This window comes from Pseudomonas sp. (assembly GCF_035277045.1).
Classification (GTDB): domain Bacteria; phylum Pseudomonadota; class Gammaproteobacteria; order Pseudomonadales; family Pseudomonadaceae; genus Aquipseudomonas.
On record NZ_DATELE010000196.1, the window covers coordinates 1 to 54,987 of the forward strand.

Below are 54,987 nucleotides of genomic sequence, written 5' to 3' on the forward strand. Positions count from 1 at the left end.
AGCAAATGACCGACAAAAAAGTTACTCGACTGCGTCGCGCTCGCAAAGCACGCCTGAAAATGCACGAACTCGAAGTCGTGCGTCTCTGCGTGTTCCGCTCTTCGCAGCACATCTACGCCCAGGTCATTTCGGCCGACGGCAGCAAGGTTCTGGCAAGCGCCTCGACCTTGGACAAAGAACTGCGTGATGGTGCCACCGGCAACATCGACGCGGCCACTAAGGTTGGCAAGCTGGTAGCCGAGCGTGCGAAAGCCGCTGGCGTTTCTCAAGTTGCTTTCGACCGTTCTGGCTTCAAGTACCACGGCCGCGTCAAGGCGCTGGCTGATGCTGCTCGTGAAGGCGGGCTGGAGTTCTAAGTTATGGCAAATAACGACCAAAAGCGCGACGAAGGCTACATTGAGAAGCTGGTTCAAGTTAACCGCGTTGCAAAAACCGTAAAAGGCGGCCGTATCTTCACCTTCACCGCGTTGACCGTGGTTGGTGATGGTAAAGGTCGTGTCGGCTTCGGCCGTGGCAAGTCGCGCGAAGTACCAGCCGCGATCCAGAAAGCCATGGAAGCTGCGCGTCGCAACATGATCCAGGTTGACCTGAAGGGCACCACCCTGCAGTACGCCACCAAGGCTGCCCACGGCGCCTCGAAGGTTTACATGCAGCCTGCCTCCGACGGTACCGGTATCATTGCCGGTGGCGCAATGCGTGCTGTCCTGGAAGTTGCTGGCGTTCAGAACGTTCTGGCCAAGTGCTACGGTTCGACCAACCCAGTGAACGTGGTTCATGCCACTTTCAAGGGTCTGAAAGCCATGCAATCTCCTGAGTCCATTGCTGCCAAGCGCGGCAAGAGCGTTGAGGAGATCATCTGATCATGGCTACCGTTAAAGTAACGCTGATCAAAAGCACCGCCGGCCGTCTGCCTAACCACATTCTGTGTGTGAAGGGCCTGGGTCTGCGTCGCATCGGTCACACTGTAGAAGTCCTGGATACTCCCGAGAATCGCGGGATGATCAACAAGGCTTACTACATGCTGCGCGTCGAGGGTTAATCGATGAAACTCAATGATCTGAGTCCAGCGCCGGGTTCCCGTCGCGAGAAGCATCGTCCGGGTCGTGGTATCGGTAGCGGTTTGGGCAAGACCGGTGGCCGCGGCCACAAAGGTCAGACCTCCCGTTCCGGTGGCACCATCGCTCCGGGCTTCGAAGGCGGTCAACAGCCGCTGCACCGTCGCCTGCCGAAATTCGGCTTCGTTTCCCTGAAAGCCATGGACCGCGCAGAAGTGCGTCTGTCCGAGCTGGCCAAGGTGGAAGGCGACGTAGTCACCGTGCAATCCTTGAAGGATGCCAACGTGATTAACCAAAACGTACAGCGCGTGAAAATCATGCTGTCCGGCGAAGTTACTCGCGCGGTCACCATCAAGGGTATCGCAGCCACCAAGGGTGCGCGTGCGGCTATTGAAGCAGCTGGCGGCAAATTCGAGGAATAAATGGCTAAGCAAGGTGCTCTCTCTGCGATCGGCAAAAGCGGTGGCATGTCTGAACTCTGGGCTCGTCTGCGTTTTCTGTTCCTGGCGATCATCGTCTATCGGATAGGCGCGCATATCCCAGTTCCAGGCATCAACCCGGACCGGCTGGCGGAACTGTTCCGGCAGAATGAGGGGACCATTCTTAGCTTGTTCAACATGTTTTCCGGCGGTGCGCTGGAGCGCATGAGCATCTTTGCACTGGGGATCATGCCGTACATTTCGGCATCGATCATCATGCAGCTCATGACCGCTGTCAGCCCACAGCTGGAGCAGTTGAAGAAGGAAGGTGAAGCTGGCCGTCGCAAGATCAGCCAGTACACCCGCTACGGCACCGTTATCCTGGCGCTGGTCCAAGCCATTGGCATGTCCATTGGTCTGGCCGGTCAGGGCGTGGCGTTTTCTGCAGACCTTGGCTTCCATTTCGTCGCTGTCACCACGTTCGTGGCGGGTGCGATGTTCATGATGTGGCTGGGCGAGCAGATCACCGAGCGCGGTGTGGGCAACGGTATCTCGATGTTGATCTTCGCAGGTATCGTAGCCGGTCTTCCGAGAGCAATAGGGCAGTCTTTCGAGTCTGCACGCACAGGCGATATCAACATTTTCGCCCTGGTCGCTATCGGTTTGCTGGCAGTAGCGATTATCGGCTTCGTGGTGTTCATCGAGCGTGGTCAGCGGCGTATCGCCGTTCACTATGCCAAGCGTCAGCAGGGCCGCAAGGTCTTCGCTGCGCAGACCAGCCACTTGCCGCTTAAAGTGAACATGGCAGGGGTTATCCCGGCCATTTTCGCGAGCAGCATTCTGCTGTTCCCGGCTTCGCTGGGTGCCTGGTTCGGTCAGTCCGAAGGTATGGGCTGGTTGCAGGACATCTCGCAGTCGATCGCTCCTGGTCAGCCGTTGAACATTCTGCTGTTTAGTGCAGGGATCATTTTCTTCTGCTTCTTCTATACGGCGTTGATGTTCAATCCGAAAGACGTAGCGGAAAACCTGAAGAAGTCCGGTGCCTTTATTCCGGGTATCCGTCCTGGCGAGCAGTCGGCGCGCTACATTGATGGCGTTCTGACCCGTTTGACCATGTTCGGTGCTCTATACATGACGGCCGTCTGCCTGCTGCCCCAGTTCCTGGTGGTGGCTGCAAACGTTCCGTTCTACCTTGGCGGGACGTCGTTGCTGATCGTGGTAGTGGTTGTGATGGACTTCATGTCCCAAGTACAATCGCACCTCGTTTCACACCAGTACGAATCCCTGATGAAGAAAGCCAACCTGAAAGGCTACGGCGGCAGCGGTCTGCTGCGCTGAGTGGCCCCTAAGGTTCGAGGAGTTGGTGATGAAAGTTCGTGCATCGGTGAAAAAGCTGTGCCGTAACTGCAAGATTATTCGCCGCGAAGGCGTCGTGCGAGTGATCTGCAGCGCGGAACCGCGTCACAAGCAGCGCCAAGGCTGAGTGTGATTTGCGCTTCAAACCCAGCAGCTAGTGTGCTGCTGGGTTGATTATTTGTTTCTACAGCGATATTATCTCGCGCCCTATTTCTTGGCTTCCGGGGCGTAGGTAGCTGTCAATTGGAGTCCCACTGAATGGCCCGTATTGCAGGCGTTAACATTCCAGATAACAAGCACACTGTTATCTCGCTGACCTACATCTACGGTGTTGGTCGCACAACTGCACAGAAGATCTGTGCAGACGCTGGTGTCAACCCAGCCGCTAAGATCAAGGATCTGAGCGACGAGCAGATTGAACAGCTGCGTGGCGAAGTCGCGAAGTTCACCACTGAAGGTGACCTGCGTCGTGACGTCAACATGAAAATCAAGCGTTTGATGGACCTGGGCTGCTACCGCGGTCTGCGCCATCGTCGGGGTCTGCCGGTTCGCGGTCAGCGTACCAAGACCAATGCCCGTACCCGTAAAGGTCCGCGCAAGCCGATCCGCAAGTAATCGCACCAGCGAATCGACAGGAATATAGACATGGCAAAACCTGCTGCTCGTCCTCGTAAGAAAGTCAAAAAGACAGTGGTTGATGGCATCGCCCACATCCATGCGTCTTTCAACAACACCATCGTGACCATCACCGACCGTCAGGGCAATGCGTTGTCCTGGGCTACCTCCGGTGGTTCGGGTTTCCGTGGTTCGCGCAAGTCCACCCCGTTCGCAGCCCAGATCGCTGCTGAGCGTGCTGGTCAAGCTGCGCTGGAATACGGTCTGAAGAACCTCGACGTGAACGTCAAGGGTCCAGGTCCAGGTCGTGAGTCGGCTGTTCGTGCTTTGAACGGCTGTGGCTATAAGATCGCCAGCATCACCGACGTGACGCCAATCCCGCATAACGGGTGCCGTCCGCCGAAGAAGCGCCGCGTGTAATCAGGAGACAGATAAATGGCACGTTACATTGGTCCAAAATGCAAACTGTCTCGTCGTGAAGGCACCGATCTGTTCCTGAAGAGCGGCGTACGCGCTCTGGAATCGAAGTGCAACATCGAAGCAGCCCCAGGTATCCACGGCCAGCGCCGTGGCCGTCAGTCCGACTACGGTACCCAGCTGCGCGAGAAACAGAAAGTTCGTCGTATCTACGGTGTACTGGAGCGTCAGTTCAGCGGTTACTACAAGGCAGCAGCCTCCAAGAAGGGCGCTACCGGTGAGAACCTCCTGCAACTGCTCGAGTGCCGTCTGGATAACGTCGTCTACCGTATGGGCTTCGGTTCGACTCGCGCCGAATCCCGTCAGCTGGTTTCGCACAAGGCGATCAGCATCAACGGCAAGACTGTAAACATTCCATCCTACCAAGTTCGTCCGGGTGACGTGGTCGCGGTTCGCGAGAAGTCGTCGAACCAGCTGCGCATTGTTCAAGCCCTTGAACTGTGCGCCCAGCGTGGCCGCGTTGAGTGGGTTGACGTGGATGCTGCCAAGAAGTCGGGCGTTTTCAAGAACGTTCCTGCTCGCAGCGACCTGTCCGCCGACATCAACGAAAACCTGATTGTCGAGCTCTACTCCAAGTAAGGGCTAGAAAATAGGTGCATCCATGCAGATTTCGGTAAATGAGTTCCTGACACCCCGCCACATTGATGTGCAGGTTGTCAGTCCGACCCGCGCCAAGATCACGCTCGAGCCTCTCGAGCGTGGCTTCGGCCACACCCTGGGCAACGCGCTGCGCCGCATCCTGTTGTCCTCCATGCCTGGCTGTGCAGTAGTCGAGGCCGAGATTGATGGCGTACTCCACGAGTACTCCGCGATCGAAGGTGTACAGGAAGATGTAATTGAAATCCTGTTGAACCTTAAAGGCCTGGCAATCAAGCTGCACGGTCGTGACGAAGTTACGCTGACCTTGTCGAAAAAGGGTTCGGGGGTGGTTACCGCTGCCGATATTCAGCTGGATCACGATGTCGAGATCGTCAACCCCGATCACGTAATCGCTAACCTGGCGTCGAACGGCGCCTTGAACATGAAGCTCACCGTAGCTCGTGGTCGTGGTTATGAGCCGGCAGACTCGCGTCAGACCGACGAAGACGAAAGCCGCAGCATCGGTCGTTTGCAGCTTGATGCTTCGTTCAGCCCGGTACGTCGTATCGCCTACGTGGTGGAAAACGCCCGTGTCGAACAACGTACCAACCTGGACAAGCTGGTCATCGATCTGGAGACCAACGGCACCCTGGACCCTGAAGAGGCTATCCGTCGTGCTGCTACCATCCTGCAACAGCAGCTCGCTGCGTTCGTCGACCTGAAAGGCGACAGCGAACCAGTAGTTGTCGAGCAGGAAGACGAGATCGACCCGATCCTGCTGCGCCCGGTTGACGACCTGGAACTGACCGTACGTTCGGCCAACTGCCTGAAGGCGGAGAACATCTACTACATCGGCGACCTGATTCAGCGTACCGAAGTAGAGCTGTTGAAAACTCCGAACCTGGGCAAGAAGTCCCTGACTGAAATCAAGGACGTCCTGGCTTCCCGTGGTCTGTCCCTCGGCATGCGCCTCGACAACTGGCCGCCTGCAAGTCTTAAGAAGGACGACAAGGCGACTGCCTGATCGTCGTAATCACCGAACGAACTGTTTGGTAAGGAATGAATCATGCGTCATCGTAAAAGTGGACGTCACCTGAGCCGTACCAGCTCTCACCGCAAGGCCATGTTCCAGAACATGGCGGTGTCGCTGTTCGAGCACGAGCTGATCAAGACTACCCTGCCAAAAGCCAAGGAACTGCGCCGCGTTGCCGAGCCGCTGATCACCCTGGCCAAGGAAGACAGCGTCGCTAACCGTCGTCTGGCTTTCGACCGTACTCGTTCGAAAGCTATCGTTGGCAAGCTGTTCAACGACCTGGGCAAGCGCTACGCCACCCGTCAGGGCGGCTACCTGCGTATCCTGAAGTGCGGTTTCCGCGCTGGCGACAACGCGCCTATGGCGTATGTCGAGCTGGTTGATCGTCCAGTCGGCGGTGCTGTAGAAGCCGCTGAGTAAGACGAATAGTCTGCTACGAAGAACCGGGCCTTGAGCCCGGTTTTTTGTGCCTGTATGAATTGAGATTTTCTATTGATCTCAGCAATGTAATGAATTTGTTCTGATGTGACCGTTCGTCGATAATCCTTCTCAAGCCGGCCAGCCGGTAGATCATTTCGAGAAGGAAACCCCATGAGCAAGATACTCACCACCGCCAGCGGCGCGCCAGTCGCCGACAACCAGAACTCCCGCTCCGCCGGTCCGCGCGGTCCCTTGCTTCTGGACGACTTCCACCTGATCGAAAAGCTCGCCCACTTCAACCGCGAGAACATTCCTGAGCGTCGCGTACACGCCAAGGGCTCGGGTGCCTATGGCACCTTCACCGTCACCCGCGACATTACTGCCTACACCAGCGCCAAGCTGTTCGAGCAGGTCGGCAAGCAAACCGAAACGTTCCTGCGGTTCTCGACCGTCGGTGGCGAGCGCGGCTCTGCAGACACCGAGCGCGACCCGCGCGGTTTCGCCCTGAAGTTCTATACCGAAGAAGGCAACTGGGACATCGTGGGCAACAACACGCCTGTGTTCTTCATCCGCGACCCGCTGAAATTCCCCGATTTCATTCACACCCAGAAGCGCCTGCCGCAAAGCAACCTGAAAAGCGCCCAGATGATGTGGGATTTCTGGTCACACTCACCTGAGTCGCTGCACCAGGTCACCATTCTGTTCTCCGACCGTGGCATTCCGGACGGCTACCGCCATATGCACGGCTTCGGAAGCCACACCTACAGCCTGATCAATGCGCAAGGGCAGCGTACTTGGGTGAAGTGGCACTACAAAACCCGCCAGGGCATCAAGAACCTCGCGCCGGCCGACGCCGCGCGCCTGGCCGGGACTGATCCGGATTACGCCCAGCGTGACCTGTTCGAAGCGATCGAGCGTGGTGATTTCCCTCGCTGGGCAGTGTGCATGCAGGTCATGAGCGAAGAGCAAGCCGCCAACCGTGCCGAGAATCCTTTCGATGTGACCAAGACCTGGTCGCAGAAGGAGTTTCCGCTGATCGAAGTCGGCGAGCTCGAACTCAACCGCAACCCGCTCAACTACTTCGCCGAGGTCGAGCAGGCAACCTTCGGCCCGAGCAACATGGTGCCGGGTGTGGGTCTTTCCCCTGACCGCATGCTCCAGGGCCGGGTATTCGCCTACGCAGACGCTCATCGCTACCGCGTTGGGACCAATCACCAGCAGTTGCCTGTCAATGCGCCTCGAAGCCCGGTCAATACGTACCAGCGGGACGGTGCCATGGCCTTCGGCAGCAACGGCGGGGCTGCGCCGAACTACGAGCCCAACAGCTACAGCGACGCGCCCAGGCAGGCTCCGCGCCATGCCGAGCCACCGCTCGCGCTTAGCGGTGCCGCGGACCGGCATGATCACCGCGAGGACAGCGACTACTACAGTCAGGCGCGCGCGTTGTTCCGCCTGATGAGCGCGGAACAGAAGGATTTGCTGATCAACAACATTGCCGGAACCATGGCAGGCGTGAGCGAAGATGTTGTGCAGCGCCAGCTGCAGCATTTCATCAAGGTCGATCAGGCTTACGGTGAAGGTATTGCCAAAGCACTGGGCTGGACCATCGCCTAAGTCGAAGTGATAAGGAGAACCGCCCGCATTTGGGCGGTTTTTCAATGAATATCACTACTGTTTGCCGACTTTTTTCACTGTTTTTGCGCGTTTTTCAGTGACCTCGCAATAATCCTGGTTCACACTATGGCTTTCACACAGGGAGAAGCAGGGCAATGCAAGGTCACCCGGATGTAATCGACTACCTCAACTCGTTGCTAACGGGCGAACTGGCGGCACGCGATCAGTATTTCATTCACTCGCGGATGTACGAGGACTGGGGCTTCAGCAAGCTCTACGAACGTATCAATCATGAGATGGAAGAAGAAGGGCAGCACGCCGATGCCCTGATGCGCCGCATCCTGATGCTCGAAGGCACACCGCGCATGCGTCCTGATGATCTGGATGTCGGCACCACGGTGCCGGAGATGATCGCCTCCGACCTGCGCCTGGAGTACAAGGTACGGGCCGCGCTGTGCAAAGGCATCGAGCTGTGCGAGCTGCACAATGACTACATCAGCCGCGACATCCTGCGCGCGCAGCTGGCCGATACCGAAGAAGATCACACCTACTGGCTGGAAAAGCAGCAGGGCCTGATCAAGTTGCTTGGCCTGGAGAATTACCTGCAATCGCAGATGTAATCACCCCACGGCACACAAGAAAAAGCCCCTGGCACTAACGTGACAGGGGCTTTTTCGTGGCCGGTTGATTACGCCCGGTCACGCTCCAGCAGCGGCTTGAGGTAATGCCCGGTATGCGACTGCTTCATCTTCACCAGCTCCTCTGGCGTGCCACAGGCAATGATCTGGCCTCCCTTGGAGCCCCCCTCGGGGCCCAGGTCGACCAGCCAGTCCGCCGTCTTGATCACATCCAGATTGTGCTCGATGACCACCACCGTGTTGCCGTGATCGCGCAGGCGATGCAACACATCGAGCAGTTGCTGGATATCCGCGAAGTGCAGGCCGGTGGTCGGCTCATCGAGGATGTACAGGGTCTTGCCGGTGTCGCGTTTGGACAGCTCGCGCGACAGCTTGACCCGCTGTGCCTCACCTCCGGACAGCGTGGTCGCCGACTGGCCCAGCTTGATGTACGAAAGACCGACGTCCATCAGCGTCTGCAGCTTGCGCGCCAGCGCCGGCACCGCGTCGAAGAAGCCGCGGGCATCCTCGATGGTCATTTCCAGCACTTCGTGGATGTTCTTGCCCTTGTACTTGATCTCCAGGGTTTCGCGGTTGTAGCGCTTGCTCTTGCACACATCGCACGGCACGTAGATGTCCGGCAGGAAGTGCATCTCGACCTTGATCAGGCCATCGCCCTGGCAGGCTTCACAGCGCCCGCCCTTGACGTTGAACGAGAAACGCCCGGGCCCGTAGCCGCGCGAACGTGATTCAGGCACCCCGGCGAACAGTTCGCGGATCGGAGTGAAGATGCCGGTGTAGGTGGCCGGGTTGGAGCGCGGTGTGCGGCCGATCGGGCTCTGGTCGATATCGACCACCTTGTCCAGGTGCTGCAGGCCGTCGACGCTGGCATGCGGCGCGGCTTCCAGGGTGCTGGCACCATTGAGCGCGGTCGCCGCCAACGGGAAGAGCGTGTTGTTGATCAGGGTGGACTTGCCCGACCCGGAGACGCCGGTCACGCAAGTGAGCAGCCCGATCGGCAGCTCCAGGTCGACGTTCTGCAGGTTGTTGCCGCGAGCGCCCTTGACCTTGAGCGAGAGCTTCTTGTTGCGTGGCGTCCGCTTGGCCGGCACGACGATCTTCTTGCGGCCGGAAAGGTACTTGCCGGTGAGCGAGTCAGGATGGTCCATGACCTCCTGCGGCGTGCCTTCGGCAACGATCTGCCCGCCATGAACACCTGCCCCCGGGCCGATGTCGACCACGTAGTCGGCGAGCCGGATGGCGTCCTCGTCGTGCTCGACCACGATGACCGTGTTGCCCAGGTCCCGCAGGTGATTGAGGGTGCCCAGCAGCCGGTCGTTATCGCGTTGGTGCAAGCCGATGGAAGGCTCGTCGAGGATGTACATCACGCCCACCAGTCCCGCGCCAATCTGGCTGGCCAGGCGAATACGCTGGGCCTCGCCGCCGGACAGGGTGTCGGCGCTGCGATCCAGTGTCAGGTAATCCAGGCCGACGTTGACCAGGAACTGCAGGCGCTCGCAGATTTCCTTGAGGATCTTGGCGGCGATCTCGCCGCGCCGGCCGGTCAGGGTCAGGCCGCTGAAATAGCTGCTGGCGTCGCCGATCGGCAGGCTGGTGACGGCCGGCAATGTCTTTTCGCCGACCCACACATGGCGCGATTCGCGGCGCAGGCGGGTACCGCGGCAGTCAGGGCAGGGCTGTGTGCCCAGGTACTTGGCCAGCTCCTCGCGCACGCTGGCCGACTCGGTTTCGCGGTAGCGCCGCTCGAGGTTCGGCACGATCCCCTCGAAGGGGTGCGAGCGCTTGACGATATCGCCCCGGTCGTTGAGGTACTTGAAATCGACGCTCTGCTTGCCGCTGCCCTGCAGCAGCAGCTTCTGCTGCTCGGCCGACAGCTCGCCAAAGGGTTTTTCCAGGCTGAAGCCAAAATGCGACGCCAAGGAGCCCAGCATCTGGAAGTAATACACATTGCGCCGGTCCCAGCCGCGAATCGCGCCTTCGGCCAGGGTGAGCTCGGCATTGACCAGGCGCTTGGTGTCGAAGAACTGCTTGACGCCCAGGCCGTCGCAGGTCGGACAGGCGCCGGCCGGGTTGTTGAAGGAGAACAGCTTGGGTTCGAGTTCGCTGATCGCATGACCGCAGATGGGGCAGGCGAAGCGAGCGGAAAAGATCATCTCCTCGCCGGGCTCGTCGTCCATCGGCGCGACCAGGGCTATGCCATCGGCCAGCTTCAAGGCGGTCTCGAAGGATTCCGCCAGGCGCTGCTGCAGGTCGGCACGCACCTTGAAACGGTCGACCACCACATCGATGCTGTGCTTCTTCTGCTTGTCCAGCTTGGGCAGCTCATCGAGTTCGTAGAGCTTGCCATTGATGCGCGCGCGGACAAAGCCCTGGGCGCGCAGCTCGTCGAACACCGCCAGGTGCTCGCCCTTGCGCTCGCGCACCACGGGGGCCAGCAGCATCAGTTTCTTGCCTTCGGGCTCGGCGAGCGCCAGGTCGACCATCTGGCTGACGGTCTGGGCTTCCAGCGGGATATCGTGGTCCGGGCAGCGTGGAGTACCCACGCGGGCATAGAGCAGGCGCAGGTAATCGTAGATTTCGGTAATGGTGCCGACGGTCGAACGCGGGTTGTGCGAGGTCGATTTCTGCTCGATGGAAATGGCTGGTGACAGGCCTTCGATGGTGTCGACGTCAGGTTTTTCCATCATCGACAGGAACTGCCGGGCGTAGGCCGACAGCGACTCCACGTAGCGACGCTGGCCCTCGGCGTACAGGGTGTCGAACGCCAGGGAGGATTTGCCAGAACCCGACAGGCCGGTGATGACGATCAGCTTGTCACGCGGCAGGGTCAGGTCGATGTTCTTCAGGTTGTGGGTACGTGCCCCACGAATCAGGATCTTGTCCACTGCGGCCTCGCTTGGCGGGCATAAACAAGGAAGTATACGGCGCGCTGCCATCACGCGGCAAAGCGTCGCGTATATGCCGTTAAGGGGTCGGACTGATAGAATCCCCGCCGGTTCACACGAGGTTAATCCATGCACGACAACCACCACGATCGCATGAGCGGCAGCGAAACCCGCGCCGCAGGCGGCCTGGCCCTGGTCTTTGCTTTTCGGATGCTGGGCATGTTCATGGTCTTGCCCGTGCTGGCCACCTACGGCATGGACCTGGCGGGGGCAACACCGGCACTCATCGGCCTGGCCATCGGCGCCTATGGCCTGACCCAGGCATTCCTGCAGATTCCGTTCGGGATGATCTCCGACCGCATCGGGCGGCGCCCGGTGATCTACGTCGGCTTGATCATCTTTGCCCTGGGCAGCGTGCTGGCGGCGCAGGCCGACTCGATATGGGGCGTCATCGCAGGGCGCATCCTGCAGGGCGCGGGCGCGATCTCCGCGGCGGTGATGGCGCTGCTTTCCGACCTGACCCGCGAGCAGCACCGGACCAAGGCGATGGCCATGATCGGCATGAGCATCGGCCTGTCGTTCGCCGTGGCAATGGTCGTCGGTCCATTGCTGACACGTGCCTTCGGCTTGTCAGGATTGTTCCTTGCCACCGCAGGCCTGGCACTGGTCGGCATCGGCCTTGTCGCGTTTGTCGTGCCCAGTGCGCACAGCGTGCTGCAGCACCGCGAGTCCGGCGTCGCCCGCAAGGCCCTGGGCCCGACGCTGCGCCACCCCGACCTGCTGCGCCTGGATCTGGGCATCTTCGTGCTGCACGCCATCCTGATGGCCAGTTTCGTGGCATTGCCACTGGCATTCGTGCACAGCGGACTGCCCAAGGAAGAGCACTGGTGGGTCTACCTGACCGCGCTGTTCATCTCATTCTTTGCAATGATTCCCTTCATCATCTACGGCGAGAAGAAGCGCAAGATGAAGCGTGTGTTGCTCGGTGCGGTGGCTGTGCTGATGCTCACCGAGGTGTTCTTCTGGCAATGGGCTGACAACTTGCGCGGACTGGTGATCGGCACCGTGATATTCTTTACCGCATTCAACCTGCTGGAGGCATCCTTGCCTTCGCTGGTGAGCAAGGTCTCGCCCGCCGGCGGCAAGGGGACGGCCATGGGGGTCTACTCCACGAGCCAGTTCCTGGGCGCCGCCCTTGGAGGAATACTCGGTGGCTGGCTGTTCGGGCACGGTGGCCTGAGTCTGGTGTTCGCGGGCTGCGCGGTGTTGTGCCTCATCTGGCTGGTCGTGGTGCTCGGCATGCGTGAGCCGCCGTATGTGACCAGCCTGCGCATGCCACTGTCGCCCGAAGCGGTCCGGGAAGCCGGGCTGAGCGAACGCCTCATGGCCGTGCCGGGAGTGACCGACGCCGTAGTGGTTGCCGATGAAGGCGCCATCTACATCAAACTGGATACGAAAATTTTGGACCGTGCGACCCTGGAGCGTCTGGTGAACCCAGCCTCAGCGGCGTGCGAAGCCTAGGAGAACGTTATGGCCCGTGGGGTTAACAAAGTCATTCTGGTCGGTACCTGCGGTCAGGATCCCGAAACTCGCTACCTGCCCAACGGTAACGCCGTGACCAACCTGAGCCTGGCCACCAGCGAGCAGTGGACCGACAAGCAGACCGGTCAGAAGGTCGAGCGCACCGAGTGGCACCGTGTGTCGATGTTCGGCAAGGTTGCCGAGATCGCTGGCGAGTACCTGCGCAAGGGTTCGCAAGTCTACATCGAGGGCAAGCTGCAGACCCGCGAGTGGGAAAAAGACGGTATCAAGCGCTACACCACCGAAATCATCGTCGACATGCAAGGCACCATGCAGCTGCTGGGCGGCCGTCCGCAGAACCAGGACGGTGGCAACCAGTACAACCAGGGTGGCAACCAGTACAACCAGGGCGGCAACCAAGGTGGCGGCCAAGGCGGCAACAACTACAACCAGGCGCCACCGCGCCAGCAGGCCCAGCGCCCGCAACAGGCCCCGCAGCGCCCGGCGCCGCAGCAGCCGGCCGCGCAGCCTGCTCCTGACTTCGACAGCTTCGACGACGATATCCCGTTCTGAAGCCCTGACGTTTCAGGTGTGAAATCAAAGCCCCTGGCCGCAAGGTCCAGGGGCTTTTTGCTGTCCGGCATCCGGGGTCAGATCCCACTGCGATCGCTTTCATGGATTCTCGACTAGTCTTACCCACTGGCGGCCGTTGATTCTGCCGTCACCGTGACAGTCGAGAGACGCCGGCAATGTCCCGTGCGTCCACCACCTGATCAGGAGTGCACGATGGACCTCAACCGTCGGCAGTTCTTCAAGGTCGCTGCAGTCGGCCTTGGAGGTTCGAGCCTGGCGGCGTTGGGCATGGCCCCGACACCTGCCTTCGCCGAGCAGGTGCGCCACTTCAAGCTGGCGCACACCAAGGAAACCCGCAACACCTGTCCCTACTGTTCGGTCGGCTGCGGCCTGATCATGTACGGCCAGGGCGATGCGGGCAAGAACGTCTCCCAGAACATCATCCACATCGAAGGCGACGCCGACCATCCGGTCAATCGCGGCACGCTGTGCCCGAAAGGCGCTGGCCTGCTCGACTTCATCCACAGCCCCAACCGGCTTCAGTACCCGCAAGTACGCAAGCCTGGCAGTGCCGAGTGGACCCGGATCAGCTGGGACGAAGCCATGGACCGCGTGGCCAGCCTGGTCAAGGCCGACCGCGACGCCAACTTCATCGAGAAGAACGCCGAAGGCCAGACGGTGAATCGCTGGCTCACCACAGGATTCCTTGCGGCTTCCGCGGCGTCCAGCGAAGCAGGCTACATCACCCACAAGGTCATCCGCTCACTGGGCATGCTGGGGTTCGATAACCAGGCACGTGTCTGACATGGCCCGACGGTGGCAAGTCTTGCCCCGACGTACGGCCGTGGAGCCATGACCAACCACTGGACCGATATCGCCAACGCGAATCTGATCCTGGTGATGGGGGGCAACGCTGCAGAAGCGCATCCGTGCGGCTTCAAATGGGTGACCGAGGCCAAGGCACATAATCAGGCCCGACTGATCGTGGTCGACCCCAGGTTTACCCGGACCGCGTCGGTGGCCGATTACTACGCGCCGATTCGCACCGGCAGCGACATCGCCTTCATGGGCGGTCTCATCAACTACCTGCTGAGCACCGACAAGATCCAGCACGAATATGTGCGTAACTACACCGATGTGTCGTTCATCGTGAAGGCCGGCTTTGGCTTCGAGGACGGGCTGTTCAGCGGTTACGACCCGGTCAAGCGCACCTATAACGACAAGTCCGGCTGGGGCTACGAGATGGGCGAGGACGGTTTTGCCAAGGTCGACCCGACCCTGCAGGACCCACGCTGCGTCTACCAGCTGATGAAGCAGCACTACAGCCGCTACACGCCGGAGCTTGCGAGCATGACCTGCGGCATGCCGCAGGACAGCATGCAGAAGATCTGGGAGGAAGTCGCCACCTGCTCGCAACCGGGCAAGACCATGACCATCCTCTACGCCCTGGGCTGGACACAGCACTCCATCGGGGCGCAGATCATCCGCAGCGCGGCCATGGTGCAACTGTTGCTGGGCAATGTCGGCATGCCCGGCGGTGGCGTCAACGCCTTGCGCGGGCACTCCAACATCCAGGGGCTGACTGATCTCGGGCTGCTGTCCAACTCGCTGCCCGGCTACCTGACCCTGCCCGGCGAGACCGAGCAGGACTACGACGCCTATATCGCCAAGCGCGCGCCCAAGCCGCTGCGCCCGGGCCAGTTGTCCTACTGGCAGAACTACGGCAAGTTCCACGTCAGCCTGATGAAGGCCTGGTACGGTGCCAACGCCACGGCGGAAAACCGCTGGGGCTATGACTGGCTGCCCAAGCTCGATATTCCCGGCTACGACGTGCTGAAGATGTTCGACCTGATGGGCCAGGGCAAGGTCAATGGCTACATGTGCCAGGGCTTCAACCCCATCGCCGCGCTGCCCGACAAGAACCGTGTCACCGCGGCGCTGAGCAGGCTCAAGTGGCTGGTGATCATGGATCCGCTGGCCACCGAGACCTCCGAGTTCTGGCGCAACGTCGGGCCGTACAACGATGTCAGCAGCGCCGATATCCAGACCGAGGTCATCCGCCTGCCCACCACCTGCTTCGCCGAGGAAGACGGCTCGCTGGTCAACAGCAGCCGCTGGCTGCAATGGCACTGGAAGGGCGCCGACGGTCCAGGTGAGACACGCACCGATGTGCGCATCATGAGCGAGTTGTTCCTGCGGTTGCGCAAGCGCTACCAGGAGGAGGGCGGCGCCTTCGCCGAGCCGCTGCTCAACCTCAGCTGGCCCTACAAGGTGGCCGACGAGCCCTCGCCGGAGGAGCTGGCCAAGGAGCTCAATGGCAGCGCGGTCACCGACCAGACCGATGCCACCGGCGGACAGCTCAAGGCCGGGCAGCAGCTTGCCGGCTTCGGCCAGCTCAAGGACGATGGCAGCACCGCGTCCGGTTGCTGGATCTTCTGTGGCAGCTGGACCGAGCAAGGCAACCAGATGGCCCGCCGCGACAACAGCGACCCGTTCGGCATGAAGCAGACGGTCAACTGGGCCTGGGCCTGGCCCTCGAACCGGCGCATCCTCTACAACCGCGCCTCGGCCGATCCCCAAGGCAACCCATGGGACCCGAACAAGCGCCTGGTGTGGTGGAACGGCAAAACCTGGGGCGGCACCGACACCCCGGACTACAAGGTCGATGTCCCGCCTGAAGCGGGCATGAACCCCTTCATCATGAACCCCGAAGGGGTGGCGCGGTTCTTCGCTCTCGACAAGATGGCCGAAGGCCCGTTCCCCGAGCACTACGAGCCCTTCGAGACGCCCATCGGGATCAACCCGCTGCACCCGAACAACAAGAAGGCCACCAGCAACCCGGCCGGGCGCGTGTTCGATTCGGTATGGGAGACCCTCGGCGTGGCCAAGGACTTCCCCTACGCGGCCACCACCTACCGGCTGACCGAGCACTTCCACTTCTGGAGCAAGCACTGCCGCCTCAATGCCATCGCCCAGCCTGAGCAGTTCGTCGAAATCGGCGAGGTACTGGCCAACGAGAAGGGCATCGCCGCGGGCGATCGGGTGCGGGTCAGCAGCAAGCGCGGGTTCATCGAAGCGGTGGCGGTGGTGACCAAGCGGATCCGCCCGCTGCAGGTCAACAACCAGACCGTCCACCAGGTCGGCATCCCGTTGCACTGGGGCTTCACCGGTGAAACCCGGCATGGCTACCTGACCAACACCCTGGTGCCGTTCCTGGGTGACGGCAATACCCAGACGCCGGAATCCAAGTCGTTCCTGGTCAACGTGGAGAAGGTCTGATGGCTAGCCAAGATATCATTGCCCGTTCGGCCACCACGACCGTCCCGCCCTCGGTGCGCCAGCAGCAGGAAGTCGCCAAGCTGATCGACACCACCAAGTGCATCGGCTGCAAGGCCTGCCAGGTGGCGTGCTCGGAATGGAACGAGCTGCGTGACGAGGTGGGCCATAACCACGGCACCTACGACAACCCCCACGACCTTACCGCCGAGACGTGGACGTTGATGCGCTTTACCGAGCACGAAACGTCCGATGGCAACCTGGAATGGCTGATCCGCAAGGATGGCTGCATGCACTGCGCCGACCCAGGTTGCCTGAAGGCGTGCCCGAGCCCCGGCGCGATCATCAAGCACGCCAATGGCATCGTCGACTTCAACCAGGACCATTGCATCGGCTGCGGCTACTGCATCACCGGCTGCCCGTTCAACATCCCGCGGATCTCGCAGAAGGACCACAAGGCCTACAAGTGCACCCTGTGTTCCGACCGCGTGGCCGTGGGGCTCGAGCCTGCCTGCGTGAAGACCTGTCCGACCGGAGCCATCGTCTTTGGCACCAAGGACGACATGAAGACCCACGCCGCCGAGCGCATCGTCGACCTCAAGTCACGCGGCTTCGACAACGCCGGTCTCTATGACCCGGACGGGGTTGGCGGCACCCACGTGATGTATGTGCTGCACCATGCCGACACGCCGCGCCTCTACGCCGGCCTGCCGGACGAGCCGGTGATCAGCCCGCTGGTCGGGCTGTGGAAGGGCATCAGCAAGCCGCTGGCGCTGCTGGCCATGGGCGCCGCGGTGGTCGCGGGGTTCTTCCATTACGTGCGCGTGGGGCCGCAGCGGGTCGAGGAAGACGAACATCCGGCGCCCGTCGACAGCAGCGTGCACCAGGTGGACCCGGCGGTCCACGTCTACGACCCAGGCAAGCCTGGCGGGCAAGGGGAGCAGCGGCCATGAACGACGACAAACCGATCCTGCGCTACACCGCCAACGAACGGACCAACCACTGGCTGGTGGCGATCCTGTTCGTCCTGGCCGCGTTGTCAGGCCTGGCGCTGTTTCATCCGGCGCTGTTCTGGCTCAGCAACCTGTTTGGAGGAGGGACGTGGACGCGGATCCTGCACCCGTTCATGGGCGTGGCGATGTTCGTATTCTTCGTCGGGCTGGTGGTGCGCTTCTGGCGCGCCAACTTCATCACCGCCAATGACCGGCTCTGGCTGCGCCGCATCGACCGGGTAATGCTGAACCGCGAAGAAGGCGTGCCAGCGATTGGCAAGTACAACGCCGGGCAGAAGCTGCTGTTCTGGACGCTGCTGCTGTGCATGCTGGTGTTGCTGGTGACCGGCGTGGTGATGTGGCGGGCGTACTTCAGCGCGTATTTCGGCATCGGCGCCCTGCGCCTGTCCACGTTGCTGCACGCGCTGGCGGCGTTCGTGCTGGTGCTCAGCATCATCGTGCACATCTACGCCGGCATCTGGATCAAGGGCTCGGTGGGCGCGATGCTGCACGGCTGGGTCAGCCGGCCATGGGCGCGCAAGCACCATGAGCTGTGGTACCGCGACGTGACCGGCGACAAGCCGCCGCACAACACCCCGCACAACACCCCCCGCAAGGAAGGATGAACGCTTGAGTACGATTCTGGAACCTGGGCAGATCGAAGCCTCCGCGGTCTCGCCGCCGTTCTTGCACCTGCCGCCGGGGAACCTGTTCGAAGTGCGCGCCGCGCGGCTGGAGAGATTGGCCCAAGGCCACGCGCTGGCCGGCTACCTTCGGCTGATCGCCAGCCTGTGCCGCGTGCAGCAGCAATTGCTGGCGCTGCCGCCGGGTGGCGTACCGGTGGAAGCCGAGCGTCAGCGCCTGTGCATCAGCCATGGCCTGCCGCCCTTGTCGGCCGACAGCCTGGTGCGCGAGGGTGCCTGGCTGGTCTGGCTGCAGGCGTTGCTCGATCTCTACGTTCCGCCGCCCGGGGATGCCCTGGCCGATGCCTTGCGGCAATTGCGCGAGGCGGACACGCAGCAGCGCAAAGGCTGGGGCATCGCCTTGCTGGCGGGACAGTACGATGCGCTGCCAGCGGCGCTGGTGCCTTTCATTGGCGCCGCACTGCAGGCCGCCTGGAGCCATTGGTTGCTGGCGCTGCCGGCTGGCGAGATCAAGCCGGGCGGCAGCCTCAGCCAATGCCCGTGCTGTGGGTCCCCGGCCATGGCTGGCGTGGTGCGCAATCGCGGCAAACACAACGGCCTGCGGTACCTGGTGTGTTCGTTATGCGCCTGCGAGTGGCATGTGGTGCGGGTCAAGTGCGTGTACTGCGAGCAAAGCAAGGATTTGCGCTACAGCAGTCTGGAGGATGACCGTCATGCGCCGGACAAGGCGCCGTTGCGCGCGGAATGCTGTCCGGGATGCCAGGGGTATCTGAAGCAGCTCTACCTGGAAAATGATGCCGAGGGGGAGCCGTTGTCGGCGGACCTGGCCAGCCTGGCCCTGGACATGGCGCTGGACCAGGCAGGGTTCCAGCGGGTGGCGCCGAACCTGATGCTGGCGCCTGGGGGCGGATGAGGGACTACACTCGAAACCGAGTCGCCCCTTTCGCTGGCAAGCCAGCTCCCACAGGTATAGCGGTACTTTCAAGTTCGGCGCTGGGACTGTGGGAGATTCTATGGTGCATGCCAACCCCTGTGGGAGCTGGCTTGTCAGCGAAGATGCCCGTCCAGACACCATCCAAGCCGAAGGTAGCCCCCGCATGCCCCACAGCGCCAGCAGCACCATCCCCCGCCTGCCCTCTATCGACACCCTCCTGCGCCATCCTGCCAGCCAGCCGCTGCTTGACCGCCATGGCCGCGACGCCGTCCTGGCCACCCTGCGCCAGTTGCTCGATGACCTGCGTGATCCCGCCCGCCTGGGCCAGCTCACCAGCGCCGAGCTCACCGCCGAAGTCCTCACCGGCCGGGCCAGTGAACGTCTTGCACGGCAAAACCAGAGCCATATCCGCCGGGTATTCAACCTCACGGGCACGGTCCTTCACACCAATCTTGGCCGCGCGCTGCTACCGGAAGAAGCCATCGAGGCCGTGCAACTGGCCGCGCGCTACCCGCTCAACCTCGAGTTCGACCTGACGACCGGCAAGCGCGGCGACCGCGACGACCTCATCGAAGGCCTGATCCGCGAGCTGACCGGCGCCGAAGCCGTCACCGTGGTCAACAACAATGCCGCCGCCGTGCTGCTGGCGCTCAACAGCCTGGGCGCGCGCAAGGAGGGCATCATTTCGCGCGGCGAGCTCATCGAGATTGGCGGCGCCTTTCGCATTCCGGACATCATGGCCCGCGCTGGCGTGCGCCTGCACGAGATCGGCACCACCAACCGCACCCATGCCCGCGACTACCAGGCGGCCATCGGCCCGCGCACCGGTCTGTTGATGCGGGTGCATTGCAGCAACTACAGCATCCAGGGCTTCACCACCCAGGTGCCGACCGAGGAGCTGGCGCAGATCGCCCATCAGCATGACCTGCCGCTGCTTGAAGACCTGGGCAGCGGCAGCCTGCTCGACCTCACCCGCTGGGGCCTGCCGGCCGAACCGACGGTGCGCCAGGCCCTGGCCGATGGCGCCGATATCGTCACCTTCAGCGGCGACAAGCTGCTCGGCGGCCCCCAGGCCGGGATCATCGTCGGACGCAAGGAGCTGATCGCCCGGATCAAGAAAAACCCGCTCAAGCGCGCCCTGCGCGTCGACAAACTGACCCTGGCCGCGCTCGAAGCCGTGCTCGGGCTCTACCGCAATCCGGACCGCCTGGCTGAGCGCCTGCCCAGCCTGCGCCTGTTGACGCGGCCGCAGGAGGACATAAAGGCGCAGGCCGAACGCCTGGCGCCGGCCCTGGCCACCCAGCTCGGCGCACAGTGGACCGTCAGCGTCGAGCCGGCGCTGGGCATGATCGGCAGCGGCAGTCAGCCGGTGGCGCGCTTGCCCAGCGCGGCGCTGTGCCTGCGTCCGCTCGTCTCCAAGCGCCTGCGCGGGCGTAGCCTGCATGTGCTGGAACGAGCCCTGCGCGCCTTGCCGGTGCCGGTGCTCGGGCGCATCGACGACGATGCCCTGTGGCTCGACCTGCGTCAGCTCGACGACCAGGCGCAATGGCTGGCGCAGTTGCCCGAGCTGCACCTGGGCGTGGTGACGCCGTGATCGTAGGAACCGCCGGGCACATCGACCACGGCAAGACCGCGCTGCTCGAGGCCTTGACCGGGCAGGCCGGCGACCAGCGCCGGGAGGAGCGCGACCGCGGCATGACCATTGACCTCGGCTACCGCTATGCGGCGCTTGAGGACGGCGCGCCGCTCACCGGTTTCATCGATGTCCCGGGGCATGAGCGGTTTATCCACAACATGCTGGCGGGCGCGCAAGGTATCGACCTGGTACTGCTCGTCGTGGCTGCCGACGACGGCGTCATGCCGCAGACCCGCGAGCATCTGGCAATCATCGAGTTGCTGGGTATCCCCGAGGCGCTGGTGGTGATCAGCAAGTGCGACCGGGTCGAGCAGCGGCGGATTGCCGAGGTAAAGGCGGAGGTGGCCGGGCTGCTAGCACTGGGGCCGTACGCGGAGGCGCCGCGGTTTGCTGTTTCCAGCCTGACGGGTGATGGCATCGAAGCCTTGCGCCAGACATTGCTGCAGGCCCAGGGCAGGGTGCAGGCGCGCCGCGTGGAGGGCGGCTTTCGCCTGGCGATCGATCGCGCCTTCGCGGTGGCGGGGGCGGGTATCGTGGTGACTGGCACGGCACTGGCGGGGCGCGTGAGTGTTGGCGATACCTTGCTGCTGGGCAGGGCCGGCAAACCTGTGCGAGTGCGTGGGATGCACGCGCAGAATCAGCCGTCAGCCACGGGCCAGGCCGGGCAGCGTATAGCGCTCAACCTCAGCGGCGAACGGCTGGCCCTGGAACACGTCCACCGAGGTGACTGGCTGGTGGCTGAATGGCTGCACGCGCCAAGCGTGCGGATCGATATCGACATGACGCTGCTCCCCGGCGAGACGCGGCCCTTTAGCCACTTCAGCGCGGTGCATGTTCATCTCGGCACCCAGGATGTCACGGCGCGCGTGGCGCTGCTGGAGGGCGAGGCGATTCGGGGCGGCGAGCGTATGTTCGCGCAGCTGCTGCTCAATGCGCCGTTGCAGGCGGTGCATGGCGACCGCCTGGTGCTGCGTGATCAGCGCGCCGAACGGACGCTGGGCGGCGGTACGGTGCTCGACCCCTTCGCCCCGAGCCGCCATCGCCGCAGCGACGTGCGCCTGCGCCAGTTGCACGTACTGGCCGATGCCACGAGCCTGGAACAAGCGTTACCGGCACTGCTGGAGGCGGCGCCGGGCGGGCTTGACCCGCAGCGGCTGGAGCGCCAGTTCAATCGCCTGCGCGGTGGCTGGCTGCTGCCCGGGGAGGCACTGGTGGTCGCGACGCGTCAAGGGCCGTTGCTGTTCGCCAGGCAGCACTGGGAGCGTCTCAGGCAGCAGGTGCTCGAACAGCTGGCGCTGTTTCATGCGCAAGAGCCTGACCAGCTGGGACCAGACCGTGACCGGCTGCGGCGCTTCGCCGCCTTGGCGCTGGAGCGCCCGGCGTTCATCAGCCTGCTGGATGAACTGTTGGGCAGTGGCCTGATTGCCAGCAGCGGGCCGTGGCTGCACCTGCCTGATCACCAGGTCAGCCTGAGCGATAAGGATGAGGAGGTCTGGGCGCGGATCCAGCCGCTGTTGCTGGAGGGGGCGTTCGATCCGCCCTGGGTCAGAACCCTCGCCGCTACGCTGGCACTGGAAGAGGCTGACGTACGGCTGTTACTGCGCAAGCTGGCGCGGCTGGGCCTGGTGCATCAGGTGGTTCGCGATCTGTTCTATCCTGAGGCGACGATCCGGCGCATGGCCGAACTGCTGATGCAGCAAGCGGACGCCACGCTGGTAGTGCAGGTCGCTGCGTTTCGCGATATGTTGGGCATCGGCCGCAAGCGCAGTGTGCAGATACTCGAGTATTTCGACCGCATCGGCCTGACCCGCAGGGTTGCCGGCCAGCGCTGCATACGCCCCGACAACGCCCTGGCCCAGCAGGCCGCGCGCTAGGCTTTTCGTACACACCCCAGGTTCAGGAAGGCAATCGCGCCCGGTGGCGCGGCCGGGCTTCAAACCCGGTTGGGGACGGCATCCGTTCCCGGGCAGGTTCGACTCCCGCTGCCTTCCGCCATTCATCGGCTCAGGCGCGCTCCCCACACAGGTCCAGCGCAAACCACCGCTCCGCCGTTTGAACGTCCAGGCCCGCGCCGAGCAGGGCAAACATCTTGCCCAGCGCGGCTTCACGGGTCATTCCGCCGCCACTCACCAGCCCGGTATCACGCAGCCGGCTGCCCGCGGCATAGGTCCCGAACTCGACGGCACCTTCCGGGCACTGGCTGATCGCGGCAATCATCACGCCGCGCTGCCGGGCGTCACGCAAGGCATCGACCAGCCCTTGGTCGTCCGACGGCCCGGTACCGCTGCCGTAGCATTCCAGCAGCAAGCCCTGCACACCGCTGCCCAGCAGCGCCCGCAGGTGCTGCGCCTGCAGTCCCGGGAATACCGGCACCACCGCGAGGTTCACCGGCTGGCGCGGCGCGCGGTAGTCAAGCTCACCGGGCATCGATCCAGCCTTGTCGCCCTCGCGATGCCGCGCCAGCGCCTTGAATGCATCGAACGCCTCGCTGCGCAGCTTCGAGGCGCGGGCGCCATGCAACAGCTGACCGTGGAAATACAGCTGCACGCCGTCTTCCAGCCCTTGCTCGAACAACCGCAAGGCGCCTTCCAGGTTGTCCCAGGCATCGCTGTCCGGCGCCCCGGCCGGCAGCATGGAGCCCGTCAGCAGCACCGGCACCGGCAAGCCCAGCAACAGGAACGACAAGGCAGCCGCGCTATAGGCCAGGGTGTCGGTGCCATGCAGCACCAGCACGCCGTCATGCCCATTGTGTTCCACCGCCTCGACGATGGCGTCACGCATGGCCAGCCAGTTGGCCTGCTGCATGTTGGCGCTGTCGAGCAGCGGATCGAGCTCGCGCAGCGACCAGTTCAGCTGCGGCGCGTCGGCGCTCTGGGAGAGGTGCTCGCGCATCCGCGCGTCGAAACCACCGGCCGGCGCCAGGCCCGCCGGCGTCTCCAGCATGCCGATGGTGCCGCCGGTGTAGAGGACGAGTAGATTGTTGACTGCACGCATGGGGCGTTCCGTGACGATAGGCGGAAGAAGCGGCCGCCCACGGACGGGGCGGCCAGGAGGCGCGACGATATCAGCCTTGAGTCTGGACCTGGCCAGTGACCTTGTCAGCAGCTGTTTCAGGCTGTGGGTTGGCCGGCCATGCGGCACGGTCCAGGTCCAGGTCGGCGAACTTGGCGGAGTCGAACACCGGCTGCTTGATGCCGGCACGGCGCTGGTCGTCGTAGTCGCGCATTACCCGCAGGCCGATCTTGAACAACATGGCCAGGGCGATCAGGTTGACGAAGGCCAGGCAGGTCATGGTGATGTCGGCGAAGGCGAACACGGTCGTCAGGTTCTGCACCGAGCCCCACACCACCAGCGCCAGCACCAGGGCGCGGTAGCCCAGCAGCACCAGGCGGTTGCGGCTGAGGAACTGCAGGCTGGTTTCGCCCAGGTAGTAGTTGTAGAGGATGCAGGTGAAGACAAACAGCGACAGCGCGACGCTGACGAACAGGCGGCCCCAGTCACCGACCACCGCGGCCAGCGAGTTCTGGGTCAGGACGATGCCGTCACCTTCGAAGCCCGGGGTGTAGAAGCCCGACAGCAGGATCAGCAGCGCGGTGCAGGTGCAGATCACGAAAGTATCGAGGAACACGCTGAACGCCTGCACCACGCCCTGGGCGCCCGGGTGGCGCACGGCGGCGACGGCGGCGACGTTGGGCGCGCTGCCCAGGCCCGCTTCGTTGGCGAACACGCCACGCTTCACGCCCATGACGATAGCGCTGCCGAGCAGGCCGCCAAAGGCCGGGTCGAGGCCGAAGGCGCTCTTGAAGATGGTTTCCAGCATGGCTGGCACGTGTTCGATCTGGCTGCCGATCACGTAGAGGGTCACGCCAATGTAGGCGAGGGTCTTGACCGGTACCAGCAGGTCGGACACCGAGGCGATGCGCTTGATGCCGCCCAGGAAGACGATCGCCAGCAGCACGGCCAGGGCGATGCCGGTGTGCTCGGGCGCGAAGCCGAAGGCGTTTTGCAGCGAATGAGTCACGGTGTACGACTGCAGGCCGTTGAAGGCGAAGCCGTAGGTCACCAGCAGCAGGAGCGAGAACACCACCGCCATGCGCTTGAGCTTCAAGCCATGCAGGATGTAGTACGCCGGGCCGCCACGGTACAGGCCATCACCGTCGGCGCGCTTGTAGACCTGCGCCAGGGTGCACTCGAAGAAGCTGCTGGACATGCCCACCAGTGCGGTGACCCACATCCAGAACACCGCGCCTGGGCCGCCCAGGGTCACGGCAATGCCGACACCGGCGATGTTACCCGCGCCAACGCGGCCGGCAAGGCTCAGCATCAGTGCCTGGAACGAGCTCAGCTGGCCCGCCTGGCCCTTCAGCGACTCCTTGAAAACCCCGAACATATGGCCGAAGTGACGGAACTGGACGAACCGCGAGCGAATGGTGAAATAGCTGCCGAGTCCCACGATCAGGACGATGAGGAGTTTCCCCGAAAGGAAATCGTTGAGCACTTCGAGCATGGTGTAACCCTCGATTCTTATTTTTTGCGTGAAAGACTGCGGCAGTGTCATTGCACCGCGCTTTGTTGGGGCGAATGGTTGGCCATGACAAGGGCGGTTACAATTTCGCGGGTTGCTCCGATTTGATGCGATCTGATGCTAAACTGGCGCTTCTCGCATCACCTGGACCGGCATTCATGAGTGAACATTTCGCGGCCAATCTCAAACTGGCCTGCAGTCATTACCGCTCTATCTCCGAGGTTTGCCGGCAGCTGTCGATCAACCGCGCGCAATTCAACAAGTACCTGAGCGGGCAAAGCCGCCCGACCGCGTACAACCTCAAACGCATTGGTGACTTCTTCGGTGTCGAGGACTACGAGCTCGGTTTGCCGGCCGAACAGTTCGCCCGCCTGATCGGTGCCCGCGGCGCTGCCGGCCTTGTCCAGCCGCCAGGCGACCCCATCAGTGACCTGCTCAAGCCCCTGCAGGCCCATGCCGGTAACCTGTCGCGCTATTGCGGCTACTACTTCGAGTACTCCAACTGCATGTCGGTGCCAGGCACCATCCTGCTGTCGCTGGTGCACCTGTTCGAAGACCGCGGCAACTTCCTGTTCGAGCGCCAGGAGCGTCAGGAGCGCACCAGCAGCACCGACGTACAGGCCGAAGACTGGGTACGCTGCCGCTATTTGGGCGCCGCGTTCCAGCTGCAGGACCGTCTGTTTCTCATCGACTACGAATCGCTGACCCTCAACGAGATGAGCCAGACCATCCTCATCCCCAGCTTCAAGAGCCGCATCACTCGCCTCAACGGCCTCAAGACCGGCGTCTCCAGCGGCGACCGCCGGAACCCCGCCTGCACCCGCGTGGTCTGGGAGTATCTGGGCCCCGAGATCAACCGCATCAACGCCTACCGTCAGGTAAAGCTGTACAGGCCGGACGATCCGCGTATTGATGACGACGTGCGTGAACGGCTGAATGTCGGGCCGATACGCAACGGGCTGTTCGAGATCGAGTGACCCACCGGTCCAGTGCTGCCACGGGGTCCTGTAGGCACGCCGGTCCGCAACGCCTGCATGCACCGCCCCCTTGTTGGACTTAACTGCCCGGAAACCGCAATAATGTTCGCTTTCTTCAATCAACCTGTTCGGATCTGCTGACTCTATGCGAATGCGCCTGATGCTATTGGGTGGTGGAAGTGCCCTCGGGCAAGCGCTGATTCGCCTCGGAGCCGAGGAGGATGTGGCCTTTATCGCACCGCGCCCGCCGGACAATGGCTGGGACGCGGCGAGCCTGACGCAACTGCTCGATGACACGCGGCCCCATGCGCTGGTCAACCTGGCGTATTACTTCGACTGGTTCCAGGCCGAGTCGGTCAGCGAGCAGCGCCTGACCCAGCAGGAGCGCGCGGTCGAGCGCCTGGCCGAACTGTGCCAGCACCACGAGATCGTGCTGGTGCAACCTTCCAGCTACCGGGTATTCGACGGCTCGCGGGCCACGGCCTATAGCGAGAAGGACGAGCCGAAACCGCTGGGACTGCGGGGTCAGGCGTTATGGCGCATCGAGAAGAGCGTGCGCGCGACGTGCCCGCAACATGTGCTGCTGCGCTTTGGCTGGCTGCTCGATGAAAGCATCGACGGCGCCCTGGGGCGCTTCCTGACCCGCGCCGAGCAACCCCACGAGCTGATGCTGGCCGACGACCGGCGTGGCAACCCGACACCGGTGGACGACGCCGCGCGGGTGATCCTCTCGGTGCTCAAGCAGCTGGACTGCGCCGCGCCGTTGTGGGGCACCTACCACTATGCTGGCAACGAAGCGACCACACCGCTGGCGCTAGGGCAGGCTATCCTCAGTGAGGCGGCCCAGTGGCACAAGCTGGCCGTGCAGGCGCCGACACCGCAGGCCCACGCCGCGCGTCCCGATGCGAGCGAAGAGCCGCAGCACGCCGTGCTGGCCTGCAAGAAAATCCTCCATACATTCGGTATCAAGCCCCGCGCATGGCGCGCCGGCTTGCCGCCCCTACTGGACCGATTCTATCGCCATGGCTGACGCTCCAATTCTGATTACCGGTGGTGCCGGATTCATCGGTTCGCACCTGAGCGATGCACTGCTGGCCAAGGGTCATTCGGTACGCATCCTCGATGACCTCTCGACCGGCAAGCGCAGCAACCTGCAATTGCACAACCCGCGGCTGGAACTGATCGAAGGCGATGTCGCCGATGCCGCGCTGGTAACCCGCGCGGTGGCCGGATGCCAGGCGGTGGTGCACCTCGCCGCCGTGGCGTCGGTACAGGCCTCGGTCGAAGACCCGGTCAAGACCCACCAAAGCAACTTCATCGGCACGCTCAATGTCTGCGAGGCGATGCGCCTCGGTGGCATCCGGCGCGTGCTGTATGCCTCGAGCGCAGCGGTGTACGGCAACAATGGCGAAGGCCAGTCGATCACCGAGGACACCCCCAAGGCACCCCTGACCCCCTACGCGGTGGACAAGCTGGCGGGCGAGCAGTATCTGGACTTCTACCGGCGCCAGCATGGGCTGGACCCGGTGGTGTTCCGCTTCTTCAATATCTTCGGACCGCGCCAGGACCCATCCTCGCCGTACTCGGGGGTGATCAGCATCTTCGCCGAACGGGCGACCAACGGTGCCCCCATCACGGTCTTCGGCGATGGCGAGCAGACCCGCGACTTCCTCTATGTGGGTGATCTGGTGCAGGTCATGCTCCGGGCGCTCGCGCTCGAAGAGGTGCAGGAGGGCGCGGTGAATATCGGCCTGAACCAGGCGACTTCGCTCAACCAGTTGCTGGCCGCGCTCGAAGAGGTGGTCGGCAGCCTGCCGCCGGTGAGCTACGGTGCCGCGCGTCCGGGTGATATCCGCCACTCGCGGGCCGACAACCAGCGCTTGCTGGCGCGCTTCGGTCTGCCTGAGCCGACGCCGATCGTCGACGGCCTTGCCAGTTTGCTCGGCAAAGCGCGATAACAGAAAAACGGCGATTCAATCGCCGTTTTTTGTGTTCTCTGCACTCAGAACTTGTACCCGATGCCCACCATGTAGACCCACGGGTCGACGTCCACGTCGACCTTGGTCTTGCCCACGCCCAGGGCGGTCGGGCCGTCGATGGTGGCCTTGGTGTCGATGTCGACGTACCACACCGCGGCGTTGAACAGCAGGTTGTCGGTCAGCATGTAGTCCATGCCCAGCTGTCCGGCGATTCCCACCGAGTCCTGCAGCTTCAGGTTGCTGAAGCCCTGCTGCTTGCGGGCACTGGTCAGGTCTTCATCGAAGAACAGCGTGTAGTTGATGCCCACGCCCGCGTAAGGCTGGAAGCGCGACGAGGCGTCCATCGGGTAGTACTGCAGCGACAGGGTCGGTGGCAGCTGCTTGATGTCGGCCAGATCGCCATCCAGGCCGCCGCCCAGGCCCTTGACCCCTACGGTGTGCTTGAACGGCGTGGCGGCCAGCAGCTCAAGGCCGATGTGGTCGGTCAGCATGTAGGCAAACGCCAGGCCCAGCTGGGTGTCGCTGTCCAGAGTCGCCTTGGTGCCCGAGGCCCTGGCGCCGTCAAGCCTCACCTCGCCGCTATCTTCATTGGGCGCGGTGGTGATGGCGCCGGAGCGGATGATGAAATCGCCTGCCTGGTGGGCATGGGCAACAGGTGCTACGAGCGCCGCGGCAACGAGCGAGGCGCCGAGCAATGACTTGTTCATGGAAGCTCCCAAAGGACGTCAAAAATTTGTGGCCCAATGGTACGGAGCTGTTTCGCCTCAAAAATTGATCTGGCTCAATGAAAGGCGCGTCCTAGACGGGACGCAGTTCTCATTCCAGCTCATAAACGTAGATTTTCTCGGCGTCCATGCGATAACCGGCGTCGGCCAGTTCGCTGCGGGTGGCGGCGACCTGCATCTGCCCCTCGATCCAGTAAGGCTGGTAGAGGTCTTCGACGCGCACGCCCATCTCGCTGAAAATGTGCACGATCTGGTTCGAGGGAGGCGGCGGCACGTGGATGCAGGCGCCGTAGTAGGGCACCAGCAGAAACTCGGTGGTACGGCCTTCCTCGCTGACCTCAAGCGGCACGATGTAGCCCGGCAGCTTGACCTGCTGGCCGTTGAGCGCCTCGACCACCGGCGCGTCGGGCGCCTGCTGGGTGGCTGCAGGCGCGGACTCGGCCGCCAGTGCATCGCCAAGCTGTGACAGCTGCGAGATGTCGTGCAGCGGCGTCAGCTGCGGTTCGATCCGTGGCGCACCCTCGGGGATCAGCTGCGGCCAGTCGAGGGTGCGTGGCTCGCTGGCCCACAGCGGGGTGACGGTGAACAGCAGAAGCAGCAGCAAGGCGCGGCGCATGTCAGGCTCTCAGAGATGAATGGACAGGCCATCGGCCAATGACTGACGATACGCGCGCCAGGCCGGCACGCTGCCCATCAGCAACGCCGCGCCCAGGATGATCGCCAGCAGCGTCCATTCGTGGGCAGTCGGCCATGCCAGCGGCAGGTACAGGCCATAGTTGGCCTGGACATAGCCTTGGGCCACCGCGATGCCACTATAGAGCAGGCCCAGCCCGACGGCGATGCCGGCCAGCGCCAGGGCCAGCGCTTCGAGCACCAGCAAGCCTGCGATGTGCCACGGACGCGCGCCCACCGAACGCAGGATCGCCATCTCGCGGCGTCGCTCGTTGAGGCTGGTGAGAATAGCCGTCAGCATGCCGATCAGCCCCGTCAGCACCACGAACAGCGACACCACGAACAGCGCCTGTTCGGCAGTACCCATCAGGCTCCACAGCTCTTGCAGCGCCACGCCAGGCAGGATCGCCAGCAACGGCTCGTTGCGAAACTCGTTGATCTCGCGCTGCAGGCTGAAGGTCGCGATCTTGCTGTTCAGGCCCAGCATGAACGCGGTGATCGCGCTCGGCTGCAGGTCCATGCCACGCGCCTGGTCGGCGCTGATGCGCCCGGCGCCGCGTGCGGGCACGCCGTTGTGCCAGTCGATGTGGATGGCTTCCATGCCGCCCAGGCTGATGTGCAGGGTGCGGTCGACCGGCGTGCCCGTGCGGGCCAGCACGCCGACCACCGTGAACGGCTTGTCGTCGTGCTTGACCAGGCTGATCGCCGCCACCCCATGGGCCAGGACCAGCTTGTCGCCTAACCTGTAATGCAGGGCGTCGGCGACCTCCGCGCCCAGCACCACTTCGAAAGGATCATTGGCGAAGGCGCGTCCCTGGCTCAGTTGCAGGTGCTGCCTGCGGCCGTACTGGTAATGCGCGAAGTACTCGCCAGTGGTGCCCATCACCCGGTAGCCCCGGTGTGAATCGCCCAGCGAGATGGGGATCGCCCACTTCACCCGCGGGTCCTTGGCGTAGTGCTCGAAGCTGTCCCAGCGGATGTTGTTGGTGGCGTTGCCGATACGAAAGACCGAGTAGAGCAGCAGGTTCACCGAACCGGAGCGGGCGCCGACGATCAGGTCGGTGCCGCTGATGGTGCTGGCGAAGCTGGCGCGGGCCTCGGTGCGCACACGCTCTACGGCCAGCAGCAGGCACACCGACAGCGCGATGGCGAATGCCGTGAGAAAGGCGGTGAAACGCCGATTGGCCAGGCTGGCCAGGGCAAGGCGGAGCAGGTACATCAGGCCTCCTGGGGAAGGTTCGGGCTGGCCGCCCGATTGAGCTCGGCCAGGGACAGATGACGGTCGAACAAGGGCGCCAGGCTCTGGTCATGGCTGACGAACAGCAGGCTGGCGCCGGCGCTGCGGCACTCGTCGAACAGCAGCCGGATGAAGGCTTCGCGGGTATCGGCGTCGAGCGCCGAGGTGGGTTCGTCAGCGATCACCAGCTCAGGCTGGCCGATCAGCGCGCGCGCGGCGGCCACCCGCTGCTGCTGGCCGATCGACAGGCTGTCGGCGCGTCGGGCGAGCAGGGCAGGGTCGCCCAGGCCCAGGTGCGCCAGCAGCTGGCTCGCCGCCCGGTCGACACTGCCATGACGCTGGAGGGCCCGCTCGGCGCGGCTGCGCGAGAAGCGGCAAGGCAGCTCGACGTTCTCGCGCACCGACAGGAATGGCAGCAGGTTGAACTGCTGGAAGATGTACCCGGTGTGGTCGACCCGGAAGCGGTCGCGCGCGCCTTGGCCCAGCTCGCCCAAGTCTTGCCCCAGCAGGCGCACGTGGCCCTGGCCCGGACGGTTCACCCCGCCCAGCAGGCCGAGAAGGGTGGTCTTGCCGCTGCCGCTGGGCCCCTTGAGAAACAGCGCCTCACCGGCTTCCAGGCGAAAGTGTGGTATGTCCAGCAGGGCCGGCTGGCCGGGCCAGGCAAATACCAGGTCATGCAACTCGATCAGGGGCGGGCGCATTCAGAAGGTGACCACGGCCTGGGTCGGACTGGCCTGGATGCCTTTCTGGCCGTTGGGGCCGATCAGTTGCACGTTGATTTTCTGCGTGGCCGGGAAGGCAGTGAACAATGGACCCAGGTCCAGCTGGGCGAGCTTGCCTGGCTGGGTGCAGGTGAGCTGGTAGTGGGCGTGGATATCGGTGTGCTCGTGGGCGTGTTCGTGAGTGGCTGCGGGCACATCGCCAAACAACGGACTTTGCAGGTCTTCGGCGCTTTCGCTGCAGCCGGCATCCTTGGTCACGGCAAACAGTTTCAGCGGTTGCTCGAGTTGCTGGCGCACCGCGGCGACCTTGGCCTTGTCGGCGTCGCTGCTGGCAGCATGTTCGAAGCCGACCAGGTTCATCGCCGGGGTGTCCAGCTCCAGTTCCAGGGTGGTTCCATCCAGCGCGACATTGAGGCTGGCGACACCGTGCTCGTGGGCACCAAGACTGCCGTGCGAGTGATCGTGATCGTCATGGGCGTGAGCCACAGCCAAGGGGAGCAGGGCAAAAGGCAAGGCGAGCAACAGACGGCGCATGGACGGCTCCGGAAGGGATGCGGAAAGATTTCGTAATGTTATAACAACTTTAGTGGGGTGCACCAGTGCCCTTGGCGATGCCTGGCGAGCGTGGGAGCATGTGAGCCTTGGACCCGTGGAAGGATAGAACCGTGAGAATTCGAGGACAGATCGGCGAATGGCCGGTGGACCTGACCATTGAGCTGGAGCCTGAGGAGTGGGCGCAGCTGGGGCGCCAGCTGGACCAGCCGGTTGCCGCCCCGGCCGTACCTGCCGCGCAGTCCGCTCCCCGCCAGGACGACGGGCAGTGGCAGGCGGCGTGTGACCTGCTGCGTCAGGCGGGGCAGCTCAACGGACCGGCACTGCTGGAAGAGCTTGAGCTGCTGACGGGAAACACCTCAGCTGGCAAGCGGCTGCTGGTGCGCCTGCGGCACAGCGCGAGCGTACGCGTTGAAAGCGGGGCGGATGCCCCGATCTATCACTGGCTGGGATAGCGCCCGCCGTTGAAGGCTCGCGGTCCTGCACGGACCGCGGTGCCACTGAGCCCTTAGTACAACGCCGCGAACAGTTTGCGCCGGTACCCCGCCACCAGCGGATGATCATTGCCCAGCAGCTCGAACACTTGCAGCAGTGCCTTGTGCGGCAAACCGTTCTCGTAACCGCGGTTACGCACGAACAGCTTCAGCAATCCATCCAGCGCCGCCTCGTACTGCTGTCGCGCCAGTTGCTGGATGCACAGCTGGTACGCCGCTTCATCATCCTGGGGATTCTGCGCCAGACGGCTCTTGAGCTCGGCGGCTTCCGGCAGGTCGGCGGCCTGGCGCAGGAAGGTCAGCTGCGCCTTGGCACCGGCCAGCGCGGCCTTGTGCTCATCGGTCGTGACCGCGTCAAGCACCACCTGCGCTTCTCCCAGCTCGCCCCGCTCGGCCAGGCAGCGCGCGTAGAAGATCAGCGCCTCGGCGTTGCTGTTGTCTTCGCCCAGCAGGGCCTTGAGGGTGGCTTCCGCTTCGCTGAAACGGCCGTCGGCGAACAGCGCCTTGGCCAGCTCGATCGGCGAGGCCGCCACAGGCGCGGGCAGTTGCACGTGGGGCTCGAGCAAGGCGCGGATGGCGGACTCTGGCTGGGCACCGGCAAAGCCGTCGACCGGCTGGCCATCCTTGAACAGCACCACGGTGGGCAGGCTGCGAATGCCGAAACGGGCGACAATGTCCTGCTCGATGTCGCAGTTGACCTTGGCCAGCAACAACTCGCCCTGGTAGCTCTCGGTGATCTGCTCCAGCAATGGCATCAGCGCCTTGCAGGGCGCGCACCACTCGGCCCAGAAGTCCACCAGCACCGGCTTGTGGAAGGAGTTCTCGATGACCGCCTGATCGAAATCGGCGGTGCTGGCATCGAAAATGTACGGCGTGTCTTGGCTCATCGCGAATCTCGCAAATCCTGGAATGGCATCACTATAAAGGCTGGCGGCTGGCGCGGTACAGGCCGGGCCTCAAGGCGCCTTCTCGAAACGCAGGGGGCCGGTGGCCTGGGTCTGGGCCTGGCTGATGCGCAGGGCGGGAAGGTGCAGGATCAACTGGCCCGAGCGGCTGGCGCGGCCACGCAGTTCGACTCGGGCACCAGCCGGGAAGGCTTCCGGGTTGAAACGCAGCTGGTAGGGCAACGCCTGGCCGGTGCCGGTGATGTTGCTGCTCGCCAGCAAGCGCTGGGGACGGCCGCGGTCATCGATCACCAGCAACGCCAGCTCGACCTCGGCCCCCACCGGTACCTCGAGCAAGGTGCCGCTGAGCTCACGCTGGAAGGCGGGCAGCGGGCCCAGGCTTTCGACTTTTTTCACAGACTTCGGCGCAGGGGCGGCAGCGGCCTGCTCGGGTTTCGGTCCTTCGCTGCTGCAAGCCGCCAGCAAGGCGCCGAGGCAGAGCACTGCAAGCGCTCGTTGGTGCATGGAGAAATCCTTCACGGGCAATTTCAATGGATGGTAACCCCTTTGGCTTGTCTTGCCAGTGGGATGCGCTACCATGGCCCTCCCTTTTTTTGTTGCCTGCCACCATGCACTGTCCGTTTTGCGGTGCCAACGACACCAAGGTCATCGACTCGCGACTGGTCGCCGAGGGCGAACAGGTCCGCCGCCGCCGCGAGTGCGTCGCCTGCGGCGAGCGCTTCACCACCTTCGAGACCGCCGAACTGGTCCTGCCCCGGCTGATCAAGCAGGACGGCACCCGCCAGCCCTTCGACGAAGAGAAACTGCGTGCCGGCATGCTGCGCGCGCTGGAAAAGCGCCCGGTAAGCATCGAGCGCCTGGAAGCCGCGCTGGCGCACATCAAGCACAAGCTGCGCGCCACCGGCGAGCGCGAAGTCAAGTCGCTGGTCGTCGGCGAGCTGGTGATGGCCGAGCTGCGCAAGCTCGACGAAGTCGCCTACATCCGCTTCGCCTCGGTCTACCGGCGCTTCCAGGACCTTGACGAATTCCGCGAAGAAATCGACCGCCTGGCCCGCGAGCCAGCCAAAGAGTGACGATGCCCACCCCGACCGCCATCCTCGATGCCCACTACATGGCCCGCGCCGTGGAACTGGCCCGCAAGGGCCTCTACACCACTCACCCGAACCCGCGCGTAGGCTGCGTGATCGTGCGTGACGGCGAGGTGGTCGGCGAAGGCTGGCACGTGCGCGCCGGCGAACCGCACGCCGAGGTCCACGCCCTGCGCGAGGCCGGCGAGCGTGCGCGTGGCGCCTGCGCCTACGTGACCCTGGAACCCTGCAGCCATCACGGCCGCACCCCGCCCTGCGCCGAGGCGCTGGTGAAGGCGGGCGTCGCGCGGGTGGTCGCGGGCATGCGGGACCCGAATCCGCAAGTGGCCGGGCAAGGCCTGCGGCGCCTGGCCGAGGCTGGTATCGAGGTCGAGAGCGGCGTGCTCGAAGCCGAGGCGCGCGCGCTCAACCCCGGGTTTCTCAAGCGCATGGAACAGGGTCTGCCGTATGTTCGCGCCAAGCTCGCCATGAGCCTGGACGGGCGCACCGCGATGGCCAGTGGCGAGAGCCAGTGGATCACCGGCCCGGCGGCCCGCCGCGCGGTGCAGCGCCTGCGCGCGCGCTCCAGCGTGGTGTTGACCAGCGCCCAGAGCGTGCTGGCCGACAACGCGCGCATGACCGTGCGCGGTGACGAGCTGGGCCTTGATGCCCAGACCACGGCCCTGGCCATGTCACGCGCGCCGCTGCGGGTGCTGGTCGACGGCCGTCTGCGCCTGCCGCTGGACGCACCGTTCTTTCAGGCGGGGCCTGCCCTGGTGGTCACCGCCGCGGCCGCTGATCCGCGCTATGCCGAGGCCGGCCACGAGTTGCTGCGTCTTCCAGGCCAGGACGGCCAGGTCGACCTGCCGGCGCTGCTGCAGGTCCTGGCCGCCCGGGGCGTCAACGAAGTTCTGCTGGAGGCGGGCGCCGGCCTGGTTGGCGCCTTTGCCCAGCAGGCGCTGATCGACGAGTACCAGCTGTTCGTCGCTGGCACCTTCCTCGGCGCCAGTGCCCGCCCATTGCTGGACTGGCCCCTGTCGCGCATGAGCGAGGCGCCACGGTTGAAAATCATCGAAATGCGCGCGGTCGGCGATGACTGGCGTATCACCGCCATTCCCCAGCCGGCCCGCGGCGTATAATTCCAGGCTTGCCACGCGCAGCCCTGTTATCGAGGAGCACCCATGTTCACAGGTATCATCGAATCCATCGGCTCCATCCGCAACCTGACCCCCAAGGGCGGTGACGTGCGGGTCCATGTCGAGACCGGCAAGCTGGACCTGGCCGACGTCAAGCTGGGCGACAGCATCGCGGTCAATGGCGTGTGCCTGACCGCCGTCGAGCTGCCCGGCGACGGCTTCTGGGCCGACGTCAGCCGCGAGACGCTCGAGTGCACCGCCTTCGACGACCTCAAGAGCGGCAGCCGGGTCAACCTCGAAAAAGCCCTCACCCCGACCACCCGCCTGGGCGGCCACCTGGTGAGCGGCCATGTCGACGGTGTCGGCGAGATCATCTCGCGCAGCGATAACGCCCGCGCGATCCAGTTCCGCGTGCGCGCGCCCAAGGAGCTGGCCAAGTACATCGCCCACAAGGGCTCGATCACCGTCGATGGCACCAGCCTGACGGTCAACCTGGTCGATGGCGCCGAATTCGAGCTGACCACCGTCCCGCACACCCTGTCCGAAACCATCATGGCCGACTACCGCCCAGGGCGTCGGGTAAACCTTGAGGTCGACCTGCTGGCCCGCTACATGGAACGCCTGCTGCTGGGCGACAAGGCCGCCGAACCGAGCAAGGGCAGTGGCATCACCGAAAGCTTCCTGGCCGCCAATGGCTACCTGAAATCCTGATGAGAAGGGGGTGCCGCGTGGCGCTCAACAGTATCGAAGAGCTGGTGGAAGACATCCGCCAGGGCAAGATGGTCATCCTCATGGATGACGAAGACCGCGAGAACGAAGGCGACATCATCATGGCCGCCGAGTGCTGCCTGCCCGAGCACATCAACTTCATGGCCAAGCATGCCCGTGGCCTGATCTGCATGCCGATGACCCGCGAGCGCTGCGAGACGCTCAAGCTGCCGCTGATGGCCCCGCGCAACGGCTCGGGCTTCGGCACCAAGTTCACCGTGTCCATCGAGGCCGCCGAGGGTGTCACCACCGGCATCTCCGCCGCCGACCGCGCCCGCACCGTGCAGGCCGCCGCCGCCAAGGACGCCAAGGCCGAAGACATCGTCAGCCCTGGCCACATCTTCCCGCTGATGGCCCAGCCTGGCGGTACCCTGGCCCGCGCCGGCCACACCGAAGCGGCCTGCGACCTGGCGCGCATGGCCGGTTTCGAGCCGAGCGGGGTGATCTGCGAGGTGATGAACGACGACGGCACCATGTCGCGCCGCGCCGAGCTCGAAGTGTTCGCCGCCCAGCACAACATCAAGATCGGCACCATCGCCGACCTGATCCACTACCGGATGATCCACGAGCGTACCGTCCAGCGGGTTTCCGAGCAGCCGCTGGACAGCGAGCTGGGGCAGTTCAACCTGGTCACCTACCGCGACGCGGTCGAAGGCGACGTGCACATGGCGCTGACCCTGGGCACCATCTGCGCCGATCAGCCAACCCTGGTGCGGGTGCACAACATGGACCCGCTGCGCGACCTGCTGATGGTCAGGCAGCCTGGCCGCTGGAGCCTGCGCGCCGCGATGAACGCGGTGGCCGAGGCCGGCAGCGGCGTGGTGCTGCTGCTGGGTCATCCGCTCGATGGCGACGTGCTGCTGGCGCATATCCGCGAAAGCGCGGGCGAGGCACAGCTCAAGACGCCGAGCACCTACAGCACCGTCGGCGCCGGCTCGCAGATCCTGCGTGACCTGGGCGTGCGCAAGATGCGCCTGATGAGCTCGCCGATGAAGTTCAATGCGATATCCGGATTCGATCTGGAAGTTGTAGAATACGTGCCCTCCGAGTGACACAGGCCTGATTGTTGTCCTGCCGCTCGTGTCCAAAACCTCTGCAGGCCGCCTGGTAGCGGCCTCGCTCTTCAAGATGAGAACTCCGGAATGACCCTGAAGACCATCGAAGGTACCTTCATCGCCCCCAAAGGTCGCTATGCTTTGGTGGTTGGCCGCTTCAACAGCTTTGTCGTCGAAAGCCTGGTAAGCGGTGCCGTTGATGCCCTGGTACGCCACGGCGTCAGCGAAAGCGACATCGTCATCATCCGCGCCCCGGGCGCCTTCGAGATCCCGCTGGTCGCGCAAAAGATCGCCCAGCAAGGCGAGTACTCGGCGATCGTCGCCCTGGGCGCGGTCATCCGTGGCGGTACCCCGCACTTCGAATACGTGGCGGGCGAGTGCACCAAGGGCCTGGCCCAGGTGTCCATGGAGTTCGGCGTTCCGGTTGCCTTCGGTGTCCTGACTGTCGACTCGATCGAACAGGCCATCGAGCGTTCCGGCACCAAGGCCGGCAACAAGGGCGCTGAAGCTGCACTGTCCGCCCTGGAAATGGTCAGTCTGCTGTCGCAGTTGGAGGCCAAGTGATTAGCGACGAAAGCGATCGTTTCAACCCGCGCGATCCGAAACCTGCCGATGCCGGCAAGCCATCGAAAAGCGCCAAGCGCCGCGAAGCCCGCAAGCTCGCGACCCAGGCGCTGTACCAGTGGCACATGGCCAAGCATTCGCTGAACGAGGTCGAGGCGCAGTTCCGGGTCGATAACGATTTCACCGATGTCGACGGTGCCTACTTCCGCGAGATCCTTCACGGGGTTCCGGCGATGGTGCAGGAAATCGACAAGGCCCTGGCCCCGTGCCTGGACCTGGCGCTCGAAGAACTCGACCCGGTCGAACTGGCGGTATTGCGCCTGTCCACCTGGGAGTTCATCAAGCGTGTCGACGTGCCGTACCGCGTTGTCATCAACGAAGGCGTCGAGCTGGCCAAGGTGTTTGGCGCGACCGACGGGCACAAGTTCGTCAACGGCGTGCTCGACAAGCTCGCGCCGCGCCTTCGCGAAGCCGAAGTCAAGGCGTTCAAGCGCTGATCCCGGCGCTGACCGAGTCATGGGTGAGTTCGAGCTGATCAGCCACTACTTCGCCGCCGCGCCCTGTGCGCAGGGCGGTGAAGGAGTAGGCCTGGGCATCGGCGACGACTGCGCCCTGCTGAACCTGCCGGCCGGTGAGCAACTGGCTATCTCCACCGATACGCTGGTTGCCGGCGTGCACTTCCCGGCGCTGTGCGAGCCGTTGCTGCTCGGCCAGCGCTCGCTGGCGGTGGCGGCCAGCGACCTGGCGGCCATGGGCGCCACGCCCATCGGTTTCACCCTGGCGCTGACCTTGCCCGAAGTCGGCTCACGGTGGTTGCAAGCCTATGCCGAAGGCCTCGACCGCATGGCCCGCCACTGCGGGCTGAGCCTGATCGGCGGCGACACCACCCGCGGCCCTCTCAGTATCACCATGACCGTGTTCGGCCGGGTTCCGGCCGGGCAGGCGTTGCTGCGCAGCGGGGCCCGCGCGGGTGACCTGCTGTGTGTCGGTGGCGACCTGGGCAATGCCGCCGGCGCCTTGCCGCTGGTACTGGGCGAGCGCACCGCCGCGGCCGCGCTGGCCGAGCCGTTGCTCGCCCACTACTGGTCGCCTTCGCCGCAACTGGCGCTGGGCCAGGCCCTGCGTGGCAAGGCCAGCGCGGCGCTGGACATCTCCGATGGCCTGCTGGCCGACTGCGGGCATATCGCCAAGGCCTCGAAGGTGGCCCTGCAGGTCGACCTCGACGAGTTGCCGCTGTCGTCCGCCCTGCAAGGCCTGCTCGGCCTTGAAGGCGCACGGCAGGCAGCATTGAGTGGCGGCGACGACTACGTGCTGGCCTTTACCTTGCCACCACAGCATCTATCCTCCCTGCAGCAGGACGGTTGGCCGCTGCATGTCGTCGGGCGCGTGCTCGAGGGCCAAGGCGTCAGCCTGCACGACCGCCAGGGCCAGGACATCACCCCGGCCGTGCGGGGTTACCAACATTTCAGGGAGACACCGTGACAGACCACCCCAAGCAGGTGCCTGCCGAGTTCGTCCCGCCTTCGGTGTGGCGTAACCCGTGGCACTTCATTGCCTTTGGCTTCGGCTCCGGCACCCTTCCCAAGGCGCCGGGCACCTGGGGCTCGCTGGTGGCGCTGCCATTCGTGCCGCTGTGGCAGATGCTGCCCGACTGGGGCTACTGGCTGCTGCTGGGCCTGACCATGCTGTTCGGCTTCTGGCTGTGCGGCAAGGTGGCCGAGGACTTGCGCGTTCACGACCATGAAGGCATTGTCTGGGACGAAATGGTCGGCATGTGGATCACCCTCTGGCTGGTGCCGGAAGGCTGGCAATGGTTGCTGGCAGGGTTCCTGATGTTCCGGTTCTTCGACATCCTCAAGCCATGGCCGATTCGCTGGATCGACCGGCATGTGCATGGGGGCGTGGGAATCATGCTCGACGATGTCCTGGCGGGCGTGTTCGCCTGGCTGGGCATGCAGGTGCTGGTCTGGGTTCTGGCTTGACGAAGGAGCGTGCGATGGCCATCAGGTGTGTGTTGCTGGCGATGTGGCTGATGCTTGCCGGGAGTGCCGGCGCGGTAGAGGCGGGTGCCGATGCGCATGGGCAGGTTCGCCTAGTCAGCGAGGAGTGGATCGACTACACCAATGCCAACGGCACAGGCCTGGCCTGGGATGTCCTGCGCAAGGTGTTCGAGCCCGCCGGTGTCGAGGTGAAGGCGCAGACCGCGCCGTATAGCCGCTCGGTCGGGCTGGTCAAGCGCGGTGAGGCCGACGCCTGGGTCGGCTCGTACAAGGACGAGGAAGAAGACAACCTCTACCCGCGCTGGCACTTCGACGTGGACCACATCTACGCCCTGGGCCTGGCCAGCAAGCCGGCGCCCACTCTTGAAGACATCAGCAAGCACCGCCTGGCCTGGGTGCGCGGCTACGATTTCCAGTACTACCTGCCCGGCACGCAAGACTGCCTCAAGGCGCAGCATTGCCGCGAAATCCAGCGCCGCGAGGGCATCCTGCCGATGCTTGAGCACAACCGGGTCGACTTCTACATCGACGCGCTGACCGAGGTCGACTACGTGCTCGAGCAAGCTTCCAACCCGGCGCTGTTCCGCCGCACCCACATCATCGAACTGCCGCTCTACCTGGCCTTCGGCGACAACGAGCGAGGCAAGGCGCTGCGCGCGCTGTTCGATGAGCGCATGGACACGCTGGCGCGCAACGGCGAGCTGAAGCCGATTTTCGACCACTGGAAGCAGCCGTATCCCTTTGGCAGCGGCAGCACGCCGCACTAAGGATCGAACTTTTCGATCTTGTGCCCCGGCATTCAGCGTGCGCATGGGTGCCGGGCTGCTGATACAATCGTTCCACGTGAAATCCCAAGTTACCAATCAGGAGCACAACGTGCCCGTCGTCTTTGTTGCCGCCTCGAAACTGCCTACTCCCTTTGCAATCTTCACCATGCATGGCTTTCTCGATGAAGCCACCGGCCGCGAGCACGTCGTGCTCAGCCTGGGTGATATTGCCGATGGCCAGCCGGTTCTGGGGCGCCTGCATTCCGAGTGCCTGACCGGTGATGCGCTGTTCAGCCAGCGCTGCGACTGCGGCTCTCAGCTCGAGGCCGCGCTGCAGGCCATCGCCCGCGAAGGCCGTGGCGTGCTGTTGTACCTGCGTCAGGAAGGCCGTGGCATCGGCTTGTTGAACAAGATCCGCGCCTACGAACTGCAGGACGGCGGTGCCGACACCGTCGAGGCCAACGAGCGCCTGGGCTTTGCCGCCGACCAGCGTGACTACGCCATGTGCTCGCCGATGCTCGAGCACCTGGGCGTGCAGTCGCTGCGCCTGATGACCAACAACCCGCGCAAGGTCAAGGCGCTGACCAGCATGGGCATCGTGGTCGCCGAGCGCGTGCCGCTTCACACCGGTCACAACCCGCACAACAGTCATTACCTGGCCACCAAGGCCGGCAAGCTCGGCCACATGATGGGCAACGAGCACCAGGGCGAGGCGGGTCAAGCGTGACCCGCGGTCCGGGGGTGGTGCGCAGCGTCGCTGTTTTCCTGCTCCTGGCCTTCAGCGCATGGGCCAATGCCGGGCTGCGGGTGGTGAGCCTTGCGCCGTCGATGACCGAGATAGTCCTCGAGCTGCAGGCGACCGACCTGCTGGTCGGCGTGCTCGACGGCGTCGACCGGCCCACTGCCCTCGAGGGACTGCCCTCGGTCGGCCGCTACGGGCAACTGGACATGGAGCAGCTGGTCAGCCTCAAGCCTGACCTGCTGCTGCTCTGGCCCGACAGCGTCGCGCCTGCGCAGCGCGCCCAGCTGCAGCGCCTGGGCATCGAGATCTACACCGGTGAACCTCGCAACCTCGATCAATTGCTGGAGCAGATCGAGGCCATCGCGGTGCGCCTGGACCGTGCCGAGCAGGGCCGTGCCTATGTCGCCGAACGTCGGCAGCGCCTGAGCGAGCTGCGCCAGCGCTATCACCGTGAGCAGCCCTTGCGGGTGTTCTACCAGGTCTGGAACAGCCCGCTCTACACCTTGGGCGGTGCGCAGATCATCAGCGATGCGCTGACCGTATGCGGGGCGCGCAATGTGTTCGCCGACCTGAAGCAGCCCGCGCCACAGGTCAGCATCGAATCGGTGCTGCAGCGCGATCCGCAGGTGATCCTGGCAGGCGATGACGCCCAGCTGGAAGAGTGGAAAGCCTGGCCGGCGCTCAACGCGGTGGCTCACAATCGCTTGCTGATGGTGCCGGACAAAGGCCTGGAGCGGCCCAGCGGGCAGATGATCGACGCCACGGCGCGCCTGTGCGCCGTGCTCGACCCTACAGCGTCGGCGTCCAGGTAAGGCTCAGCAGCCAGGTCCGGCCTTCTTCACGGTAGGCCTGGCTGTCGCCTTCGAAGCTGTACAGCGCCCGGCTGTAGCCTTTGTCCAGAAGGTTGTCGAGCTTCAGCGCCACGCTCACTTCGGGCGTCGCTTCCCAGCTCCCGCGCAGCCCCAGCAGGCCATAGCCGCCGAGGCGATTGCGGTTGGCTTCGTCATCGAAACTGGCGCTGACCGCCTGCCAGCTGCCGCCCACGCTGAAGTTGTCGAACTGCCGGTCCAGGTCGAGGCTCAAAGTGCGCCGGGCGCGGCGAGCCAGGGTGTGGCCGCTGTCGCGGTCGCGCGGGTCGGTGAACGCCAGGCCTAGCTGGGCCTGCCAGCCAAACAGCTCCTGGTGCAGCGCCATCTCCAGGCCGTTGATCCGCGCCGACGCCACGTTACGCGGAACAGAGCCCTCGCCAAAGATGATCGCATCGCGCAGGTCGGTACGGTACAGCGAGGTTTCAAGGCGGGTGCTGGCGCTGAGCTGGCTGCGCCATTGCAGCTCGTAGCTCTTGGAACGCTCCGGATCGAGGTTGGGATTGCTGAACTGCGGGTAGTACAGATCGTTGAAGGTCGGCGCCCGGAAGCCTTCGCTGTAGGACAGCAGCACGTCGTTGTCGGTGTTCACCGGCACGGTCAGGTTGGCGCTCCAGGTGGTCTGGCCGCCAAACTGCTGGTTCTGGTCGCGGCGCACGCCGACTTCGGTGGAGAAGCGTTCGCCAGCAAAGCGGTGCTGGACGAACGCTGCGCGATTCCAGCGGCTGTCCACGTCGAAGTCGGTACTGGCATGGACGCGGTCCTGGTACCAGTCGCCGCCCAGCAGCAGGCTGTTGCGCTCATCCAGGGCCAGGTCGTTCTGCCAGGTGACCTGGTCGCGATAGGTGTTGAACACGCTGGCCTCGCTGCTGAGCTTGTCGCGCTTGTCATCGCGGTTCTCGCTGTGGGCGAGCTCCAGGCGAGAATGCCACTGCTCGGTCAGTTGCGCATCCAGGTAGGTGCCCAGGCTGCTGACGCTGAAGTCGGTGTAGGGTTTCTGGCCGAAGCTTTCGAAGGTGACCGGGTCGAAGCGTCCGAACGGATTGTCGTATTCGCTGCGGCCACGGCTGTCGAGCAGGTTCAGGCCGGCTTCGAGATTCTCGCTGAAGGTGTGGCTCAGGTTCAGGTTGATCGACTGGTTGCGGTAGGCGTCAGAGTCGCCGTCGCTGGCGAACGATGGCCCGGTGGCGTCGATGCCGGCCGTCTCGTCCAGGCTGGCACCGAGGTTGAAGCGCGTCGCCCCGTCGCCCCCCGACAGGCCCAGGCTGCGCTGCCAGGTCTGGTTGCTGCCCGCGGCCAGGCGCAGGCGCGGCTGCAGGCCTTCGCTGGCGTTACGGCGGGTGAAGATCTGGATCACCCCGCCGATGGCATCGCTGCCATAGACCGCCGAGCGCGAGCCGCGCAGCACCTCGACCCGCTCGACCTGGTCGATGCCCAGGAACTGCAGGCCGCTGTCGCCGGACGTAGCGTTGGCGATCCGTACGCCATCGACCAGCACCAGGCTCTGCGCGGCCTTGGTGCCGCGGATGAAGATACCTGGGAGGCTGCCCCGGCCACCGGTGGGCGCGACTTGCACGCCCGGTACGCGGGTCAGCAGGTCGGTCACGCTGGTGGGTTGCAGGCGGTCGATGTCGGCGCGGGTGAAGACGGTGTTGGCGGCGCTGGTGGTGGTGCGTGATTCGACCTGGCGGTTGGCGCTGATCAGCACGTCGGGCAGCTTGAGGGCGTCATCGCGGGTGGCGGGAGCGGCCATCAGGGCGGTGGGGAGGCAGAGCAGGAAAGGGGTGAGGCGCAGCGGGGTCATGAGAGGGTACCAGGTCGAGCGGCGGTGGCCGTTTCAGGGCTGCTGCGCAGCCCATCGCGGGCGGTCCGGCGTCCCGGCGAGCCCGCTCCCACAGGGTGGTGCGACACCGCTCAGAAACCTGTGGGAGCGGGCTGGTCCCGCGATGGGGCGCGAAGCGGCCCCAGTCACTAACAGCCTGTTCTACAGCCCGAGCACTGCCATCCGCGCCCGAACCGATGCCTCGATCCCCGGCGCATCCAGCCCGCACTCGGCCAGCATCTGCGCAGGCTTGGCATGCTCCACGTAAATATCCGGCAGCCCCAGGTGCAGCAACGGCATCACCACGCCCTCGCGCGCCAGGAACTCACCCACCGCGGCGCCCGCGCCACCCATGATGGCGTTCTCCTCGATGGTCACCAGCAGCTCATGGCTGCCGGCCAGTTCACGCACCAGCGCTTCATCCAGCGGCTTGACGAAGCGCATGTCCACCACCGTGGCATGCAGCCCTTCGGCCACCTTGAGCGCCTCTGCCAGCTGCACGCCAAACACCAGCAACGCCACCTGGCTGCCCTGACGGCGAATCACGCCCTTGCCGATCTCCAGCGGTTCCAGGTCCTGGCTGATCGGCGCATTCGGGCCGGTACCACGCGGGTAGCGCACCGCCGCCGGGCCGTTGTACAGGTGCCCGGTGCTGAGCATCTTGCGCAGTTCGTTCTCATCGCTCGGGGTCATTACCACCATGCCCGGGATGCACCGCAGGAACGACAGGTCGAAGCTGCCGGCGTGGGTCGGTCCGTCTTCGCCAACCAGGCCCGCACGGTCGATGGCGAACAGCACGTCGAGGTTCTGCACCGCGACATCGTGGATCAGCTGGTCATAGCCGCGCTGCAGGAACGTCGAATAGATCGCGACCACAGGCTTGGCGCCCTCGCAGGCCATGCCGGCCGCCAGGGTCACGGCATGCTGCTCGGCGATCGCCACGTCGAAGTAGCGCTGCGGATACCGCTCGCTGAACTCGACCAGGTCGGAACCTTCCTTCATCGCCGGAGTAATGCCGACCAGGCGTGGGTCGGCGGCAGCCATGTCGCACAGCCACTGGCCGAACACCGCCGAATACTTCGGTCCACCGGCTTTTTTCGGCGCGACGGGCTTGTCCACGGGTTCGAGCTTGGTGATGGCGTGGTAGCCGATCGGGTCGACCTCGGCCGGCGCGAAGCCCTTGCCCTTCTTGGTCACCACATGCAGGAACTGCGGGCCCTTGAGGTCGCGCATGTTGCGCAGGGTGGCGATCAGGGTCGGCAGGTCGTGGCCGTCGATCGGGCCGATGTAGTTCCAGCCCAGCTCCTCGAACAGCGTGCCGGGGACCAGCATGCCCTTGGCGTATTCCTCGGTGCGGCGGGCTATTTCCCACGCACCGGGAAGGCGCGAGAGCACCTTCTTGCTGCCTTCGCGCATGCTTGCGTAGGTGCGGCTGGAGAGGATCTTGGCAAGGTAGTTGGACAGCCCGCCGACGTTGCGCGAGATCGACATGTCGTTGTCGTTGAGGATCACCAGCATGTCAGCGTTGACTTCCTGAGCGTGGTTCAACGCCTCGAAGGCCATGCCCGCGGTCAGCGCGCCATCGCCGATCACCGCGATCGACTTGCGCGCGGCGTTCTGCAGCCGGGCGGCGATGGCCATGCCCAGGGCCGCGCTGATCGAGGTGCTGGAGTGCCCCACGCCAAAGGTGTCGTACGGGCTCTCGCTGCGCCGCGGGAAGGCGGCGACGCCGTCCTTCTGCCGCAAGGTGTGCATGCGCTGGCGGCGCCCGGTGAGGATCTTGTGCGGATACGCCTGGTGCCCCACGTCCCACACCAGACGGTCGTCTGGCGTGTCGAAGACGTAGTGCAGGGCGATCGTCAGTTCGATCACGCCCAGGCCGGCGCCGAAGTGCCCACCAGATTGCCCGACGGTATAGAGCAATTCCTGGCGCAGTTCGTCAGCCAGGGTCTCCAGGTCGGCTTCGGCCAGGCGGCGCAGGCCGGCAGGCGTATCAGCGCGATCAAGCAATGGCGTGACCGGGCGTTCGCGGGGGATCTCTTGAAACGTCGTGGGCATCAGGCGAATCGTTATGGATTTGAAGTGGCGGCAGTTTACCCCATTGTTCGGGAAACTGCCCATTTAGGAGGCCCGGCACGCGCCGCCGTGGTTGCAGCCAGCGCCGCTCCTATGAGACCCGCGGCGTATTCAATTGCGCCGCTCGACGATATACCGTGCAAGCGCGCGCAAAGGCTCGGCGGATTCACCGAAGCCTTCCAGTGCGACCAGCGCCTGGTCACGCAGTTCAACCGCGTAGGCCTTGGCCGCGTCCAGCCCAAGCAAGGCAGGGTAGGTAGGTTTGTCGCGGGCGATGTCCGCGCCCTGGCGCTTGCCGAGCGTCGCCGTGTCGCTCTCGACATCCAGAATGTCGTCCTGCACCTGAAACGCCAGGCCGACCGCCTGGGCGTAGGCCTGCAGCGCATCGAGTTGGTCCTGGCCGGCGCGCGCGCTGGCCAGGGCGCCCAGGCGCACACTGGCCTCGATCAGCGCGCCGGTCTTGTGCCGGTGCATGAACGCCAGCGCCTGCTGGTCGAGCTTGACGCCTACCGAACCCAGGTCGATGGCCTGGCCGCCCACCATGCCGGCAGGTCCCGCCGCCTTGGCCAGCGCCTGCACCATCTGCAGACGAACGCCGTCGGTCTGCGGGCTCAGGCGCGCATCGAGCAACGCACTGAACGCCAGGCTCTGCAAACCGTCGCCGGCAAGAATGGCGCAGGCCTCGTCAAAGGCCTTGTGCGTGGTCGGCTGGCCTCGGCGCAGATCATCGTCGTCCATCGCCGGCAAATCATCGTGCACCAGCGAGTACGCATGAATCAGCTCGACCGCGCAGGCCGCGCCATTGGCGTCCTCCGCCGGGGCTCCGAGCGCCTCGCAGGCCGCGTACGCCAGCAACGGGCGCACGCGCTTGCCGCCGTTCATCACGCTGTAGCGCATGGCGGCGTAGAGCCGTTGCAGTTCAGGGGACGGCGCCTCGAACAAGGGCTCGAGGGCGGCGTCGACACGGGCCTGGCAGGTGGACTGGTAGGCGCCGATCATGCTGCCGGGTCCGCGTCGAAGGGCTCGGCGGCGAGTTCTCCGTCGCGTTCCAGCAGCACCTGGACCTTCTGTTCGGCCTGGGCCAGTGCGCTCTGGCAGTCGCGGGTCAGGCTGATGCCTTGCTCGAAGGCGGCCAGCGAGTCTTCCAGCGACAGTTCGCCGTTCTCCAGGCGCTCGACCAGGGCTTGCAGGTCGGCGAGGGATTGCTCGAAATCGATGGAGGCTTTTTTGCGGGCCATGGCGGCTGTCTCGGTGGCGGTATTAACCGCGCGACACTAGCAGAGCAGGGCAGGGGGAGCAAATGCGGGCCGCAGGGCAGCCCGCATGAAACGCCGGGATCAGACCGCGACGGCTGCTTCTTGCTGCACCGCCACACGGTATTGCGCCAGTTCCTCGATGGTCAGGACCGGCAACGAATATTCGCGCGCGTACAGCATCACCTGCTCACCGCGGGCCATGGTGCCATCCGGGTTCATCAGCTCGCAGAGCACCCCGGCCGGACGCAAGCCGGCCAGCCGCGCCAGGTCGACCGTGCCCTCGGTGTGGCCGCGGCGGGTCAGTACCCCGCCGTTGCGCGCGCGCAGCGGGAAGACGTGGCCTGGGCTGACGATATGCCGGTCTTGCGCCGTGGAACTCAGCGCCGCGGCGATGGTGGTGATGCGGTCCTTGGCCGACACGCCGGTGGTGATACCTTCCGCCGCTTCGATGGTGACCGTGAAGCCCGTGCCGTGACGAGCCTGGTTGTTCTGCACCATCGGCGCCAGCTGCAGCGCATCGACGGTGGTCTCGTCCAGGCACAGGCAAACGATGCCGCTGCAATCGCGGATCATCATGGCCATGGTCTGCATGGAGATATTTTCGGCGGCGGCAATGATGTCCGCTTCGTCCTCGCGATCATCGTCGTCGAGCAACAAAACCGGCCTGCCGGCCTGGAATGCGGCGATAGCGGCCGCGACATTGGGGAACTGCTTTTGATGCAAAGGGGACATGAAACGCTCCTCGTTAGAGATCGATGAACGTTTCAGGGCGAACAAAACGCGCGCGCAGGGGCACGGTGGCCCCGCCTGACGCCTTCTTTCATCCGGACTATGACCGTCGGCTCTGGAGTCTCACCAGATCTGCTGACCCTTGGCCGAAGCCAAGGCGCTCGCGGGCTCATCTTTCGATTTACCGCCGGTGGGGACTTGCACCCCGCCCTGAAGACCGGGCAAGCATACAGCACAGTGCCACCCCGCTGGCAAGCCATCGGCCCCCGACCTTTGGCGCACCCCATACGCGGTATCATGCAGGCCAGGCAGTCAGCGGGGTAACAGCATGAACATTCTCGAAGTGGCCGGCGGCAAGCCGATCAAGCTGTGGACCGACGGCGTCCCCGTCGAAGAAGAAGCGCGTCGCCAACTCGTGAACACGGCGAAAATGCCCTTCATCTTCAAACACCTGGCCGTCATGCCCGATGTGCACCTGGGCAAGGGCTCGACCATCGGCAGCGTCATCCCCACCGTCGGCGCCATCATTCCCGCCGCCGTTGGCGTCGACATCGGCTGCGGCATGATCGCCGCCCGCACCTCGCTCAACGCCAGCGACCTGCCCGACAACCTTCACGCCCTGCGCACCGCCATCGAACAGGCCGTGCCCCATGGCAAAACGTTCGGCCGCCGCGACCAAGGCGCCTGGGCTCAGGTTCCGCAGCAGGCCGACCTCGCCTGGCACAGCCTCGCTGCGCGCTTCAAGGCCATCACCGACAAGTATCCGCGCCTCGAAAAGACCAACAACCGGCACCACCTCGGCACCCTCGGGGGCGGCAACCATTTCATCGAAGTCTGCCTCGATGAAGCCCAGCGCGTCTGGTTCATGCTGCACAGCGGCTCACGCGGCGTCGGCAACGCCATCGGCAACCTCTTCATCGAGCTGGCCCAGGCCGACATGCGCCAGCACCTGGCCAACCTGCCCGACAAAGACCTCGCCTACTTCAAGGAAGGCAGCCGGCACTTCGCCGATTACGTCGAAGCGGTCGAATGGGCCCAGGACTTTGCCCGGCACAACCGCGAGCTGATGATGCACGCCGTCATCAAAGCCGCCCGCCACGTGCTGCGCAGGCCGTTCGACGCCAATCTCGAAGCCGTCAACTGCCACCACAACTACGTGCAGCGCGAGCAGCATTACGGGCGCGAAGTGCTGGTAACCCGCAAAGGAGCGGTGTCCGCGCAGAAGGGCCAGCTCGGCATCATCCCCGGCTCCATGGGCGCCAAAAGCTTCATCGTGCGCGGGCTGGGCAATGAAGAGTCGTTCTGCTCGTGCAGTCATGGCGCCGGCCGCATCATGAGCCGCACCAAGGCCAAGAGCGCTTTCACCGTGCAGGACCAGCAGCGCGCCACCGCGCATGTCGAGTGCCGCAAGGACAAGGATGTGATCGACGAGATACCGATGGCCTACAAGGACATCGATGCCGTGATGCTCGCACAGAGCGAGCTGGTGGAAGTGGTGCATACCCTACGGCAGGTTGTCTGCGTAAAAGGCTAGGCAACCCCCTGAAAAACCTGCATGACCCCATGGCACATTGAGATGGGCCCTTGCAGGAGCTGGCTCGCCGGGACGCCGGACCTTGGGTCTGATCGATCCTGCCACTCAAATCCCAGGCATTAAAAAGCCGGCTTGTGGCCGGCTTCTCGGGGACGGTCTTGGCTAATTTTTGGTAAGCCGCAACCGCCTTCAACTGTTGGCGCAAGGCCTGAAAAGAGGGCAAACGACCCGGTCGGTCGACGCCTGTTCCCCTGCTGCGCGGCAAGGCCGGGAGGGGCAAATATGCGGGCTAGCATACAAGGGTGAAACCGTGTTGCCCAGCAAAAAATCCCCCTCGCATCAGTCAGGCCTGTTCGGCCGCAGGTGCGCCCACCAGAATACCCAGCCGACGATTTCCACGCCCTGCACCCGGCGCTGGAGGGGGGTGAGGCGTTCGGGGGGATGGTTGCGGCTGTCGTGGCTGTGCAGGCAGAGCACGCCCCTGGCGCTCAGGCTGAGGCTGTTCACGCGCAAGTGGCCGCCGTGCAACAGGGCATAGGTCTCGCCTTCGACGACACGGGTAAAGCTGCGGTCGATGGCGAGGGTGGTGCCGTAGGGCAGGGCAGGCCCCATGTTGTAGGCCGGCATGCTCAGGCAGACAGCGTCGCCGGGGTCGACACCCAGTGCGTCGAAGGCGCGGATGGGCAGGCGCAGGTTGCCGCCGGGCACGGCCTCGAGCTTGCCGCCACGTACGCAGTAGAACGGAATCGGGGCGTTCTGCCCGTCGTGCGACATCAGGTCGGTGGGTGACTGGGTATAGGGCGACTGGCGCGGGCAGGGGCTGCACAGGCGCGGAATGGGGTTGAGATACTTGGGGCCTTCGCCGGTTTGCAGCCAGCGGCGGTGCACGCACAGCAGGTCGGAGATCTCTTCGAGCCGCGCCAGGGGCACACCCCGCTTGAACCAGTTGTTGACGTGCTGGGGCGAGACCTTGCGTTGGGCGGCAAAGTCGGAGGGGGTCAGGTTGCACTCCAGCAGGAGGGCTTTGAGGCGTTCACCAGAGCTTTTCATGGGCCCCAGTCTAGCGAGGGATCCAATTGCAGAACATAAACGATGCGTTCATTTTTGCTGTAGGAAATCAGCGGTTTCGAAGGAATTGGCCGAGGATCCAGTAGGAAAATTCCTGGTCTCGCTGCTCCGGCCATAAAAAACCCCGCCGGAGCGGGGTTTTTCCATACAAGCGGGTATCAGCCTTTGTAGGCAGCAACCGACTTGGTGATCGCCGCGCGGGCGGCATCGGCGCCTTCCCAGCCTTCGATCTTGACCCATTTGCCTTTCTCGAGATCCTTGTAGTTCTCGAAGAAGTGCTTGATCTGCTCCAGCAGCAGGGCTGGCAGGTCGGTGTATTCCTTCACGTCGACATACAGCTGCGACAGCTTGTCGTGCGGTACGGCGATGACCTTGGCGTCGCCGCCGCCGTCGTCGGTCATGTTCAGGATGCCGACCGGACGGGCGCGGATGACCGAGCCAGGGGCAACCGGGTACGGGGTGACAACCAGCACGTCGAGCGGATCACCGTCGTCGGCCAGGGTGTTCGGGATGAAGCCGTAGTTGGCCGGGTAGAACATCGGCGTGGCCATGAAACGGTCAACGAACAGGGCGTCGCTGTCCTTGTCGATCTCGTACTTGATCGGCGCGTGGTTGGCCGGGATCTCGATGGCGACGTAGATGTCGTTCGGCAGGTCTTTGCCAGCCGGAATCTTGCTGTAGCTCATTGGGCAGTGCCCCCATGTTTGACCAAAAATTGGGCGCGATTATAGGCATATTCGCCAGGGGGTTGCCACGGTTGGGGATGGCCGGGACCTTCATCAAGGGCCATCAGGGCTGAGCGTCGCGGTAATCCGGGTGCTGGTGCTGCAGGTTGCGCAGGCGAACGAGGGGATCCTGGCGGTAGAACAGTGCAAGTTGCTGGTACACGGCGGGGTAGACCTGGTGCAGCAGGTCGGGGGCACTGAAGAAGTACTCGCTGGTGACGGCGAAGAACTCGGCGGGATTTTCGGCAGCGTAGGGGTCGATGACGGTTTCGGCGTCAGGGTCGTGGTCGAGCTGACGGTTGAGGTCGTCGAAGGCGTGCTGCATGGCCTTGGCCCAGTCGCCCACGTGCATGCCGTCGTGTAGGGGCGGGAGGCCGTTGGCGTCGCCGTTGAGCATGTCGAGCTTGTGCGCGAGTTCGTGGATGACCAGGTTGTAGCCTTCCCAGCCGCCGCTGGCGAGTACACCGGGCCAGGCAAGAATCACCGGCCCCTGGTGCCAGGCTTCACCGCTGTGCTCCCCGTCCCACTCGTGTTCGACGCCGCTGGAATCTCGATGACGCTGGGGGCTGAGAAAGTCATCGGGATAAAGGATGACCTCGTGGAAACCCTGGTACCAATTGAGCTCGCCCAGGTGCAACAGGGGCAACTGGGCCTGGGCTGCGAGAAACAGGCGTTGCTCGCCGTCGAGCTCGACGCCAGGCAGGGCGGTGAGGTGCTTGTCGGCCAGAAACAGCACGCTGGCCTCGCATAGCCAGCGGTCTTCGTCATCGCTCAGGCCATCGAGCATCGGCAAACGCTGGCGCACTGCCTGCCAGCGCAGTGGGTCGACGGGGTGGCGCGCCAGGGTGCGCTGGCGCCGCCAGGCGCGCAGTGACCACATGGGTCAGTGGGTATTGGCGGTGCGGCCGAAACGGCCGCGCACCAGGCCGATGATCATCGGCACCAGCGAGAGGACGATGATGGCGACGATCATCAGCGACAGGTTCTGCTTGATGAACGGCACGTTGCCAAAGAAATAGCCCAGGGTCACCAGACCGCCGACCCAAAGGATGGTGCCGGCCACGCTGAAGCCGAGGAAACGCGGGTAGTGCATCTTGGCGATGCCGGCCACGAACGGCGCGAAGGTCCGCAGAATGGGCAGGAAGCGCGCCAGGGTGACGGTCTTGCCGCCATGGCGTTCGTAGAAATTGTGGGTCTGCTGCAGGTAGTCGCGGCGGAAGATTTTCGACTTGGGGTTGGAAAACAGGCGTTCGCCGGCCGTTCGTCCGATCACGTAGTTGGTGCTGTCACCCAGGATCGCCGCCGCCATGAGCAGGCCGCCGAGCAGGATCGGGTCCATGCCGCCACCCGCGGCGATGGCGCCGGCGATGAACAGCAGCGAGTCGCCCGGCAGGAACGGCATCACCACAAGGCCGGTCTCGCAGAAAATCACGGTGAACAGGATGGCGTAGATCCAGGGGCCGTAGTTGGTGACCAGCAAATCGAGGTACACATCGAGATGCAGAATAAGGTCCAGCGGGTTGAAATCCATGTACAACACCTGTGTTCAAGACCCGCGGCAGCGGGCAAGCGATGGCGGACAATGCGAAGGATGTAGGCTTCTTCACCCAGGGCTGGATGAATTTTCACACACGAAGAACAGGCATTATACGGCGGTGAGCCAAATCTGCCCGGACAGTTTGTAGCGGCGGATTTCTAAGCTGATGCTGCGGGAGATGCCGGCAGGCGGGCGCCTGCCGGGCGGGGTTCAGTCGCCGTTGATCGGCAGGATGTAGTTCTTGAATTCGGTGTCCAGGCGAAAGCCCATCGACTCGTAGGTTTTTATCGCCACTTCGTTGTCGTTGCTGGTCGAAGCACGCAGGCGCACCGCATGGGTTTCCTTGGCCATCTTCTTGGCCACGCGCATCAGGTTATCGGCCACCAGCATGCGCCGGTAGTCTTCGGCGACGTAGATGTCGTTGACGATCCACACACGCTTGAGCGACAGCGACGAGAAACTTGGGTAGAGCTGGCAGAAGCCCATCAGCTTGCTGTCGTCATCGTCGGGCAGGGCCAGGTAGATAACGGATTCGCCGCGCTTCAGCCGCTTTTCGAGGAAGTTGCGCGAGCTGTCCGGATAGGACAACTGGCCGTAGAACTCGCGGTATTTGACGAACAGCGGGGCGATCAGGTCCAGGTGTTCCAAGCTTGCCTTGATGATGCGCATGAGCAGTCCTCAGCGGTCCATTTTGGGAGGGCGGCGAATTGCCAGCAGCCTTCTCCGAATGCTGCCCAATGCAAAGTGAAAGCGCAATCCGCACTGCGTTACATGATTTTTACCGCTCCCCCAGCAGAAAGTTTCCTTTTTTAGACGTGTGCTGATCGCTGTCGAGGGTATGCACCTGCGCCTCATCCTTCAGTTTCACGCCAGACAGCTGCCTGCGGCCGGCTTCGCGGATCAGGTACAGCAGCCGATGCGCGGCCATGCCGTAGCTCAGGCCCTCGAGGCGCACGTTGGAAATACAGTTGCGATAGGCGTCGGTCAGGCCGACGCGCGGTCCGTAGGTGAAATACACGCCAAGACTGTCGGGCGAGCTGAGGCCCGGGCGCTCGCCAATCAGCATCACCGTCATGCGCGCGCCCAGCAGTTCGCCAACTTCATCGGCCACGGCCACGCGGCCTTGCTCGACCAGGATCACCGGCGCCGTGGACCATCCGTCGGCCGCGGATTGCTCGTCGAAGCAGGCGAGCAGGGGCAGGGTATGACGATGAACGGCCAAGGCCGAGAGGCCGTCGGCGACCACGATGGCCAGGTCGACCCCGCCGGGATGCGCCTGCGCATGCTCGCGCAGCTGCCGGGCCGAATCCTCGTCGAGGCGCCGGCCCAGGTCAGGGCGCTGCAGGTACAGGTTGCGGTCGGTGGCGGCGCTGTGCACCAGCAGGCTGTCGCGGCCATGCTCGCTCAACTGGGCGCGCAGGCTGGCAGAATCGAAGGGCAGGTGGACGGCGTCGCGGGCCTGGGCGTGGGCGAACTGGAAGTCGAGTTGCGCGGCGGTCGGCAGGCTGGTGCCGGTACGGCCCAAAGCAATGCGCGCCGGGGTCAGGGTGCGCAGGGCAAGCCAGGGGTTGTCGGTGCTGGGTGTCTTCTGGTTCATGGTCATCTCTAGGCAAGCTGCGCCAGGGCCTGGCGAAAGGCCGGTGGCAGGTTGTCACCGAAGCGCACCCGGCCGTCGGCCTGGGTGAGGATGCCGGTGCGGGCCAGCCAGGCTTCGAACTCAGGGCCTGGCTTGAGGCCCAGGGTCTGGCGGGCATAGAGCGCATCGTGGAACGAGGTAGTCTGGTAGTTGAGCATGATGTCGTCCGAGCCCGGAATGCCCA

General features: G+C 64.2%; 59 protein-coding genes, 1 tRNA gene and 1 riboswitch (1 of these 61 only partly in view). Of the genes, 38 read left to right on the forward strand and 22 right to left on the reverse strand.

The features are described from left to right. Nucleotides 1-5 precede the first annotated feature (5 nt). The 13 genes from rplR to bfr all read left to right on the forward strand — a co-directional run bounded on the left by rplR (nt 6) and on the right by bfr (nt 8,188). Nucleotides 6-356 carry a 50S ribosomal protein L18 gene (rplR, locus tag VJS90_RS10080; protein ID WP_009397496.1) on the forward strand — a complete coding sequence of 117 codons (351 nt, stop codon included), beginning with the start codon at nt 6-8 and terminating at the stop codon, nt 354-356. A 3-nt stretch (nt 357-359) separates the two neighbouring features. Further along, on the forward strand, nt 360-860 hold the full coding sequence (rpsE, locus tag VJS90_RS10085; RefSeq protein WP_158460548.1) for a 30S ribosomal protein S5: 501 nt from the start codon (nt 360-362) through the stop codon (nt 858-860). Between the two features lie 2 nt (nt 861-862). After that, nucleotides 863-1,039 carry a 50S ribosomal protein L30 gene (gene rpmD / locus VJS90_RS10090; protein WP_158460550.1) on the forward strand — a complete coding sequence of 59 codons (177 nt, stop codon included), beginning with the start codon at nt 863-865 and terminating at the stop codon, nt 1,037-1,039. Between the two features lie 3 nt (nt 1,040-1,042). Continuing rightward, a complete protein-coding gene (gene rplO / locus VJS90_RS10095; protein WP_010220318.1) occupies nt 1,043-1,477 on the forward strand; it encodes a 50S ribosomal protein L15 in 435 nt (144 codons plus the stop codon). Then, nucleotides 1,478-2,812 carry a preprotein translocase subunit SecY gene (gene secY / locus VJS90_RS10100; protein WP_324121518.1) on the forward strand — a complete coding sequence of 445 codons (1,335 nt, stop codon included), beginning with the start codon at nt 1,478-1,480 and terminating at the stop codon, nt 2,810-2,812. 28 nt (nt 2,813-2,840) lie between these two features. Further along, a complete protein-coding gene (rpmJ, locus tag VJS90_RS10105; RefSeq protein WP_002555468.1) occupies nt 2,841-2,957 on the forward strand; it encodes a 50S ribosomal protein L36 in 117 nt (38 codons plus the stop codon). 131 nt (nt 2,958-3,088) lie between these two features. Next, a complete protein-coding gene (rpsM, locus tag VJS90_RS10110) occupies nt 3,089-3,445 on the forward strand; it encodes a 30S ribosomal protein S13 (protein ID WP_158460553.1) in 357 nt (118 codons plus the stop codon). Nucleotides 3,446-3,475: 30 nt separating this feature from the next. Beyond that, on the forward strand, nt 3,476-3,865 hold the full coding sequence (gene rpsK, locus VJS90_RS10115; RefSeq protein WP_060392320.1) for a 30S ribosomal protein S11: 390 nt from the start codon (nt 3,476-3,478) through the stop codon (nt 3,863-3,865). Between the two features lie 15 nt (nt 3,866-3,880). Further along, nucleotides 3,881-4,501: a 30S ribosomal protein S4 gene (gene rpsD / locus VJS90_RS10120; RefSeq protein ID WP_158460554.1), complete on the forward strand. Its 621-nt coding sequence runs from the start codon at nt 3,881-3,883 to the stop codon at nt 4,499-4,501. A 22-nt stretch (nt 4,502-4,523) separates the two neighbouring features. Next, nucleotides 4,524-5,525, forward strand: a complete 1,002-nt coding sequence (locus tag VJS90_RS10125; protein WP_003255452.1) for a DNA-directed RNA polymerase subunit alpha — start codon at nt 4,524-4,526, stop codon at nt 5,523-5,525. A 42-nt stretch (nt 5,526-5,567) separates the two neighbouring features. After that, entirely contained in the window at nt 5,568-5,954 is a 387-nt protein-coding gene (gene rplQ, locus VJS90_RS10130) for a 50S ribosomal protein L17 (protein ID WP_028695417.1), read from the forward strand. 171 nt (nt 5,955-6,125) lie between these two features. Continuing rightward, nucleotides 6,126-7,568 (forward strand): catalase, encoded by a 1,443-nt coding sequence (locus tag VJS90_RS10135; protein ID WP_324121519.1) that lies wholly within the window; start codon nt 6,126-6,128, stop codon nt 7,566-7,568. A gap of 155 nt (nt 7,569-7,723) precedes the next feature. Continuing rightward, a complete protein-coding gene (bfr, locus tag VJS90_RS10140) occupies nt 7,724-8,188 on the forward strand; it encodes a bacterioferritin (protein WP_324121520.1) in 465 nt (154 codons plus the stop codon). Nucleotides 8,189-8,256: 68 nt separating this feature from the next. On the opposite strand, the gene uvrA is transcribed toward bfr, so the two are convergent. After that, entirely contained in the window at nt 8,257-11,091 is a 2,835-nt protein-coding gene (gene uvrA / locus VJS90_RS10145) for an excinuclease ABC subunit UvrA (RefSeq protein WP_324121521.1), read from the reverse strand. Between the two features lie 129 nt (nt 11,092-11,220). On the opposite strand from uvrA, the gene VJS90_RS10150 reads away from it, so the two are divergent. From VJS90_RS10150 to VJS90_RS10190, 9 genes are all read left to right on the forward strand, one after another. Further along, nucleotides 11,221-12,612, forward strand: coding sequence for an MFS transporter (locus VJS90_RS10150; RefSeq protein ID WP_324121522.1), 1,392 nt, complete (start codon nt 11,221-11,223; stop codon nt 12,610-12,612). A 9-nt stretch (nt 12,613-12,621) separates the two neighbouring features. Further along, nucleotides 12,622-13,185, forward strand: coding sequence for a single-stranded DNA-binding protein (locus VJS90_RS10155; protein ID WP_324121523.1), 564 nt, complete (start codon nt 12,622-12,624; stop codon nt 13,183-13,185). A gap of 213 nt (nt 13,186-13,398) precedes the next feature. Further along, entirely contained in the window at nt 13,399-16,464 is a 3,066-nt protein-coding gene (fdnG, locus tag VJS90_RS10160; RefSeq protein WP_324121524.1) for a formate dehydrogenase-N subunit alpha, read from the forward strand. Next, nucleotides 16,464-17,414, forward strand: coding sequence for a formate dehydrogenase subunit beta (gene fdxH, locus VJS90_RS10165; protein ID WP_324121525.1), 951 nt, complete (start codon nt 16,464-16,466; stop codon nt 17,412-17,414). The genes fdnG and fdxH overlap by 1 nt, the downstream gene beginning before the upstream one ends. Further along, complete coding sequence (locus tag VJS90_RS10170) at nt 17,411-18,079, forward strand: formate dehydrogenase subunit gamma (protein WP_324121526.1); 669 nt, start codon at nt 17,411-17,413, stop codon at nt 18,077-18,079. Before fdxH ends, VJS90_RS10170 begins: the two co-directional genes overlap by 4 nt. A 4-nt stretch (nt 18,080-18,083) precedes the next feature. Continuing rightward, the gene (gene fdhE / locus VJS90_RS10175; protein WP_324121527.1) at nt 18,084-19,010 is read left to right on the forward strand and encodes a formate dehydrogenase accessory protein FdhE; all 927 of its coding nucleotides are present in this window, start codon (nt 18,084-18,086) and stop codon (nt 19,008-19,010) included. 184 nt (nt 19,011-19,194) lie between these two features. Beyond that, complete coding sequence (gene selA, locus VJS90_RS10180) at nt 19,195-20,625, forward strand: L-seryl-tRNA(Sec) selenium transferase (protein WP_324121528.1); 1,431 nt, start codon at nt 19,195-19,197, stop codon at nt 20,623-20,625. Then, nucleotides 20,622-22,541 (forward strand): selenocysteine-specific translation elongation factor, encoded by a 1,920-nt coding sequence (selB, locus tag VJS90_RS10185; RefSeq protein ID WP_324121529.1) that lies wholly within the window; start codon nt 20,622-20,624, stop codon nt 22,539-22,541. The genes selA and selB overlap by 4 nt, the downstream gene beginning before the upstream one ends. Before the next feature lie 25 nt (nt 22,542-22,566). Then, a tRNA-Sec gene (locus VJS90_RS10190) sits at nt 22,567-22,662 on the forward strand. A gap of 9 nt (nt 22,663-22,671) precedes the next feature. Here VJS90_RS10190 and VJS90_RS10195 read toward each other — a convergent pair. Continuing rightward, nucleotides 22,672-23,661: an asparaginase gene (locus tag VJS90_RS10195; RefSeq protein ID WP_324121530.1), complete on the reverse strand. Its 990-nt coding sequence runs from the start codon at nt 23,659-23,661 to the stop codon at nt 22,672-22,674. 70 nt (nt 23,662-23,731) lie between these two features. Beyond that, nucleotides 23,732-25,174 (reverse strand): alanine/glycine:cation symporter family protein, encoded by a 1,443-nt coding sequence (locus tag VJS90_RS10200; RefSeq protein ID WP_324121531.1) that lies wholly within the window; start codon nt 25,172-25,174, stop codon nt 23,732-23,734. 176 nt (nt 25,175-25,350) lie between these two features. On the opposite strand from VJS90_RS10200, the gene VJS90_RS10205 reads away from it, so the two are divergent. The 3 genes from VJS90_RS10205 to VJS90_RS10215 all read left to right on the forward strand — a co-directional run bounded on the left by VJS90_RS10205 (nt 25,351) and on the right by VJS90_RS10215 (nt 28,127). Next, entirely contained in the window at nt 25,351-26,169 is an 819-nt protein-coding gene (locus VJS90_RS10205) for an XRE family transcriptional regulator (protein WP_324121532.1), read from the forward strand. Between the two features lie 145 nt (nt 26,170-26,314). Then, nucleotides 26,315-27,199 (forward strand): sugar nucleotide-binding protein, encoded by an 885-nt coding sequence (locus VJS90_RS10210; RefSeq protein ID WP_324121533.1) that lies wholly within the window; start codon nt 26,315-26,317, stop codon nt 27,197-27,199. After that, complete coding sequence (locus VJS90_RS10215) at nt 27,192-28,127, forward strand: NAD-dependent epimerase/dehydratase family protein (protein WP_324121534.1); 936 nt, start codon at nt 27,192-27,194, stop codon at nt 28,125-28,127. The genes VJS90_RS10210 and VJS90_RS10215 overlap by 8 nt, the downstream gene beginning before the upstream one ends. Nucleotides 28,128-28,171: 44 nt before the next feature. Here VJS90_RS10215 and VJS90_RS10220 read toward each other — a convergent pair whose 3' ends face one another. The 5 genes from VJS90_RS10220 to VJS90_RS10240 all read right to left on the reverse strand — a co-directional run bounded on the left by VJS90_RS10220 (nt 28,172) and on the right by VJS90_RS10240 (nt 32,038). Then, nucleotides 28,172-28,855 (reverse strand): OmpW/AlkL family protein, encoded by a 684-nt coding sequence (locus tag VJS90_RS10220; protein ID WP_324121535.1) that lies wholly within the window; start codon nt 28,853-28,855, stop codon nt 28,172-28,174. A 109-nt stretch (nt 28,856-28,964) separates the two neighbouring features. Then, complete coding sequence (locus tag VJS90_RS10225; protein WP_324121536.1) at nt 28,965-29,489, reverse strand: DUF3299 domain-containing protein; 525 nt, start codon at nt 29,487-29,489, stop codon at nt 28,965-28,967. Between the two features lie 9 nt (nt 29,490-29,498). Then, nucleotides 29,499-30,764, reverse strand: a complete 1,266-nt coding sequence (locus VJS90_RS10230) for an ABC transporter permease (RefSeq protein WP_324121537.1) — start codon at nt 30,762-30,764, stop codon at nt 29,499-29,501. Further along, nucleotides 30,764-31,483: an ABC transporter ATP-binding protein gene (locus VJS90_RS10235; RefSeq protein ID WP_324121538.1), complete on the reverse strand. Its 720-nt coding sequence runs from the start codon at nt 31,481-31,483 to the stop codon at nt 30,764-30,766. Before VJS90_RS10235 ends, VJS90_RS10230 begins: the two co-directional genes overlap by 1 nt. Beyond that, complete coding sequence (locus VJS90_RS10240; RefSeq protein ID WP_324121539.1) at nt 31,484-32,038, reverse strand: DUF2796 domain-containing protein; 555 nt, start codon at nt 32,036-32,038, stop codon at nt 31,484-31,486. Between the two features lie 131 nt (nt 32,039-32,169). Between VJS90_RS10240 and VJS90_RS10245 the strand changes: the two genes are divergently transcribed. Beyond that, the gene (locus VJS90_RS10245) at nt 32,170-32,511 is read left to right on the forward strand and encodes a hypothetical protein (RefSeq protein WP_324121540.1); all 342 of its coding nucleotides are present in this window, start codon (nt 32,170-32,172) and stop codon (nt 32,509-32,511) included. Between the two features lie 53 nt (nt 32,512-32,564). Here the strand turns inward: VJS90_RS10245 and trxA are convergent, their stop codons facing one another. Both trxA and VJS90_RS10255 read right to left on the reverse strand, forming a co-directional pair. Beyond that, nucleotides 32,565-33,437, reverse strand: coding sequence for a thioredoxin (gene trxA, locus VJS90_RS10250; protein WP_324121541.1), 873 nt, complete (start codon nt 33,435-33,437; stop codon nt 32,565-32,567). Between the two features lie 69 nt (nt 33,438-33,506). Then, nucleotides 33,507-33,959, reverse strand: a complete 453-nt coding sequence (locus tag VJS90_RS10255; protein ID WP_324121542.1) for a YbaY family lipoprotein — start codon at nt 33,957-33,959, stop codon at nt 33,507-33,509. A gap of 104 nt (nt 33,960-34,063) precedes the next feature. Between VJS90_RS10255 and nrdR the strand changes: the two genes are divergently transcribed. The 11 genes from nrdR to VJS90_RS10310 all read left to right on the forward strand — a co-directional run bounded on the left by nrdR (nt 34,064) and on the right by VJS90_RS10310 (nt 42,366). Further along, the gene (nrdR, locus tag VJS90_RS10260; protein ID WP_191622565.1) at nt 34,064-34,528 is read left to right on the forward strand and encodes a transcriptional regulator NrdR; all 465 of its coding nucleotides are present in this window, start codon (nt 34,064-34,066) and stop codon (nt 34,526-34,528) included. Nucleotides 34,529-34,530: 2 nt separating this feature from the next. Continuing rightward, entirely contained in the window at nt 34,531-35,661 is a 1,131-nt protein-coding gene (gene ribD, locus VJS90_RS10265; RefSeq protein ID WP_324121543.1) for a bifunctional diaminohydroxyphosphoribosylaminopyrimidine deaminase/5-amino-6-(5-phosphoribosylamino)uracil reductase RibD, read from the forward strand. A gap of 42 nt (nt 35,662-35,703) precedes the next feature. Beyond that, nucleotides 35,704-36,369 carry a riboflavin synthase gene (locus VJS90_RS10270; protein ID WP_324121544.1) on the forward strand — a complete coding sequence of 222 codons (666 nt, stop codon included), beginning with the start codon at nt 35,704-35,706 and terminating at the stop codon, nt 36,367-36,369. Between the two features lie 17 nt (nt 36,370-36,386). After that, nucleotides 36,387-37,478 (forward strand): bifunctional 3,4-dihydroxy-2-butanone-4-phosphate synthase/GTP cyclohydrolase II, encoded by a 1,092-nt coding sequence (gene ribBA, locus VJS90_RS10275; RefSeq protein ID WP_324121545.1) that lies wholly within the window; start codon nt 36,387-36,389, stop codon nt 37,476-37,478. 90 nt (nt 37,479-37,568) lie between these two features. Beyond that, entirely contained in the window at nt 37,569-38,045 is a 477-nt protein-coding gene (ribE, locus tag VJS90_RS10280) for a 6,7-dimethyl-8-ribityllumazine synthase (RefSeq protein ID WP_324121546.1), read from the forward strand. Beyond that, a complete protein-coding gene (nusB, locus tag VJS90_RS10285) occupies nt 38,042-38,542 on the forward strand; it encodes a transcription antitermination factor NusB (RefSeq protein WP_324121547.1) in 501 nt (166 codons plus the stop codon). The genes ribE and nusB overlap by 4 nt, the downstream gene beginning before the upstream one ends. 19 nt (nt 38,543-38,561) lie before the next feature. Next, entirely contained in the window at nt 38,562-39,527 is a 966-nt protein-coding gene (thiL, locus tag VJS90_RS10290; RefSeq protein WP_324121548.1) for a thiamine-phosphate kinase, read from the forward strand. Further along, nucleotides 39,524-40,027: a phosphatidylglycerophosphatase A gene (locus VJS90_RS10295; RefSeq protein WP_324121549.1), complete on the forward strand. Its 504-nt coding sequence runs from the start codon at nt 39,524-39,526 to the stop codon at nt 40,025-40,027. The genes thiL and VJS90_RS10295 overlap by 4 nt, the downstream gene beginning before the upstream one ends. Before the next feature lie 14 nt (nt 40,028-40,041). Then, nucleotides 40,042-40,812: a transporter substrate-binding domain-containing protein gene (locus VJS90_RS10300; protein ID WP_324121550.1), complete on the forward strand. Its 771-nt coding sequence runs from the start codon at nt 40,042-40,044 to the stop codon at nt 40,810-40,812. Nucleotides 40,813-40,921: 109 nt separating this feature from the next. Next, a complete protein-coding gene (gene ribA / locus VJS90_RS10305) occupies nt 40,922-41,539 on the forward strand; it encodes a GTP cyclohydrolase II (protein ID WP_324121551.1) in 618 nt (205 codons plus the stop codon). A gap of 14 nt (nt 41,540-41,553) precedes the next feature. After that, the gene (locus tag VJS90_RS10310; protein WP_414704929.1) at nt 41,554-42,366 is read left to right on the forward strand and encodes a cobalamin-binding protein; all 813 of its coding nucleotides are present in this window, start codon (nt 41,554-41,556) and stop codon (nt 42,364-42,366) included. Here the strand turns inward: VJS90_RS10310 and VJS90_RS10315 are convergent. From VJS90_RS10315 to ribB, 5 genes are all read right to left on the reverse strand, one after another. Beyond that, on the reverse strand, nt 42,344-44,224 hold the full coding sequence (locus VJS90_RS10315; RefSeq protein ID WP_324121552.1) for a TonB-dependent receptor domain-containing protein: 1,881 nt from the start codon (nt 44,222-44,224) through the stop codon (nt 42,344-42,346). The genes VJS90_RS10310 and VJS90_RS10315 overlap by 23 nt on opposite strands. A 180-nt stretch (nt 44,225-44,404) precedes the next feature. Next, the gene (gene dxs / locus VJS90_RS10320) at nt 44,405-46,300 is read right to left on the reverse strand and encodes a 1-deoxy-D-xylulose-5-phosphate synthase (RefSeq protein WP_324121553.1); all 1,896 of its coding nucleotides are present in this window, start codon (nt 46,298-46,300) and stop codon (nt 44,405-44,407) included. Nucleotides 46,301-46,429: 129 nt separating this feature from the next. Beyond that, complete coding sequence (ispA, locus tag VJS90_RS10325) at nt 46,430-47,317, reverse strand: (2E,6E)-farnesyl diphosphate synthase (protein WP_324121554.1); 888 nt, start codon at nt 47,315-47,317, stop codon at nt 46,430-46,432. Beyond that, on the reverse strand, nt 47,314-47,556 hold the full coding sequence (locus tag VJS90_RS10330; RefSeq protein WP_324121555.1) for an exodeoxyribonuclease VII small subunit: 243 nt from the start codon (nt 47,554-47,556) through the stop codon (nt 47,314-47,316). Before VJS90_RS10330 ends, ispA begins: the two co-directional genes overlap by 4 nt. Before the next feature lie 99 nt (nt 47,557-47,655). Then, nucleotides 47,656-48,306: a 3,4-dihydroxy-2-butanone-4-phosphate synthase gene (gene ribB / locus VJS90_RS10335; RefSeq protein ID WP_324121556.1), complete on the reverse strand. Its 651-nt coding sequence runs from the start codon at nt 48,304-48,306 to the stop codon at nt 47,656-47,658. A 76-nt stretch (nt 48,307-48,382) separates the two neighbouring features. Beyond that, a riboswitch (FMN riboswitch) is annotated at nt 48,383-48,525 on the reverse strand. Nucleotides 48,526-48,631: 106 nt separating this feature from the next. Here ribB and VJS90_RS10340 point away from each other — a divergent pair. Then, the gene (locus tag VJS90_RS10340; RefSeq protein ID WP_324121557.1) at nt 48,632-49,837 is read left to right on the forward strand and encodes an RtcB family protein; all 1,206 of its coding nucleotides are present in this window, start codon (nt 48,632-48,634) and stop codon (nt 49,835-49,837) included. A gap of 339 nt (nt 49,838-50,176) precedes the next feature. Here the strand turns inward: VJS90_RS10340 and VJS90_RS10345 are convergent, their stop codons facing one another. The 7 genes from VJS90_RS10345 to VJS90_RS10375 form a co-directional block, all read right to left on the reverse strand. Further along, entirely contained in the window at nt 50,177-50,887 is a 711-nt protein-coding gene (locus tag VJS90_RS10345) for a S24 family peptidase (RefSeq protein ID WP_324121558.1), read from the reverse strand. 176 nt (nt 50,888-51,063) lie between these two features. Next, the gene (gene ppa, locus VJS90_RS10350) at nt 51,064-51,591 is read right to left on the reverse strand and encodes an inorganic diphosphatase (protein WP_324121559.1); all 528 of its coding nucleotides are present in this window, start codon (nt 51,589-51,591) and stop codon (nt 51,064-51,066) included. Between the two features lie 103 nt (nt 51,592-51,694). Beyond that, complete coding sequence (locus VJS90_RS10355; protein ID WP_324121560.1) at nt 51,695-52,510, reverse strand: M90 family metallopeptidase; 816 nt, start codon at nt 52,508-52,510, stop codon at nt 51,695-51,697. A 3-nt stretch (nt 52,511-52,513) separates the two neighbouring features. Beyond that, nucleotides 52,514-53,161 (reverse strand): DedA family protein, encoded by a 648-nt coding sequence (locus tag VJS90_RS10360; RefSeq protein ID WP_324121561.1) that lies wholly within the window; start codon nt 53,159-53,161, stop codon nt 52,514-52,516. Between the two features lie 216 nt (nt 53,162-53,377). Next, a complete protein-coding gene (locus tag VJS90_RS10365) occupies nt 53,378-53,836 on the reverse strand; it encodes a GNAT family N-acetyltransferase (protein WP_324121562.1) in 459 nt (152 codons plus the stop codon). 109 nt (nt 53,837-53,945) lie between these two features. After that, the gene (gene eutC / locus VJS90_RS10370) at nt 53,946-54,770 is read right to left on the reverse strand and encodes an ethanolamine ammonia-lyase subunit EutC (protein ID WP_414704928.1); all 825 of its coding nucleotides are present in this window, start codon (nt 54,768-54,770) and stop codon (nt 53,946-53,948) included. 2 nt (nt 54,771-54,772) lie between these two features. Next, on the reverse strand, nt 54,773-54,987 hold the final stretch of the coding sequence (locus VJS90_RS10375) for an ethanolamine ammonia-lyase subunit EutB (RefSeq protein ID WP_324121564.1). Its footprint extends 1,180 nt past the window's final position; the window shows 215 of its 1,395 coding nt (coding positions 1,181-1,395); its start codon lies off the right edge, out of view; its stop codon occupies nt 54,773-54,775.

Bases quoted from the DNA above. Each gene is read 5' to 3' on its own strand.
- ppa (WP_324121559.1), bottom strand. From the start codon at position 51,591: ATGAGCTACAGCAAGATTCCGGCTGGCAAAGACCTGCCGAACGACATC.
- ribE (WP_324121546.1), top strand. From the start codon at position 37,569: ATGACCCTGAAGACCATCGAAGGTACCTTCATCGCCCCCAAAGGTCGC.
- VJS90_RS10345 (WP_324121558.1), bottom strand. From the start codon at position 50,887: ATGAAAAGCTCTGGTGAACGCCTCAAAGCCCTCCTGCTGGAGTGCAAC.
- VJS90_RS10270 (WP_324121544.1), top strand. From the start codon at position 35,704: ATGTTCACAGGTATCATCGAATCCATCGGCTCCATCCGCAACCTGACC.
- VJS90_RS10330 (WP_324121555.1), bottom strand. From the start codon at position 47,556: ATGGCCCGCAAAAAAGCCTCCATCGATTTCGAGCAATCCCTCGCCGAC.
- fdxH (WP_324121525.1), top strand. From the start codon at position 16,464: ATGGCTAGCCAAGATATCATTGCCCGTTCGGCCACCACGACCGTCCCG.
- VJS90_RS10355 (WP_324121560.1), bottom strand. From the start codon at position 52,510: ATGTGGTCACTGCGCGCCTGGCGGCGCCAGCGCACCCTGGCGCGCCAC.
- VJS90_RS10225 (WP_324121536.1), bottom strand. From the start codon at position 29,489: ATGCGCCGCGCCTTGCTGCTGCTTCTGCTGTTCACCGTCACCCCGCTG.
- VJS90_RS10125 (WP_003255452.1), top strand. From the start codon at position 4,524: ATGCAGATTTCGGTAAATGAGTTCCTGACACCCCGCCACATTGATGTG.
- VJS90_RS10155 (WP_324121523.1), top strand. From the start codon at position 12,622: ATGGCCCGTGGGGTTAACAAAGTCATTCTGGTCGGTACCTGCGGTCAG.
- nrdR (WP_191622565.1), top strand. From the start codon at position 34,064: ATGCACTGTCCGTTTTGCGGTGCCAACGACACCAAGGTCATCGACTCG.
- VJS90_RS10210 (WP_324121533.1), top strand. From the start codon at position 26,315: ATGCGAATGCGCCTGATGCTATTGGGTGGTGGAAGTGCCCTCGGGCAA.
- rplQ (WP_028695417.1), top strand. From the start codon at position 5,568: ATGCGTCATCGTAAAAGTGGACGTCACCTGAGCCGTACCAGCTCTCAC.
- eutC (WP_414704928.1), bottom strand. From the start codon at position 54,770: ATGACCATGAACCAGAAGACACCCAGCACCGACAACCCCTGGCTTGCC.
- VJS90_RS10135 (WP_324121519.1), top strand. From the start codon at position 6,126: ATGAGCAAGATACTCACCACCGCCAGCGGCGCGCCAGTCGCCGACAAC.
- trxA (WP_324121541.1), bottom strand. From the start codon at position 33,437: ATGAGCCAAGACACGCCGTACATTTTCGATGCCAGCACCGCCGATTTC.
- VJS90_RS10315 (WP_324121552.1), bottom strand. From the start codon at position 44,224: ATGACCCCGCTGCGCCTCACCCCTTTCCTGCTCTGCCTCCCCACCGCC.
- VJS90_RS10195 (WP_324121530.1), bottom strand. From the start codon at position 23,661: ATGCGTGCAGTCAACAATCTACTCGTCCTCTACACCGGCGGCACCATC.
- VJS90_RS10205 (WP_324121532.1), top strand. From the start codon at position 25,351: ATGAGTGAACATTTCGCGGCCAATCTCAAACTGGCCTGCAGTCATTAC.
- VJS90_RS10200 (WP_324121531.1), bottom strand. From the start codon at position 25,174: ATGCTCGAAGTGCTCAACGATTTCCTTTCGGGGAAACTCCTCATCGTC.
- dxs (WP_324121553.1), bottom strand. From the start codon at position 46,300: ATGCCCACGACGTTTCAAGAGATCCCCCGCGAACGCCCGGTCACGCCA.
- VJS90_RS10170 (WP_324121526.1), top strand. From the start codon at position 17,411: ATGAACGACGACAAACCGATCCTGCGCTACACCGCCAACGAACGGACC.
- rpmD (WP_158460550.1), top strand. From the start codon at position 863: ATGGCTACCGTTAAAGTAACGCTGATCAAAAGCACCGCCGGCCGTCTG.
- VJS90_RS10360 (WP_324121561.1), bottom strand. From the start codon at position 53,161: ATGGATTTCAACCCGCTGGACCTTATTCTGCATCTCGATGTGTACCTC.
- rplO (WP_010220318.1), top strand. From the start codon at position 1,043: ATGAAACTCAATGATCTGAGTCCAGCGCCGGGTTCCCGTCGCGAGAAG.
- VJS90_RS10150 (WP_324121522.1), top strand. From the start codon at position 11,221: ATGCACGACAACCACCACGATCGCATGAGCGGCAGCGAAACCCGCGCC.
- secY (WP_324121518.1), top strand. From the start codon at position 1,478: ATGGCTAAGCAAGGTGCTCTCTCTGCGATCGGCAAAAGCGGTGGCATG.
- VJS90_RS10230 (WP_324121537.1), bottom strand. From the start codon at position 30,764: ATGTACCTGCTCCGCCTTGCCCTGGCCAGCCTGGCCAATCGGCGTTTC.
- selA (WP_324121528.1), top strand. From the start codon at position 19,195: ATGCCCCACAGCGCCAGCAGCACCATCCCCCGCCTGCCCTCTATCGAC.
- VJS90_RS10365 (WP_324121562.1), bottom strand. From the start codon at position 53,836: ATGCGCATCATCAAGGCAAGCTTGGAACACCTGGACCTGATCGCCCCG.
- ribB (WP_324121556.1), bottom strand. From the start codon at position 48,306: ATGTCCCCTTTGCATCAAAAGCAGTTCCCCAATGTCGCGGCCGCTATC.
- rpsM (WP_158460553.1), top strand. From the start codon at position 3,089: ATGGCCCGTATTGCAGGCGTTAACATTCCAGATAACAAGCACACTGTT.
- VJS90_RS10240 (WP_324121539.1), bottom strand. From the start codon at position 32,038: ATGCGCCGTCTGTTGCTCGCCTTGCCTTTTGCCCTGCTCCCCTTGGCT.
- rpmJ (WP_002555468.1), top strand. From the start codon at position 2,841: ATGAAAGTTCGTGCATCGGTGAAAAAGCTGTGCCGTAACTGCAAGATT.
- VJS90_RS10340 (WP_324121557.1), top strand. From the start codon at position 48,632: ATGAACATTCTCGAAGTGGCCGGCGGCAAGCCGATCAAGCTGTGGACC.
- thiL (WP_324121548.1), top strand. From the start codon at position 38,562: ATGGGTGAGTTCGAGCTGATCAGCCACTACTTCGCCGCCGCGCCCTGT.
- ispA (WP_324121554.1), bottom strand. From the start codon at position 47,317: ATGATCGGCGCCTACCAGTCCACCTGCCAGGCCCGTGTCGACGCCGCC.
- rpsE (WP_158460548.1), top strand. From the start codon at position 360: ATGGCAAATAACGACCAAAAGCGCGACGAAGGCTACATTGAGAAGCTG.
- VJS90_RS10220 (WP_324121535.1), bottom strand. From the start codon at position 28,855: ATGAACAAGTCATTGCTCGGCGCCTCGCTCGTTGCCGCGGCGCTCGTA.
- rplR (WP_009397496.1), top strand. From the start codon at position 6: ATGACCGACAAAAAAGTTACTCGACTGCGTCGCGCTCGCAAAGCACGC.
- rpsK (WP_060392320.1), top strand. From the start codon at position 3,476: ATGGCAAAACCTGCTGCTCGTCCTCGTAAGAAAGTCAAAAAGACAGTG.
- ribD (WP_324121543.1), top strand. From the start codon at position 34,531: ATGCCCACCCCGACCGCCATCCTCGATGCCCACTACATGGCCCGCGCC.
- bfr (WP_324121520.1), top strand. From the start codon at position 7,724: ATGCAAGGTCACCCGGATGTAATCGACTACCTCAACTCGTTGCTAACG.
- VJS90_RS10235 (WP_324121538.1), bottom strand. From the start codon at position 31,483: ATGCGCCCGCCCCTGATCGAGTTGCATGACCTGGTATTTGCCTGGCCC.
- VJS90_RS10255 (WP_324121542.1), bottom strand. From the start codon at position 33,959: ATGCACCAACGAGCGCTTGCAGTGCTCTGCCTCGGCGCCTTGCTGGCG.
- rpsD (WP_158460554.1), top strand. From the start codon at position 3,881: ATGGCACGTTACATTGGTCCAAAATGCAAACTGTCTCGTCGTGAAGGC.
- VJS90_RS10215 (WP_324121534.1), top strand. From the start codon at position 27,192: ATGGCTGACGCTCCAATTCTGATTACCGGTGGTGCCGGATTCATCGGT.
- VJS90_RS10300 (WP_324121550.1), top strand. From the start codon at position 40,042: ATGGCCATCAGGTGTGTGTTGCTGGCGATGTGGCTGATGCTTGCCGGG.